The organism is Pseudomonas sp. Yb2C2 (assembly GCF_052112325.1).
GTDB classification, from domain to species: Bacteria; Pseudomonadota; Gammaproteobacteria; order Pseudomonadales; family Pseudomonadaceae; genus Aquipseudomonas; species Aquipseudomonas marginalis.
The window spans coordinates 56,700-114,370 of sequence record NZ_JAVAJK010000017.1 but is presented as its reverse complement, the minus strand read 5'-3'; the positions used below and the strand labels follow the sequence as shown (position 1 = coordinate 114,370).

43 protein-coding genes and 1 pseudogene (2 of these 44 cut by a window edge) are annotated in these 57,671 nt (G+C 62.9%); 31 read left to right on the top strand and 13 right to left on the bottom strand.

Annotation, left to right across the window (positions count from 1 at the left end; genetic code table 11):
• Positions 1-154, top strand: partial view of a hypothetical protein gene (locus Q8X51_RS22600; protein WP_027607987.1) — the 3' portion only. The gene continues 140 nt to the left of window position 1, outside the view; only the last 154 of its 294 coding nucleotides appear in the window; its start codon lies off the left edge, out of view; its stop codon occupies positions 152-154.
• Between the two features lie 138 nt (positions 155-292).
• Here Q8X51_RS22600 and Q8X51_RS22595 read toward each other — a convergent pair whose 3' ends face one another.
• The gene (locus tag Q8X51_RS22595; RefSeq protein ID WP_407693610.1) at positions 293-5,188 is read right to left on the bottom strand and encodes an alpha-2-macroglobulin; all 4,896 of its coding nucleotides are present in this window, start codon (positions 5,186-5,188) and stop codon (positions 293-295) included.
• A 213-nt stretch (positions 5,189-5,401) separates the two neighbouring features.
• On the opposite strand from Q8X51_RS22595, the gene Q8X51_RS22590 reads away from it, so the two are divergent.
• Both Q8X51_RS22590 and Q8X51_RS22585 read left to right on the top strand, forming a co-directional pair.
• Positions 5,402-6,739: an MATE family efflux transporter gene (locus tag Q8X51_RS22590; RefSeq protein WP_065925554.1), complete on the top strand. Its 1,338-nt coding sequence runs from the start codon at positions 5,402-5,404 to the stop codon at positions 6,737-6,739.
• Between the two features lie 93 nt (positions 6,740-6,832).
• Positions 6,833-7,144 (top strand): hypothetical protein, encoded by a 312-nt coding sequence (locus Q8X51_RS22585; RefSeq protein ID WP_323146921.1) that lies wholly within the window; start codon positions 6,833-6,835, stop codon positions 7,142-7,144.
• Positions 7,145-7,194: 50 nt separating this feature from the next.
• Here the strand turns inward: Q8X51_RS22585 and Q8X51_RS22580 are convergent.
• The 5 genes and pseudogenes from Q8X51_RS22580 to Q8X51_RS22560 form a co-directional block, all read right to left on the bottom strand.
• Positions 7,195-7,782 (bottom strand): annotated as a pseudogene (locus Q8X51_RS22580) (alpha/beta hydrolase); the annotation flags it as partial.
• 155 nt (positions 7,783-7,937) lie between these two features.
• Complete coding sequence (speA, locus tag Q8X51_RS22575; protein ID WP_065925556.1) at positions 7,938-9,851, bottom strand: arginine decarboxylase; 1,914 nt, start codon at positions 9,849-9,851, stop codon at positions 7,938-7,940.
• Between the two features lie 143 nt (positions 9,852-9,994).
• Positions 9,995-10,366, bottom strand: coding sequence for a translation initiation factor Sui1 (locus Q8X51_RS22570; protein WP_027607992.1), 372 nt, complete (start codon positions 10,364-10,366; stop codon positions 9,995-9,997).
• Positions 10,367-10,682: 316 nt separating this feature from the next.
• Positions 10,683-11,219, bottom strand: a complete 537-nt coding sequence (locus tag Q8X51_RS22565; RefSeq protein WP_065925557.1) for an NUDIX hydrolase — start codon at positions 11,217-11,219, stop codon at positions 10,683-10,685.
• A 2-nt stretch (positions 11,220-11,221) separates the two neighbouring features.
• Positions 11,222-12,199, bottom strand: coding sequence for a DUF2333 family protein (locus Q8X51_RS22560; protein ID WP_370671257.1), 978 nt, complete (start codon positions 12,197-12,199; stop codon positions 11,222-11,224).
• Between the two features lie 389 nt (positions 12,200-12,588).
• Between Q8X51_RS22560 and Q8X51_RS22555 the strand changes: the two genes are divergently transcribed.
• The 13 genes from Q8X51_RS22555 to Q8X51_RS22495 all read left to right on the top strand — a co-directional run bounded on the left by Q8X51_RS22555 (position 12,589) and on the right by Q8X51_RS22495 (position 29,542).
• Positions 12,589-14,259: a response regulator gene (locus Q8X51_RS22555; RefSeq protein ID WP_074848656.1), complete on the top strand. Its 1,671-nt coding sequence runs from the start codon at positions 12,589-12,591 to the stop codon at positions 14,257-14,259.
• 53 nt (positions 14,260-14,312) lie between these two features.
• Positions 14,313-16,274, top strand: coding sequence for a methyl-accepting chemotaxis protein (locus Q8X51_RS22550; RefSeq protein WP_407693609.1), 1,962 nt, complete (start codon positions 14,313-14,315; stop codon positions 16,272-16,274).
• A gap of 318 nt (positions 16,275-16,592) precedes the next feature.
• Positions 16,593-17,048 carry a type II 3-dehydroquinate dehydratase gene (aroQ, locus tag Q8X51_RS22545; RefSeq protein ID WP_003171482.1) on the top strand — a complete coding sequence of 152 codons (456 nt, stop codon included), beginning with the start codon at positions 16,593-16,595 and terminating at the stop codon, positions 17,046-17,048.
• Between the two features lie 24 nt (positions 17,049-17,072).
• Positions 17,073-17,534 carry an acetyl-CoA carboxylase biotin carboxyl carrier protein gene (gene accB / locus Q8X51_RS22540; RefSeq protein ID WP_123474023.1) on the top strand — a complete coding sequence of 154 codons (462 nt, stop codon included), beginning with the start codon at positions 17,073-17,075 and terminating at the stop codon, positions 17,532-17,534.
• A gap of 17 nt (positions 17,535-17,551) precedes the next feature.
• Positions 17,552-18,913, top strand: coding sequence for an acetyl-CoA carboxylase biotin carboxylase subunit (gene accC / locus Q8X51_RS22535; RefSeq protein WP_027607998.1), 1,362 nt, complete (start codon positions 17,552-17,554; stop codon positions 18,911-18,913).
• A gap of 194 nt (positions 18,914-19,107) precedes the next feature.
• Positions 19,108-19,986, top strand: a complete 879-nt coding sequence (gene prmA, locus Q8X51_RS22530; protein WP_027607758.1) for a 50S ribosomal protein L11 methyltransferase — start codon at positions 19,108-19,110, stop codon at positions 19,984-19,986.
• A 30-nt stretch (positions 19,987-20,016) separates the two neighbouring features.
• Positions 20,017-21,255 carry a DUF3426 domain-containing protein gene (locus Q8X51_RS22525; RefSeq protein WP_137211582.1) on the top strand — a complete coding sequence of 413 codons (1,239 nt, stop codon included), beginning with the start codon at positions 20,017-20,019 and terminating at the stop codon, positions 21,253-21,255.
• Positions 21,256-21,440: 185 nt separating this feature from the next.
• On the top strand, positions 21,441-22,454 hold the full coding sequence (dusB, locus tag Q8X51_RS22520) for a tRNA dihydrouridine synthase DusB (protein WP_407693608.1): 1,014 nt from the start codon (positions 21,441-21,443) through the stop codon (positions 22,452-22,454).
• A complete protein-coding gene (gene fis, locus Q8X51_RS22515; protein WP_002555375.1) occupies positions 22,451-22,771 on the top strand; it encodes a DNA-binding transcriptional regulator Fis in 321 nt (106 codons plus the stop codon). The genes dusB and fis overlap by 4 nt, the downstream gene beginning before the upstream one ends.
• Positions 22,772-22,852: 81 nt before the next feature.
• The gene (gene purH, locus Q8X51_RS22510; RefSeq protein WP_065925563.1) at positions 22,853-24,460 is read left to right on the top strand and encodes a bifunctional phosphoribosylaminoimidazolecarboxamide formyltransferase/IMP cyclohydrolase; all 1,608 of its coding nucleotides are present in this window, start codon (positions 22,853-22,855) and stop codon (positions 24,458-24,460) included.
• A 171-nt stretch (positions 24,461-24,631) separates the two neighbouring features.
• Entirely contained in the window at positions 24,632-25,924 is a 1,293-nt protein-coding gene (purD, locus tag Q8X51_RS22505; protein ID WP_065925564.1) for a phosphoribosylamine--glycine ligase, read from the top strand.
• A gap of 102 nt (positions 25,925-26,026) precedes the next feature.
• On the top strand, positions 26,027-28,798 hold the full coding sequence (locus tag Q8X51_RS22500; RefSeq protein WP_407693607.1) for a hybrid sensor histidine kinase/response regulator: 2,772 nt from the start codon (positions 26,027-26,029) through the stop codon (positions 28,796-28,798).
• A gap of 147 nt (positions 28,799-28,945) precedes the next feature.
• Positions 28,946-29,542, top strand: a complete 597-nt coding sequence (locus Q8X51_RS22495) for a MarC family protein (protein WP_003217330.1) — start codon at positions 28,946-28,948, stop codon at positions 29,540-29,542.
• Here the strand turns inward: Q8X51_RS22495 and Q8X51_RS22490 are convergent.
• The 5 genes from Q8X51_RS22490 to cobG form a co-directional block, all read right to left on the bottom strand.
• Positions 29,539-30,318 (bottom strand): hypothetical protein, encoded by a 780-nt coding sequence (locus Q8X51_RS22490; RefSeq protein ID WP_065925566.1) that lies wholly within the window; start codon positions 30,316-30,318, stop codon positions 29,539-29,541. The genes Q8X51_RS22495 and Q8X51_RS22490 overlap by 4 nt on opposite strands.
• A gap of 237 nt (positions 30,319-30,555) precedes the next feature.
• Complete coding sequence (gene cobJ / locus Q8X51_RS22485) at positions 30,556-32,193, bottom strand: precorrin-3B C(17)-methyltransferase (protein ID WP_407693606.1); 1,638 nt, start codon at positions 32,191-32,193, stop codon at positions 30,556-30,558.
• A complete protein-coding gene (locus Q8X51_RS22480) occupies positions 32,193-32,924 on the bottom strand; it encodes a precorrin-2 C(20)-methyltransferase (protein WP_065925568.1) in 732 nt (243 codons plus the stop codon). Before Q8X51_RS22480 ends, cobJ begins: the two co-directional genes overlap by 1 nt.
• On the bottom strand, positions 32,924-33,550 hold the full coding sequence (locus Q8X51_RS22475; protein WP_065925569.1) for a precorrin-8X methylmutase: 627 nt from the start codon (positions 33,548-33,550) through the stop codon (positions 32,924-32,926). Before Q8X51_RS22475 ends, Q8X51_RS22480 begins: the two co-directional genes overlap by 1 nt.
• The gene (gene cobG / locus Q8X51_RS22470; RefSeq protein WP_407693605.1) at positions 33,543-34,889 is read right to left on the bottom strand and encodes a precorrin-3B synthase; all 1,347 of its coding nucleotides are present in this window, start codon (positions 34,887-34,889) and stop codon (positions 33,543-33,545) included. The genes Q8X51_RS22475 and cobG overlap by 8 nt, the downstream gene beginning before the upstream one ends.
• Before the next feature lie 38 nt (positions 34,890-34,927).
• Between cobG and cbiE the strand changes: the two genes are divergently transcribed.
• Positions 34,928-36,133 (top strand): precorrin-6y C5,15-methyltransferase (decarboxylating) subunit CbiE, encoded by a 1,206-nt coding sequence (gene cbiE / locus Q8X51_RS22465; RefSeq protein ID WP_407693604.1) that lies wholly within the window; start codon positions 34,928-34,930, stop codon positions 36,131-36,133.
• The gene (locus tag Q8X51_RS22460; RefSeq protein WP_407693603.1) at positions 36,130-36,849 is read left to right on the top strand and encodes a cobalt-precorrin-6A reductase; all 720 of its coding nucleotides are present in this window, start codon (positions 36,130-36,132) and stop codon (positions 36,847-36,849) included. Before cbiE ends, Q8X51_RS22460 begins: the two co-directional genes overlap by 4 nt.
• Before the next feature lie 119 nt (positions 36,850-36,968).
• Here Q8X51_RS22460 and Q8X51_RS22455 read toward each other — a convergent pair whose 3' ends face one another.
• A complete protein-coding gene (locus tag Q8X51_RS22455; RefSeq protein ID WP_115486364.1) occupies positions 36,969-37,220 on the bottom strand; it encodes a DUF6124 family protein in 252 nt (83 codons plus the stop codon).
• Between the two features lie 484 nt (positions 37,221-37,704).
• Here Q8X51_RS22455 and Q8X51_RS22450 point away from each other — a divergent pair, with 484 nt between their 5' ends.
• The 11 genes from Q8X51_RS22450 to Q8X51_RS22400 all read left to right on the top strand — a co-directional run bounded on the left by Q8X51_RS22450 (position 37,705) and on the right by Q8X51_RS22400 (position 48,484).
• The gene (locus tag Q8X51_RS22450) at positions 37,705-38,040 is read left to right on the top strand and encodes a type II toxin-antitoxin system RelE/ParE family toxin (RefSeq protein WP_407693602.1); all 336 of its coding nucleotides are present in this window, start codon (positions 37,705-37,707) and stop codon (positions 38,038-38,040) included.
• A 3-nt stretch (positions 38,041-38,043) separates the two neighbouring features.
• Complete coding sequence (locus tag Q8X51_RS22445; RefSeq protein ID WP_065925575.1) at positions 38,044-38,331, top strand: addiction module antidote protein; 288 nt, start codon at positions 38,044-38,046, stop codon at positions 38,329-38,331.
• A gap of 97 nt (positions 38,332-38,428) precedes the next feature.
• The gene (locus tag Q8X51_RS22440; RefSeq protein WP_407693601.1) at positions 38,429-38,824 is read left to right on the top strand and encodes a DUF2946 domain-containing protein; all 396 of its coding nucleotides are present in this window, start codon (positions 38,429-38,431) and stop codon (positions 38,822-38,824) included.
• Positions 38,825-38,871: 47 nt separating this feature from the next.
• Positions 38,872-39,354 (top strand): copper chaperone PCu(A)C, encoded by a 483-nt coding sequence (locus tag Q8X51_RS22435; RefSeq protein ID WP_074848636.1) that lies wholly within the window; start codon positions 38,872-38,874, stop codon positions 39,352-39,354.
• A gap of 11 nt (positions 39,355-39,365) precedes the next feature.
• Positions 39,366-39,767, top strand: coding sequence for a DUF2946 domain-containing protein (locus tag Q8X51_RS22430; RefSeq protein ID WP_108573609.1), 402 nt, complete (start codon positions 39,366-39,368; stop codon positions 39,765-39,767).
• A 93-nt stretch (positions 39,768-39,860) separates the two neighbouring features.
• Positions 39,861-41,930: a TonB-dependent copper receptor gene (locus Q8X51_RS22425; protein WP_407693600.1), complete on the top strand. Its 2,070-nt coding sequence runs from the start codon at positions 39,861-39,863 to the stop codon at positions 41,928-41,930.
• A gap of 132 nt (positions 41,931-42,062) precedes the next feature.
• The gene (locus tag Q8X51_RS22420) at positions 42,063-43,445 is read left to right on the top strand and encodes a PepSY-associated TM helix domain-containing protein (protein ID WP_407693599.1); all 1,383 of its coding nucleotides are present in this window, start codon (positions 42,063-42,065) and stop codon (positions 43,443-43,445) included.
• Positions 43,446-43,597: 152 nt separating this feature from the next.
• A complete protein-coding gene (locus Q8X51_RS22415) occupies positions 43,598-45,706 on the top strand; it encodes a TonB-dependent receptor (protein WP_407693598.1) in 2,109 nt (702 codons plus the stop codon).
• A gap of 44 nt (positions 45,707-45,750) precedes the next feature.
• A complete protein-coding gene (locus tag Q8X51_RS22410; RefSeq protein WP_137211594.1) occupies positions 45,751-46,533 on the top strand; it encodes an ABC transporter ATP-binding protein in 783 nt (260 codons plus the stop codon).
• A complete protein-coding gene (locus tag Q8X51_RS22405) occupies positions 46,530-47,477 on the top strand; it encodes an ABC transporter substrate-binding protein (protein WP_065947154.1) in 948 nt (315 codons plus the stop codon). The genes Q8X51_RS22410 and Q8X51_RS22405 overlap by 4 nt, the downstream gene beginning before the upstream one ends.
• On the top strand, positions 47,474-48,484 hold the full coding sequence (locus Q8X51_RS22400) for a FecCD family ABC transporter permease (RefSeq protein ID WP_074848624.1): 1,011 nt from the start codon (positions 47,474-47,476) through the stop codon (positions 48,482-48,484). The genes Q8X51_RS22405 and Q8X51_RS22400 overlap by 4 nt, the downstream gene beginning before the upstream one ends.
• Before the next feature lie 3 nt (positions 48,485-48,487).
• On the opposite strand, the gene Q8X51_RS22395 is transcribed toward Q8X51_RS22400, so the two are convergent.
• Entirely contained in the window at positions 48,488-55,048 is a 6,561-nt protein-coding gene (locus Q8X51_RS22395; protein ID WP_407693597.1) for a hypothetical protein, read from the bottom strand.
• 312 nt (positions 55,049-55,360) lie between these two features.
• Here Q8X51_RS22395 and urtA point away from each other — a divergent pair, with 312 nt between their 5' ends.
• Together urtA and urtB are read left to right on the top strand one after the other, a co-directional pair.
• Positions 55,361-56,626 (top strand): urea ABC transporter substrate-binding protein, encoded by a 1,266-nt coding sequence (gene urtA / locus Q8X51_RS22390; protein WP_027607732.1) that lies wholly within the window; start codon positions 55,361-55,363, stop codon positions 56,624-56,626.
• Positions 56,627-56,763: 137 nt separating this feature from the next.
• Positions 56,764-57,671 carry the 5' portion of an urea ABC transporter permease subunit UrtB gene (gene urtB, locus Q8X51_RS22385; protein WP_074848620.1) on the top strand. Its footprint extends 595 nt past the window's final position, so only the first 908 of its 1,503 coding nucleotides appear in the window; its start codon is at positions 56,764-56,766; its stop codon lies beyond the right edge, outside the window.

Genomic DNA, 57,671 nt, shown 5'->3' with positions numbered 1-57,671 from the left:
GGGCATGGACACCTCGATCATCAGCATCCTCACCCTGATCGTCGGCCTGCTGTTTCTGTACTCAGCCGTACGCGCCTTCATGCGCGCTTCGATCATCTTTGGGGTGATCTGGCTGATACTTGGCCTGTGGCTGCTCAGCTGGGTCGTCCACTGAACCCAAAAACACCCAGCCACTGTAGGAGCGAGCTTGCTCGCGAAGGACGTCAACGATAACGCTGACATCCGGAATAAACGCGGTGCCCTTGCGTTCTTCGCGGGCAAGCCCGCTCCTACAGTGATCAACCGTCAAATTTCAGCGTCCCTTGATCACCAGATCCGCCGGCGTCTCCCCCACCGCCTGCCAGTTCGGCCGATACATCGACTCCACCTGCGGCGGTGGCACGCGGTAAGTACCCGGTGTCACGGCACGGGCCAGGTACAGCAAGTGCGTGGTGCCATCGCCGTCAAGGTTGATGGCCGCCACGTAACGGTCATCACGAAACTCCTGATGCTTGAGCGCCGCGTTCTGCATCGACTCACGCCACTCCTTCACCTGGCTGCTGGCGTTTTCCAGGCTGGCGGCACTTTGTGCCAGGTTCTGGTTTTCCAGCTCCAAGCCCGCAGGCAACAGATCGACCACCAAGGCATCCGGCACGCGCTGCCTGGCGCTCACGGCCAGGTGCACCAGCACCAGGTCGCCGCTATTGAGGTTGCGCAGGTTCAGCGGTTGGCCATTCATGCCCAGGTATTCCCGGCGGATGCTCAGGTTGTCGCCACCCGGTGCCGGTGGCACCTGGGGATAACCCGAGATCGTCAATTGCTGGTAGACCGGCACATCGCCCTGATTGGTCAGGTTCAGATCGCCAGAAAGCAGCTTGCCTTCCAGGTCCAGCGTCGACTGTTGATTGTTCAGCTCATGTTCCCCACCGCTGCCATTGAGCAGGACCTTCCAGGCAGACTCGGGCTGGGCGAACCCCAGGCGCCCGGCCAGGAACAGCGAATTGCGCTCTTGGGTCGACAGGTACGGGCTGGCCGCCAACTGATCGGACAGGCTAAACAAGCGCTCCTCACGCTTGCCCTTGGCCAAGTCGTTTTCTTCCAGCAATGCCAGGATCATCGCCTGATCGCGCAGCGGGCTGCCGTAGTCGGCCAGCCATTCCTTGGCGCTGCGTTGCGCCGCCAGGCCGGCCAGCAAGGCTTGATCCGCACGGGGCTGGTCACCCATCTTCTGTAATGCGATGGACAACTGCACCAACGGCAACCCGGAACGCGCGTCGCTGCGCCGCTCGAAAATACTGCGCAGCGCCCCCAACGGCGCCTGCTGACTGCGCGCCAGTACCATGCCGGCGTAGGCCTGCACGGCAAAGCGCGTGTGGTCAGCGTTGTCGCTGTAGTCGACTTCGATCAGGTTGCGCTCCTGCACATAGCGCAGCAGGCGCTCGCTGGCTTTTTTCAGCGCTTCGGGTGGTACAGCGAAGCCCTGGTCACGGGCACGCAACAGGAAGTCGGTGACATAAGCCGTCAGCCAATATTCCTCTTCGCCATCGGCGCCCCACAAACCGAAGCTGCCGTTGTAGCGCTGCATGCCCAGCAGGCGTTCGATGCCCAGCTCGATCTTGCGTTTGCGCTCGGCATCCGGCTCGCCCTTGATGCTCAAACGCTTGAGCAGCGCGTCGTCGGCGTACAGCGACGGGTACAGACCACTGGCGGTCTGCTCCAGGCACCCATACGGGTAGGCCTTGAGCGCCGATATCTGCGCACCCAGGTTCAGCGGCGGCCGGCTCGACAGGCTCAGCAGCGCCTCACGCCCAGAGGCATCGAATTGATCCAATGCGCCGGCGGGCAAGCTCCACGGCTCGCCCTTGAGCACCGCGCGGTAATGCTTGAGCAACGCCGGGTAGGCCGGGCGCACGCCCAGGGTCCATTCGCGGCTGAACGGCGGCAGGTTCTCACCGGGCAGGTCCAGGCCATTGACCGTGACCTTCACCTTGCCTTGACCCAAGCCACCCCAGGCTTTCACCGGGATACGCAGGGTGGTGCGCTGGCCTTGCTTGAGCTCGACGCTTTGCGCGCCGCTGTTGACCAGCTCCAATTGCCCTTCGGCACTCAGTTGCAGATCGAGTTTCTGCGCCTTGCCCGACAGGTTGGACAGGTCCAGGGCCAACGTCGTCTGGTCACCGCCGGCGAGGAAGCGCGGTGCCGACAGCTCGGCCACCAGCGGCGCGGCGATCAAGGTCTTGCCTTCGGCCATGCCGTAGCGGTCATCGCTCCAGGCCTGGGCCATCAGGCGCAATTCGCCGTTGAAGTCGGGGATGTTGACGCTGACTTCACCCTCGCCCTGCTCATTCAAGGTCACCGGTGCGCTTTGCAGGGCGACGATGGTCACACTGGTGTCCGGACGCTTGCCGCCCTTGGCCAGCGCGGCGTCGCCCCCAAAGGCCAGGCTGGCCAGGCGGCCCTGCCCGGCTTCGATCAACTGGCCGTAGATATCGAACTGGTCCACGCCATAGGCCTTGCGGCCGAACAGGCTGGAGTACGGGTCCGGCGTCGGATATTCGGTGATATTGAGGATGCCCACGTCCACCGCCGCCACCAGCACGTGCACCTGTTTCGGCACGCTGCCATCGGCGTTTTTGGCGGCGACCTTCACCGTCAGCGGTTGTTTGGGGCGCATTTTTTCCGGCGCGGCCAGGGTCACGCCAAGCTTGCGCTGGGTGCGATCCAGCGGCAGATGCAGCAGGCCTACCGCGCGCTTGGGGGTGATATTGGCTTTGCGCTCGCCGGGACGAACCACCAGGGCGCTGACGTACAGGTCATGGCGCGACCATTTCGGATCAAGCTTCACGGCAAAGCTTTTACCTTCGGCCGGCACGTCGATTTCCTGCCACCACAGCGGCCCTTCGGCGGATTCCACCAGCAGGTAGCCTTTACCGGCAGCCGGCGGCGTGACCGTGACGTTGGCGGTGTCGCCGTCGCCATAGGCGGGTTTATCCAGCGCCAGCTTGACCTGATCGGGCCGCACGGCGCCGCCTTCGGTGTTGTCCTGGGCCTGGTAGCCGGCCCAGAAGCGCAGGCTGCTGACCAGGCCGGTCTGCGGGTCTTCGACCTCGACGCGGTACGGGCCCCACTCCACCTGGAAGCTGACCTTGGCAGTATCGCCGGCCTTGATGCTCAGGGTCTGTTCATCGAGGTTTAGGAATTTCTCGTTGTAGTGATAGCTCCAGCCATCGCTGTCGGAGTAGTTCCAGTAGTAGTCACGGCGCTCGCGTACCAGGCGGACCTTGAGGTTTTGCGCGGCGAGTTTCTGCCCGTCCTGGTTGGCCAGCAGCACTTCGAATTCCGCCGGGCCGTCGCCATTGGTTTCCTTGCCGTCAAACAGGCCACGCAGGCCCGGCAGTTGCTCGGCCGGCCAGATCGGCTGTACCAGGCGCCGGGTGATCGGCCGTCCGCCCGACTCGTGCAGGCTGGCTTGCACGATCAGTTGCAGGGGAGATTTGGCCTCCGCCCATTTGCTTTCCAGGGTCAGTTCTTCCTGGCCCTTGGCGTCGAGCACGCTTTCGTCGAGCTCGAAGTCCTGGCTCAGTTCTTCTTCGGTGACGGAGCCGAATTGATAGCCCGGCAGCGACTTGACCGCTTCGCGCAGGGGGCGCACATAGACTTGCCCGCTGACGCGGTTGCCCGACGCCGGCGCACCGTAGAGGTAGCGACCGTTGACCTTGATCACCGGGTTATCCGCCGGGCTCAATGCCGTGTCGCTGCCCTTGAGTTCCAGCGCCAGGCGCTCGGGCAGGAAGTCTTCGACGAGGAACTCATACAGCTGCGGCTTGCCATCGCCCAGGTCGAACACCAACTGCCAGCGGCCGGTCGGTGCTTCGCCGGCCAGTTGCAGTTGATATTGGTAGAGGCCCGAGGCATCGGCATCCCAGACAAACTTGCGGCTCACCTGTTCGTCCGGGCGACGCACTTCGACGCTCACCGGTTGCGGCTTGACCGCGTTGCCGTCCTTGTCCCGCAGCAGGGCGTTGAGCAGCACGGTTTCGCCGGGGCGATACAGGTCGCGCGGGCCGAACACAAAGAATTGCAACGGATGGGAAGGTTGGCCGCCGATATCGAACTCGGCCAGATCCAGCGCGGCACTGTCCAGGCGCAGCAGACTGGTCTGCTCACCCTGTTTGGCCAGCAGCACCTGGGCCTTTTTCGGCAACGGCAACTCAGCGTGGCCGCCCTTCTCGGTCTTGCCCTGGCCCAGCACACGGCCGTCGGCATCGAGCACTTCAAGGTCGACGCCATCCAACGCCTTGCCACCTTCCAGCGCCTGGGTAAACACATCCAGGCGATTGGCGTAGCGGTGCACCGACAGGCCGATATCGCTCAAGGTAAACAGCGTGGCCGGTTGCGAATAGTTGTAGGTGCCCGAAGCGCGCATCACCGCCAGGTACACGCCCGGTTGCTGCAATTGCTTGAGGCCGGCGATCGGCAGCAGCAGGGTTTCACGGGTATTGCGCGCCGGGTTCAGGTCGAAACGGCCGCCGTAGACCAGGTCGGCCAGCGGCAGCAGTTCGCGGGATTCATAACTTTGCAGGCTGGTATTGCGCCCCCACTGTGCCAGGAACGACGGCAGGGATTCGGGCTTGATCCGGAAGAATTCAACGTCGATCTTGTCGACGTTCAGCGCGATCACCGGCAGGCCTTCGGCCAGGCGCGTCGGCAACAATGTGCCACGGCTGGCGAAGCCGACGGTGGCTTGCAGGTCACGGGTTTCCAGGCGCGCGATGTACTCGGCGGCGAGCGTGTTGGCGTTGACCGCCTTCACCCCGGCATCCACCGTCAGCACCAGTTTGCGCTGGGGCTCCAGGTGGCGCAGGCGCAGTTCCATCAGGTTATCGGACAGCTCCCAGGCGCCATCGACCTTGCCGGACTTGCTGTCGACCAGATGGAGTTTGTCGGCAAACTTCTGCTCCGGATCCAACGGAATGGAAAAACTCACCGACAAGGTGCTGGCCCCGTCCAACTGCACCTCGGACACGTCCACCACACTCAACTCACGCCCGGCATAGCGCTGCTTCAGCGCCGCCACATCCACCGCCGCCTTGGCCGGTTTCGGCGCCGTCGCTACGGTGGGCGCAGGCGGTGCTGCCGGTTTATCGGAAGAATCGCAGGCGCTCAGCAGGGCCAGCGCGCAGGCCAGGAACAATCCTTTGTTAAGCATGGGGCACTCGTAGTCAGAGGGAACCGAGGGGTGAACTATATATCAGCGCCGGCCAAGCCGATGTGGCGCTGGTCACATTGACCGACGGAGGGTGAGTTGGTTCTCAACGGTCTCAAGTCCCAGCCAAATCCCACGGACATTGGGCCCCATGCCACATTGACCCTGTTGCGTTGCCAATGGCCGGTTACAATGCCGCTCCCCCAAGGAGCCTGCATGTCCACCTTACTCACCGACTGGCGCGACCGCCCTACCCATCGCCGCGTATGGGCTTTGGCTGCGCCGATGATCCTGTCGAACATTTCGGTGCCGCTGGTGGCGTTGGTCGACAGCATGGTCATCGGCCACCTGCCCCACGCCCACCAACTGGGCGCCGTGGCCGTCGGTGCCAGCTTGTATACCTTCCTCGCCTGGGCCATGGGTTTTCTGCGCATGGGTTCCACCGGTTTCGCCGCCCAGGCCGCCGGGCGCAAGGACGGTGCGGCACTGCGGCAAATCCTGCTGCAAGGCTTGCTGCTGGCGCTGGGGTTGGCGATGGTGCTGGGGACCGTCGGCATTCCGCTGAGCCATCTGGCCCTGGAATGGATGCAGCCTTCCCCCGAACTCAATCAACTGACCCGCGAGTTCTTCCATACCCGTCTGTTCGGCCTCCCCGCCGCCCTGGCCAGCTACGCGCTGGTGGGCTGGTTCCTCGGCACGCAAAACGCCCGGGCGCCATTGGCAATCCTGTTGACCACCAACCTGGTCAACATCGCCCTGAACCTGTGGTTTGTACTGGGCCTGGACTGGGGCGTGGTCGGCTCGGCCCGCGCATCGGTGATCGCCGAATGGACCGGCGCCCTCCTCGGCCTTGCCCTCACGCAAAAAGCCCTGCGCGCCTACCCCGGGCATATCGCCTGGGCCGCGTTGAAACGGTGGCAAAGCTGGCGCCCGTTGCTGGCGGTGAACCGCGACATCTTTATCCGCAGCCTGGCGCTGCAGTCGGTGTTTTTCATGATCACCGTGCAAGGCGCGCGATTGGGGGATGCGACCGTGGCCGCCAACGCCCTGCTGCTCAACGGCCTGCTGCTGACGGCCCATGCACTGGACGGTCTGGCCCACGCAGTCGAGGCCCTGTGCGGCCACGCCATCGGCGCCCGCGACCGCCACTCACTGCGCCGTTCATTGGTAGTTGCAGGTGGGTGGTCGCTGATCGCCAGCGTCGGTTTCGCGCTGTTATTCACGGTTGCCGGGCACCTGTTTATCGCCATGCAGACCGACATCCCCAGCGTGCGCGACACCGCCGATATCTACCTGCCGTATCTGGCGCTGCTGCCGTTGATTGCGGTGGGGAGTTACCTGCTGGACGGCCTGTTTATCGGTGCCACCCGTGCGCGTGAAATGCGCAATGGGATGCTGCTGACGTTATTGCTAACACTGCCGTTTGCCTGGGCGTTGCAAGGCTTGGGCAATCACGGACTGTGGATCACTTTCCTGCTGTTCATGACGTTGCGCAGCCTGACCTTGGGCGTCATCGCCTGGCGGCTCAAACGCCAGGACCAATGGTTCAACTGACCCTACCTGTTAGTTCTGACAGGTTACAAACCGACATTCCAAGCGTTGAATGGTCAGGGATCTACCCTTTCATATATGCATGGAGAGTCGGATATGAACATCACAAAAACCCTGTGGGCTACCATCGCGTGCGCGCTAGTGACCATCGCCGGATGCACCAGCGGGCAAGGGCCAACCAACACTGCAGGCATATTGCAGGTCAAAAACGAGAGCCAGTTCAATATGATGGTTAACCAAGGCACAGAGCTGCACCCTCTTGCCCCAGGAGCATCGATTGAACTGCCGATCAATAGCAGGGGCGTCAACGTTTCCCGTAGAAACAGCAACGTTGACAGGATTGACCAAGTCAAACTTGAGTTCAACCCAGGCCAATGCGCGTTCTACTTGTGCCTGATTGTGCGCTGACCTGTCAGCAGGAACCTTGCATATGCTCAATGAGCCTGCGCCACATCGGCTTATCGGCTAGGCACAGATGCAATAAACCCCGTCGCCCGATCCAGCACCGGCGCCAGCCAGCGCAACGGCTTGGCGATGGACGCGACCAATGTCACGTGGCTGGTTCGGGTGAAATAAAACACCTCGACCGGCCCCCCCGCTTCCCGCAGTTTTTTCGCCAACCCACCCGTGTTGCGGGTGGGGTTGACGAGCGTGTCATCGGTCGAGGCAATCAACAGGCTTGGCGGTGCATCATGGCTGACATGGTTGATCGGCTGCGACTCCGGCGGTGAGTCGGGGAAGAAGAACACCGGGCGCACGTCCTGGTTTTCAATCGGCAAGAAGTCATAAGGCCCGGCCAGGCCGATCCAGCCTTTGAAGATCGACGGCGCCAAGCCCACTGCCTTGAGCCAACGCCCATCCAGCGCCAACATCGCGGCGTTATAGGCGCCAGAGCTATGGCCCATCACGTAAAGCTGCTTGGGATCTGCACCGTATTCAGCGCTGTGGTTGACCGCCCACGCAACGGCCTGGGCGCCATCCTGGAGAAACGCGGGGTAACGCACCTGCGGGTACAGCCGGTAATCGGCGATCACCGCCACAAAACCTCAGCAATAGCAGTGTTCCAAATGTGGGGTGGGCATGCCCCCGATGGCCATAGGTATCTACACAACTCTTAAAGGCTGACACATAACTCTGTGGTGAGCGGGCACGTCGAATCGTCGCACCGCCCCTTCCACAGTTGGATGTGTTTCAGCTCAGCTTACGAGGACAAGTACGACGACCGCGTCAACCCAAGGCGCAAGGCATCAAGGAACTGGGTACGTTCCGACGCGGAGATCTTCGCGCTCGCACACTTGTCACGGTAGTGCGTCATCAACTCCTCCGGCGACAAGTGCACGTAGCGCAGCATGTCTTCGATGGTGTCGTGGGTCTCGATCCCGGCGCTGTACACCGAACCGTCTTCGCGCTGGTAGATGTTCACCGAGTCGGTGTCACCGAACAGGTTGTGCATGTCGCCAAGGATTTCCTGGTAGGCGCCGACCAGGAAGATGCCCAGCAGGTAGTCTTCGCCTTCGTTCAAGGCGTGCACCGGCAGGCTGGTCTCGATGCTCTGCTCGTCGACGTATTGCTTGATCTTGCCGTCGGAGTCGCAGGTCAGGTCTTGCAGCACGGCGCGGCGCAGCGGCTCTTCGTCGAGGCGGTGCAGCGGCAGGATCGGCAATACCTGGCCGATGGCCCAGGTGTCCGGCAGGCTCTGGAACACCGAGAAGTTGCAGATGTACTTGTCGGCCAGCTTGTCGTTGAGTTCGTCCAGCACCTGGCGGTGCGAGCGCTGGCGGGCTTTCAGCGAGTTGTGCAGGCGGCGGCACACGGCGAAGTAGCACTGTTCGGCCAGGGCTTTTTCGGCCAGGGTCAGTTTGCCGTCGGCGTACTGGGTGGCCACGTCGCTCATGTAGTGGGTGGCGCGCCAGTAGGTTTCGGTGACCATCTCGATGTCGGTCGGGCCCAGCAGGTCTACCAGCCACTGCACGGTTTCCGGCAGGCTTTCCTTGTTTTCGATGGTCGGGATTTCGTCGTTGTGTTTCTCGACGTCGGTCACCTGCACCACCAGCATGGCGTGGTGCGCGGTCAGGGAGCGGCCGCTTTCAGAGAAGATATTCGGGTGCGGCAGGCTCTGCGCGTCGCAGAATTCCTTGAGCATGCCCACGACCACACCGGCGTAGTCGTCCATGTCGTAGTTGATCGAGCTGGCGTTACGCGAGTGAGTACCGTCGTAGTCCACGCCCAGGCCACCGCCGACGTCGATGTGATCCACCGGCAGGCCGAGGTTGCGCAGTTCGCCGTAGTAACGAATGGCTTCCTTGAACCCGTGCTGGTAGTCGGCCAAGTTGGCGATCTGCGAACCCATGTGGAAGTGCAGCAGGCGGATGCCCTGGTCCAGGCCCGCCGCGCGGAAGCGCTCGACCACCGACAGCAGTTGCGCCGCCGACAACCCGAACTTGGACTTCTCGCCACCGGTGTCCGCCCACTTGCTCGACGCCAGGGAAGACAGGCGCACGCGCAGGCCCACCTGTGGCTTGACCTTGAGGCTGGCGGCCTCTTCGATCACCAGTTCAACCTCGGATTCTTTCTCGATCACGATAAATACGTTGTGGCCGAGCTTCTGGCCCATCAGCGCCAGGCGGATGAACTCGCGGTCCTTGTAACCGTTGCAGACGATGGTGCCGCCCTTCGGCGCCAGGGCCAGCACGGCCAGCAGCTCAGGCTTGGAGCCGGCTTCGAGGCCGATGGAAACATTCTGGGTGGCGATGATGTTCTCGATCACCGCTTCCTGCTGGTTCACCTTGATCGGGTACAGTGCGGTGTACTTGCTCTGGTACTCCAGGCGCTCGATGTTGGCATCGAAAGCGCCGGTCAGCTGGCGTACACGGTCTTGCAGGATGTCGGGAAAACGCACCAGCAGCGGCAGGGAAAGGCCGCTCTTGCGCAGCTCGTCCACTTGCTCGTAGAGGTCGACGGGTGTGCTGTTCGGGCCGTTCGGACGGACTTCAACGCGACCGGCATCATTGATCGCGAAATACCCGGCCCCCCAATGGCGAATCCCGTAAACACTGCGGCTGTCCGCAACTGTCCATTGGCTGCCATCGTCTTTGCGTGTGCGTCGTACGGACATCGAAGTCCCCTATAAATGAAGGCGAAGGCGCCACCTCTCGTTCGAGGCTGGCGCAGTCTAAAGAATGAAAATGACGATTTGCCTGTAAGCAAGGTAGACCCCACTCGCAGGACAGAGTTTAGACACAGGTTGGGAAGAGGCTTTCAGCCGCCGGACTTCTTGGCCTTGTAACCAAGCCTGATCAGCTCGGCCAACAGCAGTTCGACGTGATCGCCCTGGATCTCGATGACACCGTCTTTCAACGCGCCACCGGTGCCACAGCGCTTTTTCAGCGTGGTGGCCAGTGCCTTGAGCGGCTCTTCGGCCAACGGCACGCCGGTGATGGTGGTCACCGTCTTGCCGCCACGGCCTTTGCTTTCGCGGCGCACGCGGGCAATACCGTCGCCTTCGGGGATCAGGGTCTGTTTGCAGGTACACGAATCCACGGGCTGACGACAGTCCGGGCAGTGTCGACCTGCGTCGGTGGAAAATACCAGGCCGCCGAGGGCGGCGAAGGATGCGGCTTTTTTGGCCACCGGCAATCCTCTCGGGAGGACAAAGACTGATCGGCCTCCGCTAAGGGACGACCGACCGCGAAGCCCCACTCAGGCAGGGGCAGCGCTACCGAGCCGCCAAGGCTAACCCCCACCTGTAGGAGCGAGCTTGCTCGCGAAAATCGTCAACGATGAAGCGTGCATTCCGAATGCACGCGGCGTTCTTGAGTTTTTCGCGAGCAAGCTCGCTCCTACAGTGATCCCAGGGTGAAACAATGGCGGTTCGGGTGAAAAGTCGCGCAGTGTAACGGCAAAAAGCCCACTTGCTAAGAGCCAAATGGCGCCAATTTATGCAGCTTTAGCGACGCGAGGCCAGATAGCGCCGCAAGCCCTCCTGGGCGTCCGGGCAGTAAGGCTTGTGCTCGGCTTCCTGCAGGACCGTTTCTACGGGCAAAAAGCGCGCCTCCATGACTTCTTCAGGCTGCAGGCGCAATGGCCCATCCCAGATCGCCGAGTAGGATTTGCACCAGAGCCGACTCTCGCCATCCTCAAAGTAGAAATGGTCATGCTCGGTCAGTTCCACCCCGCCAACACCCAGTTCCTCTTCCAGCTCGCGGGCGGCAGATAACGCGTAGGACTCTCCCGCCGCGACCATCCCGCCCGCCGCCGTATCCCAGAACCCCGGGTACAGGGCCTTGCTCAGGGTGCGCCGATGCACGCACAGCTCACCCTTGGAATTGAACAGGAAGATAAAGGTGCAACGGCCGATCAGGCCGCGCTGGCGCAAATCGGACCTGACGAGGTGGCCGAGCAGGTTGTCCCGCTCGTCGACCCAGCAGATCAGTTCGGCATCAGAGGCCGCACGGTGCGCGGCCTCGTTTTGAGCTGCGTCCATCATCAACCCTGGTTGAGCAGTTGACGCAAATCGATCACCGCCGCGTTGGCCCGGGAAATGTAATTGGCCATGACCAGCGAATGGTTAGCCAGCACGCCGAAACCGCTGCCGTTGAGGATCATCGGGCTCCAGACCGGCTCTTGCGAAGCCTCCAGCTCACGAATGATCTGCCGCACGCTGACGGTGGCGTTCTTCTTGGCCAGCACGTCGGCAAAGTCGACTTCGATGGCACGCAACAGGTGGGACAGCGCCCAGGCCTGGCCACGGGCCTCGTAGAACACGTTATCGATCTGCATCCAAGGGGTTTCCACCACTTCTTCGTCGACCTGCGGCACTTCACCCGGCGCCAGGGCTTCGGTTTTCAGTGCGGTGTTCAATTTGACCCGGCCCACGCTGGCCGACAGGCGTTGCGACAGCGAGCCCAGGCGGGTGGCCACATCGCCCAGCCAGTTGTTCAGGTTGTCGGCGCGGGCATAGAACAAGGCGCCACGCTGATTCGGGTCGGACAGGCGTGCTTCATAGCGGTTCAGGGAGTTGATGCCCTCCTGGTACTCCGACTCACTGGACGGCAGCACCCAGCTCTTGTTGTCGAAGTTGAAGCGCGGCTCGGCCTTGGCCAGATCGGCGTCTTCGGCCGACTGCGACTGGGAGCGGGCGAAGTCTTTACGCAAGGCGCGGGTCAGGTCGCGCACCTGCACCAGCACGCCGTATTCCCAGCTGGGCATGTTGTCCATCCACAGGCCCGGCGGGAAACGGTCGTTGGAAATATAGCCACCGGGCTTGTTCAGCAACGTGCCGACCACGGTCTTGAGGGTTTCGACGGTGGTATAGCCCACCACCATCTGCTTGCCTTCCTTCTCGGCGGCAAGTTGCGCATTCTGCTGGACCGGGAACAGCGCCGGCTCTTCGCTCCAGTACCAGCCCAGGGCGCCGGTGACCAACAGATACAGGCCGAGCACGCTGAGCACGGCTCGGCTCATCAGCAGGGTACGAAAATAGCTGCGGTTGGCCGACTTGGGCTCAGGGGCAGGGCCTTTGGCACTGCCCGCACGGTTTTTCCAGTCCAGCATGGCGATATCCTTTCAATCACTTGAGTTCATGCACTTGAATTGAGGGCGTGCGTTCAAACACTCCGACCACAACCCTACCCCATCGTGCCCGCCCATGCGGGGCTTTTCACCAAACGTGCATACGGCAAGCATTCGACTATAAAGGATGCACGCTTTTTAAGCTGCGCGACCGTCAGGTCACCAACTGAATATCAGGGACACGCAGTTAATTGACATATGACACTCATCCCATTGGAAAGAGGTGCTAGCATAGAGCCATCAGTTCGACCTCAGCATGCACCCTCACTAGTAGTCAGGATATGACCGAGCCAGAAGACCCCAGCCGTGAGCGTCTCAAGCAGCATTTTGCCCAGCGGGTAATTCATCAGGCACGTCAAATTCTTGAGATCTGGCAGCGCCTGCAACGCAGCGAATGGTCAGGCGCCGACCTCTCCGAACTCAGCGAGGCCAACCTGCGCCTGCAACGCTTCGCCGAGCGCTTCGAACAACCCGAACACGGCCAACTGGCCCGGCACATCGGCGAATCGCTCAAGGCCGTCGACGAAAACCGCGGACGCCTGAGCAGCCACCTGATCACCGAACTCAACCGCTTGATGCAGCGCCTGTCCCGCACCGGCCTGCGCCAGGGCGACCAGCTGGAACAAACCTTCCTGCCGCCGATGCGCAAGCCGATCTACGTGATGCTGGCCGATCACGACCGCGCCGAGCGCCTGGCCAAGCAGCTGGAATTCTTTGGCATGAGCGCCCAATCCCTGGACAGCGTCGCGGCGTTTCGCGCGTCCCTGGCCGAGCGCCTGCCGTCGGCGATCGTGATGGACGTGGATTTCTGCGGCGCCGGCCTGGGGCTCAAGCTCGCCGCCGAAGCCCAGGAAGGCCTGGAGCATAAACTGCCGCTGTTGTTTTTCAGCCTGCACGAAACCGACACCCCTACTCGCCTCGCCGCCGTGCGCGCCGGCGGCCAGGAATTCCTCACCGGCACGCTGGAAGCCTCCAGCCTGCTGGAAAAGATCGAAGTACTGACCTGCGTCGCCCAGTACGAACCGTACAAAGTGCTGATCATCGATGACTCGCGGGCCCAGGCGCTGCACACCGAGCGCTTGCTCAACAGTGCCGGCATCGTCACCCGCACCTTGATCGAGCCGATCCAGGCCATGGCCGAGCTGGCAGACTTCCAGCCCGACCTGATCATCCTCGACATGTACATGCCGGCCTGTACCGGCACCGAACTGGCCAAGGTCATTCGCCACAATGACCGTTACGTCAGTGTGCCGATCATCTACCTGTCGGCCGAAGACGATCTGGACAAGCAGCTGGACGCCATGAGCGAAGGCGGCGACGACTTCCTCACCAAACCGATCAAGCCGCGCCACCTGATCACCACGGTGCGCAACCGCGCCGCCCGTGCGCGCAACCTCAAGGCGCGGATGGTGCGCGACAGCCTGACCGGGTTGTACAACCACACCCATATCCTGCAATTGCTTGAAGACTGCAGTTTCCGCGCGCGCCGCGAGAACAAGCCGTTGAGCTTTGCCATGCTCGACATCGATCACTTCAAGCGGGTCAATGACAGCCACGGCCACCCCATGGGCGACCGCGTGATCAAGAGCCTGGCGCTGTTTCTCAAGCAACGCCTGCGCAAGACCGACTACATCGGCCGCTACGGCGGTGAAGAATTCGCCATCGTGATGCCCGACACCGACCTGGAATCGGCCTGCAAGGTACTGGATGAAATTCGTGGGCGCTTTGCCGAGATTCACTACCCGGCGCAGCCGCAGGATTTGTGGTGCACCTTCAGCGCCGGGGTGGTGGAGCTGTGTGACGGCTCCGACAGCCTGATGATGGCCGCCCAGGCCGACGAGGCGCTGTACCGCGCCAAGGATGCCGGGCGTAACCGCGTGCAAGCGGCGCGCACGTCAAAGCAAAGTGCCACCTTTTCACCAGAATCCACTGATTCCGTCATAACCCTGTAATGAAAACGCAATAACTTCAGGCACTTACCTTTTGCTGTCGGTTGATACCCCGCATGCGCCTGAAGCTGCTGACCAATCTCAATACCCTCCTGCTGGTGGCCGTGTGCCTGGCACTTGGAGCGACGCTGTGGTGGTCGCAACGGGCGCTGGAACGGCCTTATTTGCTGATGGAACGCTACCTCGGCCTGTCACAGACCTTCCAGAACCAGGCCGCACGCAATATCGACGACTATCTGGGCAGCGGTGATGCATTGCGCTTGAGCAGCGCCAGCCAGAGCCTGGAAAGCCTGTTGCAGCACCTGGATGAACTGCCCGCCGACCTCGCGCAGAACCTGCGCCCCAGCCTTGCGGACCTGGATGCCTTCAGCAAGACCGACCTGCTGGCGGCCGGTAAGTTGGCAGGTGACCCACAAGCCCTGTTGCTGCAGGCCGAGCGGGAGCTGGGCGCCAACCTGGAGCAGTTGAGCCAGTACGCCAAGGGCGTCAACAGCGCCGAGGCCGCGCGCTACCTGCCGCCGCTGCTGGCGGCCTCACAGCACCTGGGCAAGCTGTCCCTGGCTCGCGACAAACTGGTGAGCAGCGGCCGCGCGGAACTGGCGGACGATGTGGAACGCGAAGTCAGCAATATGCGCAGCCAGGCCGACCTGCTGGAGCAACTGCCATTACTCGGGGTAAAGGCCAGCGCAGAATCCAACACCGATGACTTTTCGGCCTTGATGGGCCTGGAAAACAGCGCAAAAACCGAAGCCCAGGACACCGGCGTCGACCTCAAGCGCGAACTCAACGGCCTGCTGGCCCGCTACCCCGCCGAACTCCAGCGCACCCGCACGCAGATCCAGCAGCGTGCCGACCTGGCCGCCGCCACCCACTTGAAAATCGCGGCCGTTCAGCAGGCCATCGCCGGCCTCGAGCCGGCGGTGCGCGCGCAACACGGTAAGATCCAGGGCGAAGTGCGCCTGATGCAAGGGGTGATGATCGGCCTGATTCTGCTGATCGCCCTGTTGATCGACACCCTGCAGCGGCGCCTGGCGCGGGTGCTGACCAACCTGGCCCCCGCCTTGTCGACCTGGGGCGAGGGCAACTTCAGCCAACCGATCACCTTGGGCAAGACCAACCGCGAACTGCGCGACATCGAAGCGTCCCTCAACCGTTTACGCGCCTATCTGGTGGATCTGGTGGGTACCATCCGTGGCAATGCCGAAGAAGTGGCCGGCAGCAGCCGCGCCCTGGCCGAACTGAGCAGTGGCCTGCACGACGGCGCCGAGCGCCAGGCCGGGGATACTGCGCAGATTCGTGACTCCCTGGGCGAACTGGAAGCCACCATCCAGCAAGTCGCCGGTGATGCCAGCCAGGCGGCCGGCGCCAGTCGCAGCGCGGGCCAGGCGGTCGAGCAAGGCCAGCGCGTGATCGGCCTGAGCCTGACCGGCCTGCACGCGCTGGTGGGTGAAGTGCAGCAAAATGCGCAGATGATCGAAAAACTTGCCGAGGAGTCCGCCACCATTGGCGGCGTATTGACCGTGATTCGCTCGATTGCCGACCAGACCAACCTGCTGGCGCTCAACGCCGCCATCGAAGCCGCACGCGCCGGTGAGGCCGGGCGCGGCTTTGCCGTAGTCGCTGACGAAGTGCGCACCCTGGCCCAACGCACCGCTGGCGCCACCGCCGAAATCCAGGGCTTGATCACCGGCCTGCAAACCGCTGCGCACCAATCGGTGCAGGGCATGCGCGCCCAGGTTGAACACGCCGAGGCTACCGCCCAGCAAGCCCAGGCTGCGGATGGCGCGCTGGATGAAATCGTCGGCGCGATCCAGACCATTTCCGACACCGCCGTGCGGATTGCCGATGTAACGGCGCAGCAAAGTGGCGCCGTGAGTGAGATTCGCGACAACAGCGAGCGGATTCATCAGCTCGGCGAGGATAATTTGCTGCGCATCGGCCAGGGCCGCAGCCAGGGTGAGCATTTGCTGGTGCTGGGTGGGCAGCTCAATACGGCTGTGCAGGCGTTCCGTGTCTGACCGGCCCCATGAAGATCCAAAATCAAATGAAGATCAAAATGTGGGGGGCTTGCCCCCGATAGCGGTGGATCAGTTACAGATGCGAGACTGACACACTGCAATCGGGAGCAAGTCGAATCGTCGCACCGCCCCTCCCACATTTGATCTCCACGGGATTCAAGGGCGTATTACCCATGACCGGATCCCGACCCCCAGTCACAAATTTTGCGCAATCCTCGCTAATCGTGTCGCCTACTGCATAGAACTGGACAGTCACAAAGGCTTTGCGGCATAGTCGCCGGGTTCTGCCTTGCCCACATCAATAACAAGGAACAGCCGATGGCGACCTTACTGGTTCTTCACGGACCCAACCTGAACCTGCTCGGCACCCGTGAACCGGGCGTCTACGGGGCAGTGACCCTGGATCAGATCAACCTTGACCTGGAACGACGGGCACGTGAAGCCGGCCACCATCTGCTCTACCTGCAAAGCAATGCCGAGTATGAATTGATTGATCGCATCCATGCCGCCCGTGGCGAAGGCGTGGACTTTATCCTGATCAATCCCGCCGCTTTTACGCACACAAGCGTTGCATTACGTGACGCGCTGCTGGCGGTGAGCATCCCATTCATCGAAGTGCATTTATCGAACGTGCACAAACGCGAACCTTTCCGCCATCACTCCTACTTCTCCGACGTTGCGGTAGGAGTGATCTGCGGCCTTGGCGCCAGCGGTTACCGACTGGCCCTGGAGGCCGCCCTGGAACAGCTTGAAGAACAGGCCAAGCGCCCCTGACCGACCCTTGGGAGTTGATGATTCATGGATATCCGTAAAGTTAAGAAACTGATCGAACTGCTGGAAGAATCCGGTATCGACGAGCTGGAAATCAAGGAAGGCGAAGAGTCCGTACGGATCAGCCGCCACAGCAAGACCCCGGCCCAACAGTTCTACGCACCACAGATGCAAGCACCGGCACCGGCTGCTGCTCCGGCCGCCGCGCCTGCTGCCGCCACCGCACCTGCCGCACCGGCAGCCCCTGCGCTGAACGGTTTCGTGGTCAAGTCGCCAATGGTCGGTACGTTCTACCGCACCCCGGCACCGACCTCGCCAGCCTTCGTTGAAGTAGGCAAGACCGTGAAAGTGGGCGACACCATCTGCATCGTTGAAGCGATGAAGATGATGAACCACATCACGGCCGAAAAAGCCGGCGTCATCGAATCCATCCTGGTAGAAAACGGTCAGCCGGTTGAGTACGACCAGCCGCTGTTCACCATCGTTTGAACCGCGGAGCGCCTTCGATGTTGAAACCTGCGAAGAAACTGCAAAAAGTCCTGATCGCCAACCGCGGCGAGATCGCGCTGCGTATCCTGCGCGCCTGTAAGGAAGAGGGCATCAAGACCGTCGCTGTTTACTCGACGGCCGATACCGAATTGATGCACGTGAAACTGGCGGACGAGAGCATCTGCATCGGCCCGCCACTGGCCACGAACTCGTACCTGAAAGTCTCGAACATCATCGCCGCCGCTGAAGTGACCGGCGCTGATGGCATCCACCCGGGCTACGGCTTCCTCGCGGAAAACGCCGATTTCGCCGAACAGGTGGAAAAATCCGGGTTTGCCTTCATCGGCCCGAAAGCCGAAACCATTCGCCTGATGGGCGACAAGGTCTCGGCCAAGGACGCCATGATCGCCGCCGGCGTGCCAACCGTTCCTGGCTCCGACGGCCCACTGCCTGAAGACGAGGAAACCGCACTGCGCATTGGTCGCGAAGTCGGCTACCCGGTGATCATCAAGGCCGCCGGTGGCGGTGGTGGTCGCGGCATGCGCGTGGTGCATAAGGAAGAAGAGCTGATCGAAGCGGCCAAGCAGACTCGCTCCGAAGCGGCTGCCTGGTTCGGCAACCCGATGGTCTACCTGGAGAAGTACCTGACCAACCCACGTCACGTGGAAGTGCAGGTACTGTCCGACGGCCAGGGCCACGCCATCCACCTGGGCGATCGCGATTGCTCGCTGCAACGTCGTCACCAGAAGGTGTTGGAAGAAGCCCCGGCACCGGGCCTGGATGAAAAAGCGCGTCAGGAAGTCCTGGCCCGCTGCGTCAAGGCGTGCATCGACATCAACTACCGTGGCGCCGGTACCTTCGAGTTCCTCTACGAGAACGGCCGTTTCTACTTCATCGAGATGAACACTCGTGTGCAGGTAGAGCACCCGGTGTCGGAGATGGTCACCGGTATCGACATCGTCAAGGAGATGCTCAGCATCGCCGCCGGCAACGTGCTGTCCTTCACCCAGGACGACGTGAAGATCCACGGCCACTCCCTGGAGTGCCGGATCAACGCCGAAGACCCGAAGACCTTTATCCCAAGCCCTGGCCTGGTCAAGCATTTCCACGCGCCCGGCGGCAACGGCGTACGTGTGGATTCGCACCTGTACAGCGGCTACAAGGTTCCGTCCAACTACGACTCGCTGATCGGCAAGCTGATCACCTGGGGCGCGACCCGCGACGAGGCCATGGCCCGTATGCGCAATGCCCTGGACGAAATCGTGGTCGACGGCATCAAGACCAACATCCCGCTGCACCGGGACCTGGTTCGTGATGAAGGCTTCTGCGAAGGTGGTGTGAACATTCACTACCTGGAACACAAGCTGGCCAACCAGTAAGTGTTCCACCCAACAAAGCCGCCTTCGGGCGGCTTTGTTGTTTCTGCACACCTGTTTTCCAGGATGCACACCGCCCCTCCCACATTTGGTCCGCATTCACTCAGTAATGTCGTCTTATGCTGTTCGCTCGCGTAAACTTGCGCGCTTTCGCAGCCTACCCCGCTGCACACTCATTTTTTTCAAAGGTGCCCGCCATGCCTTGGCTGCAAGTCCGTCTCGCCATCAGCCCAGAACAAGCCGAAACCTACGAAGACGCGTTCCTCGAAGTGGGCGCCGTCTCGGTGACCTTCATGGACGCCGAAGACCAGCCGATCTTCGAACCCGAGCTGAATACCACCCCGCTGTGGTCCCACACCCATCTGCTGGCCCTGTTCGAAGACGGCACCGATGCCGCCGCCGTACTGGCCCATATGGAATTGCTCACCGGCAGCCCGTTGCCCGAGCATCACAGCGAAATCATCGAAGACCAGGACTGGGAACGCAGCTGGATGGACAACTTCCAGCCGATGCGCTTCGGCCAACGCCTGTGGATCGTGCCGAGCTGGCATGCCGCCCCGGAGCCGAACGCGGTCAACCTGCTGCTGGATCCGGGCCTCGCATTCGGCACTGGCACCCACCCCACCACCGCGCTGTGCCTGGAGTGGCTGGACGGCCAGGACCTGACGGACAGCCACGTGCTGGATTTCGGCTGCGGCTCGGGGATCCTGGCGATTGCCGCCCTGTTGCTGGGCGCCAAGGAAGCCGTGGGCACCGACATCGACGTGCAGGCCCTGGAAGCGTCCCGCGATAACGCCGGGCGCAACAACATTCCTGAAGGCAAATTCCCGCTCTACCTGCCGCAGGATTTGCCCCAGGTGCAGGCCGACGTGCTGGTCGCCAATATCCTCGCCGGCCCGCTGGTGTCCCTGGCGCCACAACTGTCGAGCCTGGTCAAGCCGGGCGGGCGCCTGGCGCTGTCGGGCATCCTCGCCGAGCAGGGCGAAGATGTCGCCGCCGCCTACGCCAAGGATTTCGAGCTGGATCCGATCGCTAACCGTGATGGCTGGGTACGCATCAGCGGGCGTCGGCGCTAGAATGAGCGCTTGCCTGAATCGGATGGCCGCATGACCGACAGTTTCGTCACCCAGTGCCCGCATTGCCAAACCCGCTTTCGCGTCAACCACGCCCAATTGAGCGTGGCTCGCGGCGTGGTTCGCTGCGGCTCGTGCCTGCAAGTCTTCAACGCTGCCCGCCAGCTGCTGGAGCAGCGCGCCCAGGCGCCTGCGCCGGAGCAGCCGGCCACGATCGAGCCCGTGCGCGAAGCCGCGCCTGAGCCACAGCGGGCAATCAGCCAGAAGCAGTGGAGTGCCGAAGAGCTGGACCTGGACAACCTGGACCTGGACCAGGAACTGGCCAAGCTTGAACGCCGCGAGATTCAGCACACACTGCCCGTGGGCGCAGAACGCCGCCAGCCCGGCGCCGACCGCCGGCAGAAAGAAGACGCTCTCAGCGCCAGCCGCGAAACCGTCAAGGCCGAAGAAGAAAAATGGGCCGCCAGCCTGTTCAGCGAACCGCCTGGAGAACGCGCCAACGCTTCCGAAGACGAACCTGAACCGGCCAAAGCCCCTGCGACCAGGCAGCGCACCGAGCCCTCCATGTCGTTGCACCTCGACGATGAGCCTGCGCTGCGCTCAACCCCGGAAGATGAACACTCCGACCCGCCGTTCACGCCCCTGACAGCGGCAGCGGATGAAGCGGAGCCCGAAGAGCGTGTGCAATCCCATCGCAAGCGCCCACGCCCCGAGGCCGGCGTCCATGACGACCTGCTCCAGGACCTGGAAGACGACCCTCTGCACCTGTACGCGCAAAAACGCCCGCAGGGCCTGGGCCGTCGCCTGATCTGGATACTGCTGGTACTGATCGCCGCCGCCGGCCTGGCTGCGCAGTACATTGCCTATCAGTTCGACGATCTGGCCCGCCAGGACGCTTACCGCCCATGGTTCCAGCAACTGTGCCCCACACTGGGCTGCACGGTGCCGTCGCGGGTCGATATCGCCCATATCAAGAGCAGTAACCTGGTGGTACGCAGCCACCCGGAGTTCGCCGGGGCGCTGGTGGTGGATGCGATCATCTATAACCGCGCGACGTTCTCCCAGCCCTTTCCGCTGCTGGAACTGCGTTTCGCCGACCTCAACGGCAACCTGATTGCCAGTCGTCGCTTCAAGCCCGCCGAATACCTGAGCGGCGAGTTGGCCGGGGTGAGCGAAATGCCATCACAAACCCCGATCCATATCTCCCTGGATATCCTCGATCCGGGCAATAAAGCCGTGAATTACAGCCTGAGCTTCCACTCGCCCGAGTGAATCGGCCTACGCACCGTCGCTTGACGGTGGAGTATTGACTGGGCCCCGCCCATCCAAACCGGCGGCGATAAAGAAATAACTGTTCAGATTTTATCCAATTCAGCCTTTATCCAGTCATCGAGAGCGGGTATCATGCCAACCCTTTTTCGAACTCTAATGATCCGGCCCCACAACAGGGAAGTCCTATGTCGGCGGTACGCATCGGCCCATATACATTGCAGAATGGCTTGATTCTCGCCCCGATGGCGGGCGTCACCGACCAGCCCTTTCGTCAGCTGTGCAAGCGTTTGGGCGCGGGTCTAGTAGTCTCGGAAATGGTCACCAGCGACATGAGCTTGTGGAACACCCGCAAATCGCGGATGCGCATGATCCACGAAGGTGATCCCGAGCCCCGCTCGGTCCAGATCGCCGGGGGTGATGCGCAGATGCTGGCGGATGCGGCCCGGGCCAACGTGGAGTTGGGCGCACAGATCATCGATATCAACATGGGCTGCCCGGCCAAGAAGGTCTGCAACAAGGCCGCCGGTTCCGCGCTGTTGAAAGATGAGCAGTTGGTTGCCGAGATCCTGCAGGCCGTTGTTGCCGCAGTGGATGTGCCGGTGACCCTGAAGATTCGTACCGGTTGGGACCGGGACAACAAGAACGGCCTGACGGTGGCGAAGATCGCCGAACAGGCAGGCATTACAGCGCTGGCGGTGCATGGTCGCACCCGCGCTGACCTTTACACCGGTGAAGCCGAGTACGACACCATCGCCGCGATCAAGCAGGCGGTGTCGATGCCGGTATTTGCCAATGGCGACATCGACTCGGCCGAAAAAGCCCGGCGCGTGCTGCACGCCACCGGTGCCGATGGTGTGTTGATTGGCCGGGCCGCCCAGGGGCGGCCGTGGATTTTTCGTGAGGTCGAGCATTTCCTGCGTACGGGTGAAGTCCTGCCGGCGCCGGAACTGGTCGAGGTGGAACGTATTCTGCTAGAGCATCTGGCTGCACTTCACACCTTCTATGGAGAGGTGATGGGCGTGCGTATTGCTCGCAAGCATGTGGGTTGGTATCTCGCAACCCTGCCAGGCGCCAGGGAGTTTCGCGCCGGGTTCAATCGTTTGGATGAAACGCAAGCACAGGTCACCGCCGTTCGTGAGTTTTTTACCGAACGAGACAAGAGCCTGAGAGCAGGGGACGGAGAATGGGTGGCCGCATGACGATGATGACCGAGACTTTAGTGAGTGGAACAACACCCGTGAGCGACAACGTCAATTTGAAACAGCACCTCAACACGCCGAGCGAAGAAGGCCAGACCCTTCGCGGGAGTGTCGAGAAGGCGCTGCATAATTATTTCGCCCACCTTGAGGGCGCTTCCGTCACGGACGTGTACAACCTGGTGCTCTCCGAAGTCGAGGCGCCCCTGCTCGAAAGCGTGATGAACTACGTCAAGGGCAACCAGACCAAAGCCAGTGAGCTGCTGGGCCTCAACCGTGGCACCTTGCGCAAAAAGCTCAAGCAATACGATTTGCTGTAAGCATTCAATCAAACCAGAAAGGCGCCCGCGTAAAACCGGTCGCCTTTTTTGCTGACTCCTTTGCTTTTGATGGAAATTGAAATGACCGACCAGACTACCCGCCTGCCGATCCGCCGCGCCTTGATCAGCGTCTCCGACAAGACCGGGATCCTCGAATTTGCCCGGGAGCTGGAAGCCCTGGGCGTGGAAATCCTCTCCACGGGCGGGACCTTCAAGCTGCTGCAGGACAACGGCGTGGCCGCAGTGGAAGTGGCGGACTACACCGGTTTCGCAGAAATGATGGACGGTCGCGTCAAGACCCTGCACCCGAAAATCCACGGCGGCATCCTCGGCCGTCGCGGCATCGACGACGCCATCATGACCGAGCACGGCATCAAGCCGATCGACCTGGTGGCCGTCAACCTCTACCCGTTCGAAGCCACCATCAACAAGCCAGGCTGCGACCTGCCGACCGCCATCGAAAACATCGATATCGGCGGCCCGACCATGGTTCGCTCGGCGGCCAAGAACCACAAAGACGTGGCCATCGTGGTCAACGCCAGCGACTACGCCCACGTGCTGGAAAGCCTGAAAGCCGGCGGCCTGAGCTACGCCCAGCGTTTCGACCTGATGCTCAAGGCGTTCGAACACACCGCCGCCTATGACGGCATGATCGCCAACTACATGGGCACCGTGAACCAGGCCGCCGAAACCCTGAGCACAGAAGGCCGCAGCCAGTTCCCGCGCACCTTCAACAGCCAGTTCATCAAGGCCCAGGAAATGCGCTACGGCGAGAACCCGCACCAGAGCGCGGCGTTCTACGTGGAAGCCAAGCCTGCCGAAGTGGGCATCGCCACTGCGACCCAACTGCAAGGCAAAGAACTGTCCTACAACAACGTGGCCGACACCGACGCCGCGCTGGAATGCGTGAAGAGCTTCGTCAAGCCGGCCTGCGTGATCGTCAAGCACGCCAACCCGTGCGGCGTGGCCGTGAGCCCGGACGCTGAAGGCGGCATTCGCCAGGCGTACGAACTGGCCTACGCCACCGACACCGAATCGGCCTTCGGCGGCATCATCGCCTTCAACCGTGAACTGGATGCAGAGACGGCCAAGGCCATCGTCGAGCGTCAGTTCGTCGAAGTGATCATCGCCCCTTCCGTGAGCGAAGAAGCCCGCGCCATCGTGGCCGCCAAAGCCAACGTGCGCCTGCTGGCCTGCGGCGAGTGGTCGGCTGAACGTGCCGCTGCCTGGGACTACAAGCGCGTCAACGGCGGCCTGCTGGTACAGAGCCGCGACATCGGCATGATCGGCAGCGCAGACCTCAAGGTAGTGACCAAGCGCGCCCCGACCGAGCAAGAGATCAACGACCTGATCTTCGCCTGGAAAGTGGCCAAGTACGTTAAATCCAACGCCATCGTCTACGCCAAGAACCGCCAGACCATCGGTGTCGGCGCTGGCCAGATGAGCCGCGTGAATTCGGCGCGTATCGCCGCGATCAAGGCCGAGCATGCCGGTTTGCAGGTGGCCGGCTCGGTGATGGCGTCGGATGCATTCTTCCCGTTCCGTGATGGCCTGGACAACGCCGCGAAAGCCGGCGTGACTGCCGTGATCCAACCGGGTGGCTCGATGCGTGATGCCGAGGTGATCGCCGCTGCTGATGAAGCCGGCATTGCCATGGTCTTCACCGGCATGCGCCACTTCCGTCACTGATCCAAATGTGGGAGGGGCTTTTTGTGGTGAGCGGGCTTGCCCCGCGCTGAGCTGCGCAGCAGCCCCACTGGATCTCCAGTGAACACAGCGGGGGGCAAGCCCCCTCACCACAAAAGCCCTCCCACATTTTAAAGCGCTCCAGCGGCGCCTACAGAATTTGAGGTTTTTGAAATGAATGTTTTGATCATTGGCAGCGGTGGCCGTGAACACGCCCTGGCCTGGAAAGTTGCCCAGGACCCACGGGTCCAGAAAGTCTTCGTCGCCCCCGGCAATGCCGGTACCGCCATCGAAGCCAAGTGCGAAAACGTCGCCATCGACGTACTGGCCCTTGAGCAACTGGCCGACTTCGCCGAGAAAAACGTCTCCCTGACCATCGTCGGTCCGGAAGTGCCATTGGTTGCCGGTGTCGTAGACCTGTTCCGCAGCCGCGGCCTGGATTGCTTCGGCCCAACCGCCGGCGCCGCCCAGCTGGAAGGCTCGAAAGCCTTCACCAAGGATTTCCTGGCGCGCCACAAGATCCCGACGGCCGACTACCAGAACTTCACCGAGATCGAGCCCGCCCTGGCCTACCTGCGTGAAAAAGGTGCGCCGATCGTGATCAAGGCCGACGGCCTGGCCGCCGGTAAAGGCGTGATCGTCGCCATGACCCTGCAGGAAGCCGAAGACGCCGTGCGTGACATGCTCGCCGGTAACGCCTTTGGTGACGCGGGTTCGCGCGTCGTCATCGAGGAATTCCTCGACGGCGAAGAAGCCAGCTTTATCGTGATGGTCGACGGCAAGAACGTGCTGCCGATGGCCACCAGCCAGGACCACAAACGCGTCGGCGACGCCGACACTGGCCCGAACACGGGCGGCATGGGTGCCTACTCCCCTGCCCCGGTGGTGACCGCCGACGTGCACCAGCGCGTGATGGACCTGGTGATCTGGCCGACCGTGCGCGGCATGGCCGATGAAGGCAATGTGTACACCGGCTTCCTCTACGCCGGACTGATGATCGACAAAGCCGGTAACCCGAAAGTCATCGAGTTCAACTGCCGCTTCGGCGACCCGGAAACCCAGCCGGTGATGCTGCGCCTGCAATCGAGCCTGGTGCTGCTGGTGGAAGCCGCGCTGGCCCAGGCCCTGGACAAGGTTGAAGCGCAGTGGGATCCACGTCCGAGCGTCGGCATTGTGCTGGCCGCCGGTGGCTACCCGGCCGACTACGCCAAGGGCGATGTGATTGAAGGCCTGGACGCGGCGGCCACCTTGGAAGGCAAGGTGTTCCATGCGGGCACCGCGCTCAAGGACGGCAAGGTCGTGACCGCCGGAGGCCGTGTGCTGTGCGCCACCGCCATGGGTGCCAGCGTCGACGCCGCACAGCAACAGGCGTACAAGCTGGCCGCAAAAATCGACTGGCAAGGCTGCTTCTACCGCACGGACATCGGCTACCGCGCCATTGCCCGTGAACGTGGCGAAAGCCAGTAACGCTAGCTATCCGTTCGGTTAGGCAAGGGCTTCTGGCCCTTGCCGTATACAGGCCTCCCCGCGCATAGTTAACCGTGCATCAACCTACGAAGGGATTTCGCCGTGCGCTGGCTCAGGATCGCCATAGGTTTTACTGTCAGTCTGCTGACGCTGCTCTGCCTGTTCCCGGCCCAGGCCGCCGCGCAAGGCAGTGGCTGGGCAGTATTGCTTGATGAACAGGCCGACCTGCAGCTGAGCGACATCCGTTCCTCGCGCTACACCAATCAATTCAGCCCCATCGAACTGGACCGCATTACCGCCGCGGAACCGGACGGTGCGTTGTGGGTACGTTTCAAGCTGCAACCCGGCAAGCACGAGCAGGTGCTGCGGGTATTCGCCCCGGACCTGGCGCACCTGAGCCTCTATGTGCTGGACGGCGACACCCTGATCGAGCAACAAAGCAGCGGTAACCGCCAGCCCCAGGCGGAACGCCCGCTGCCCAGCAACGACTTCATGCTGCCGATGCCCCAGAGCCAACAGACCCTCGACGTCTACCTGCGCCTGGTTTCCGAGCACGAACTGCGCCCCTATATCACCCTGGAACCGGCCGTGCTGGCCGCCGCCGACCAGACCCAGACATTGATCTACGGCCTGCTGTTCGGCTGCCTGCTGATGCTGATCCTGCACAACCTCACGCGCTTCGCTTACCACCGCTCGCGCAGCAGCCTGTGGCTGGCGGCCTGCGAACTGCTGCTGATGCTCAGCCTGGCGCTGCTGCTCAACCTGGTAGGCCCATGGCTGCCGAACTGGCACGCGGTCCAGACCCCGGGCGCCTACCTGGCCCTGCTGCTGACAGCGCCCTGCGGGCTGATGTTTGCCTATCGCTTCTTCATGCCCCTGGGTCCGCACCCGCTGAACAAGCTGTTGATGGCCGACATCCTGTTTATCGTGCTGTGCGGCCTGCTGCTGTTGTTCGTCAGTACCCTGCCGCTGAACATCATCACCTACGCGCTGGTGGCCCTGGCGGGCCTGAGCATGCTGTTTGTCTCGGCGTATCACTGGCAGAAAGGCTATCGCCCGGCGCGCTTGTTCGTGGCGGGCATGGTGGTGTTCAACATCGGCACGCTGATCATTCTCCCGGCGTTGCTGGGGCTGACGATGGTGTCGCCCCAGGGGTTGATCGTCACATTGCTGGCCTTCATCTGCCTGAGCGGCCTGTTGATAAGCCTGGCCCTGGGCGAGCGCCAGCGCGCGATTGTCGAGGCCCGCTTCAGCCTCAGCCGCGACCTGGCCGCCAGCAATGCCGAGATCGCCGCCAAGGCCGAATTCCTGGCCAAGATCAGCCACGAAATCCGCACCCCCATGAACGGCGTGCTGGGCATGACCGAACTGCTGCTGGGCACGCCACTGTCGGTGAAACAGCGTGACTACGTGCAAACCATCCACAGCGCCGGTAACGAGCTGCTGACATTGATCAACGAGATCCTCGACATCTCCAAGCTCGAATCCGGGCAGATCGAGCTGGATGACGTGCAATTCGACCTCAATGCGCTGATCGAAGACTGCCTGAGCATCTTCCGCGCCAAGGCCGAGCAGCAGAACGTCGAGTTGATCAGCTTCATCCAGCCACAGGTGCCCCGCGTCATCAGCGGCGATCCGACCCGCCTGCGCCAGGCGCTGTTGAGCCTGCTGGAAAACGCCCTGCACAAAACCGACGAAGGCGAAGTGCTGATCGTCGTCGCCCTGGATGACCGCAGCACCAAGCCGCGCCTGCGCATTGCCGTGCAGGACAGCGGCCTGCCAATGGAAGCCGCTGAACGCGAGGCCCTGCTGCACAGCGAACTGCACAGCAAGAACTTCCTCTCGGCCACCCGCTTGAGCGGCCACCTGGGCCTGGTGATCGCGCGCCAGCTGATCCTGTTGATGAACGGTGAGTTCGGCATCAAGAGCGGCAGCCATCAGGGCAGCACGTTATGGCTGACCCTGCCGCTGGACCCGGAACGCCTGGAACACCCCACCTCCGACCTCGACGGCCCGCTCAAAGGCGCGCGCGTGCTGGTGGTGGACGACAACGATACGTGCCGCAAAGTGTTGGTGCAGCAATGCTCGGCCTGGGGCCTGAATGTCAGCGCCGTGCCGTCGGGTAAAGAGGCCTTGGCCTTGCTGCGCACCAAGGCGCACCTGCGCGATTACTTCGATGTGGTGCTGCTGGACCAGAACATGCCCGGCATGACCGGCATGCAACTGGCGGCGAAGATCAAGGAAGACCCGAGCCTGAACCACGACATCCTGCTGATCATGCTCACCGGCATCAGCAATGCGCCGAGCAAGATCATCGCGCGTAACTGCGGGATCAAGCGCATCCTCGCCAAGCCGGTTGCCGGTTACACCCTCAAGACCACCCTGGCCGACGAGTTGACCCAACGCAGCAAAGGTGGTGTGCAGCCCCGTCCGCCCCTCAGCGTCCCGGCGGCGGTGACCGTGCCCAGCGACTTCAGGATCCTGGTGGCCGAAGACAACAGCATCTCCACCAAAGTGATTCGCGGCATGCTCGGCAAGCTCAACCTCGACCCGGATACCGCCAGCAACGGTGAGGAAGCCCTCGAGGCGATGAAGGCCCAGCGTTATGACCTGGTGTTGATGGACTGTGAGATGCCGGTTCTCGATGGTTTCTCGGCTACCCAGCAACTGCGGGCGTGGGAAGTCAGCCACCAGCGCATTCGCACACCCGTGGTAGCGCTCACGGCGCATATCCTCTCGGAGCACAAAGAACGCGCACGCCAGGCGGGGATGGACGGGCACATGGCCAAGCCGGTGGAGTTATCACAATTGCGTGAGCTGGTGGAGTTCTGGGTGGCGCAGCGTCAACAACGGCCTGAACACGCCCCGTCCTGACTTTAAATGCAATTCCAATGTGGGTGGGGGCTTGCTTCAGTCAAGAGCGAACACTGTAACTGACTGGCATTAGGGCGAGCCCCCTCCCACATTTGATCTCTGGCGCCTGATAGACTCTCCACACTTTCCCCGCCTGCGAGCCCCCCCATGCTCCACGTGTTATTCAGCGTTTACCTGAAGATGCTGGTGCTCTACAGCCCGTTCTTCGTGCTGTCCTGCTTTATCAGCCTGACCCGTGGTTATTCGAGCAAAGAGCGGCGGCGCCTGGCCTGGAAAGTAGCGCTGGCAACCCTGGTGTCGAGCGTGTTGCTCTACCTGTTCGGCCGGGTGATCTTCAGCGTGTTCGGCATCACCGTGGATGCCTTTCGCATCGGCGCCGGCAGTGTGCTGTTTATCTCCGCCCTGGGCATGGCCCAGGGCAAGTCGGCCGTGCAGACCGACAATGTGCAGCAGGACGTGACCATCGTGCCGCTGACCATTCCCCTCACGGTCGGCCCCGGCACCATCGGTGCGCTGTTGGTCATGGGCGTCAGCCAACCGCACTGGGATGACAAGATCACGGCCATCCTCAGCATCGCCCTGGCCAGCCTCACGGTCGGTGTGGTGCTGTACCTGTCCAACCGTATCGAACGGATTCTCGGTGACCAGGGCCTGCAGATTGTCAGTCGGTTGATGGGATTGTTCGTGTGTGCCCTCGCCGCGCAAATCATCTTTACCGGGGTGCGCGGCTACCTGGTGCCTTAGATCCGGTATTTGGCAATCGCCGACTGCACCTTGTCGCCCGCGCTCTCGCGCATCAGTTGGAGGGTTTTTTCGTTGACCATCGAGGTATTCAGCACCAGGCAGGTCTGCCCGCTGAAGGCCTCGAACGAGGAACTGTCCCACTCCAGAAACGGCAGCCCAACCTGTTTGTTCACGCCTTGGGTGCTGTACGTCACCAGCACCATCATCAATTCGCCGTCGGTTTCGGCGCAGGATGCCAGGCCGAAATCACCGCCCTGGTGCACCGTACTGTTGCGCTTGAACAGTTCGAAAGAACTCGGTTGCTGCTTCAGTGCCTCCAGCGCATCGGCCGCCAGTTTCGGCAGCGCCGTAACCAGCGGTCCCGAAACCGACACCCCCGCCAGTATCGCGGTGATGATATTCAACGCCGCCAGTTGCACGGTCAGGCCCTTGCCCGACTGTGAGACCCGCTCGAAACTGCTGCGCACCGGTAGCCAGCCCAGGCTGATCATCACCTTGATAAATTCGTCGTACCAGGCCTCGGTACCTCGCTGGATTTTCAATACATCGCTGACGTAGCCGCTGGCCAGCAGATAGCTTTTGCGGATGTATTCCCGGTTCAACCCGGACAGCCCCTCGGCAAACGAAATCACGCTGTTGTTGACTACCGCCGCGTTGCAGTCGTCCTCCGTGTCGAGCGGCAATGAGGGCTGCGCACCTCGCGCCCTCGGCAATGTGTAGCGCGCAATCAACTTGCGCCGTTTTGTGTTGTTGATCCTTCTGTGATGTCGCTCCATTTCAGTTCTCCACAAACACCCCGGCTCGGGGCTTGTGTCCACACTAGTCCAGTCAGCGGCGGCTCTTCCATGCCACAAACATCGCTTGCCGGCACGCGGCAAAAAACGCTGCCCAGCAATGACAGGGCGCCCCTCGGGGCCTTCCGGCTTTCGTCACTCAAAAAAGAAAAAGCCCCGAGCAACAGCAGGTGATCACCCATTGTCATTCGGAGCTTTCGTGCAGCCACCCAAGCGTTTTCAGGAGGCAGGCTTTGCACCGTACCAGCGCGGCGTGTACACCCATTCACCGCCATCGGCGCGAGGGAATGTGCAGGTAGTGGATGAGCCGACCAGCACCATGGTGCGCATGTCCACCTGGTCTGGCGTGAGTTGCCCGAGGGTGGTGACGCGCAGGGTCTGGCCGGGGCGACCGATATCGCGACCCAGCACCACCGGGGTCTCAGGCGTGCGGTGTTGCGCGACTATTTCCAGGGCGCGCCCCAGCTGCCAAGGCCGCGAACGCGAAATCGGGTTGTAGAACGCCAGGGCCAGGTCGGCCTGGGACGCGAGGTCCAGGCGCTTTTCGATGATCGACCAGGGCTTGAGGTTGTCCGACAGCGACATCACGCAAAAGTCGTGGCCCAACGGCGCGCCGGCCTGGGCCGCGGTGGCCAGGGAGGCCGAAACCCCCGGCAGGATTTCCAGGTCGACCTGATGCCACGCCGGATCGCCGGACTCGTGCAACGCCTCGATCACCGCCGCCGCCATGGCGAAGACGCCCGGGTCGCCGGACGACACCACCACCACCGAACGCCCCTGGGCGGCCAGCTCGAAGGCGTGGCGGGCGCGCTGCATCTCTTCGCGGTTATCGGTGCAATGCTGTACCTGATCGTCACGGAACGGCCCGGCCATGCGCACATAGGTTTCATAGCCCAGCACATCGGTGCAGCGCGCCAGTTCGGCCTTGACCGCCGGCACCATCAGCTCGGCGGCGCCAGGGCCCAGGCCAATCACGGCAAGGCGGCCACGGCGGCGGCCGACCTGGGCCAGGTCCAGCGGTTGGTCAGCCACCTCGATGACAATATCGGCAGCCTGGGTAACGCCGCCAAAGCGCAGCGGCACGCCCAACGCCGACGCGGCTTCGTGCAACGACGGGTCAGCCATCTGCGTATCGCTGGCCAACAGGCACGCCAGGGATTGCACGGCAATGCCCGCCTCGTGCAAGGCCGCGCGCACACGCTCGGCCAACTGCGCAGCCGGCTTGCAGGTCACGCACACCGTCTTCGGATAGATCAGCAACTCGTTGGCGGAAGGCACACGCTCGGCACTGCCCACGTGAATGGCTAGATGCGCTTGCTGGTCCTGGGGCAAATTCGCCTGGTCCAACCACGGCGCCGCGCCTTCGATGCGCACGCTTTCGCCGGCCAGCAGGTCGGACACGAAGCGCTTGCCCAGCTCCAGGTCCGCCAGCTCATAACCCGCAGGCGGGTTGAGCAGGCAGGTGCCGAAACGCAACTCGCCACTGGTGGTGATCGCCGCAGTGACACCCAGCGCCGCCGCGATGTCCCGTGCCATGACGTTCACCCCGCCAAGACCACCGAGCAACGGCACCACGGCGCTGCCATCTTCCGCCACGGCCAGCACGGCGGGTTCTTCGCCTTTCTCCAGCAGCAGCGGCGCCAGGGTGCGGATCACGATGCCGGCGGCACACAGGGCGATCAGCGGCGTGCCCTGCTGGTAGAGCTGACGCAGGGTCGCGCCGAATTCGCCGTAAGGCTGGTCCGCCCCCTCAACCCGCCCGGCCAGGCCGTGGATCAGTGCCCCAGGGTAAACCTGCTGGATCCTGCGCGCGGTGGCCAGGCTGCCCTGGCCCAGAATGACAATCGCCGGGTTCATCAACCTTGCCACCTTTCACCCGGCACGATGATCAGCGAGAAGTACGGCGAAGACATCGGCTCCACCTGGTCCAGCGCCACGATTTTCTGGTTGGCCATGGTCGCGCGCTCCACATACAGCGCGCGCTCGGCCAGGCCAAGTTCTTCGAGTACCTGGCGCACCTTGGGGAAGTTGCGCCCCAGCTTCATGATCACCGCCGCGTCAGCATCCGCCAGGCGGCGCTTGAGGTCTTCGTGGGGCAATACGCCCGACAGCACCGACAGGCTCTGGTTGCGATACACCAACGGCGCGCCCAGCACCGAGGCGCCGCCAAGCATCGAGCACACACCGGGGATAACCTGGGCTTCGTAGCGCTCGGCCAAGCGGTCATGCAAATACATATAGGAGCCGTAGAAGAACGGATCGCCTTCACAGATCACCGCCACGTCGCGACCGGCGTCCAGGTGCACAGCCACCTCGACACTGGCGGTGTCGTAGAAGTCGCTGATCACTTGTTCATAGGACAACGGCGCCGGCAGCGCTTCGGTGGTTACCGGGTACACCAGCGGCATCAGGGTTTGTTGCGGCACCAGGTGGTCTTCGATGATGCCGAAGGCGTTACCCTTCTTGCCCTTGGCCACGAAATAGGCCACCACCGGCGATTCGCGCAGCAGGCGCAGGGCCTTGAGGGTAATCAGTTCCGGGTCGCCGGGGCCGACGCCCAGGCCGATCAAACGTCCGCGTGCCGGCATTATTCGACCTCCGTGGCGAGCGCATTCACCGCCGCCGCGGCCATGGCACTGCCGCCCAGGCGGCCCTGCATGATCACGAACGGTACGCCACGGCTGTCCGCCGCCAGCATCGCCTTGGATTCGGCAGCGCCGACAAAGCCGACCGGGAAGCCGAGGATCAACGCCGGTTTCGGTGCCCCCGCGTCAAGCATTTCCAGCAGGTAGAACAACGCGGTCGGCGCGTTGCCGATTACCACCACGCTACCTTCCAGGTGCGGACGCCACAGCTCCAGGGCCGCAGCGGAGCGGGTATTGCCCAGCTCCCGCGCCAACTCCGGCACGCTGTCGTCGCGCAGGGTGCAGATCACCGGGTTGTTGGCGGGCAGGCGCGCACGGGTCACGCCTTCGGAGACCATCCGCGCATCACACAGAATCGGCGCGCCAGCGGCCAGCGCATCGCGCCCGGCCTTACCCGCACCTTCGGAGAACTGCAGGCCGTCGATGGCCTCGACCATGCCGCAGGCATGGATCACCCGCACCGCGAGTTTCTCCAGGTCGGCCGGGATACGCTCCAACTTGGCTTCCGCGCGAATAATGGCGAAGGAGTTGCGATAGATCTCCTGACCGTCGCGGATGTAATCAATCATCGGTGTTGCTCCGTGGGTGAGCGCGCAGCAAGGCGCCCGCCGCTTCAATGGAAAGGGTGCGTGCGCGCAGCCGGCCGAAACCGGGGTGGGCTGCATCGCGAAAATACAGGTCGTAGTGGCCGGGGCTCACCGCCAGCAAGGTGACCGGCGCGATATGTGCGGCGGCGCAGGAACGTGGGCAGCCGGACAGGTGCACGTCATGGCCGGGATGCAGCGCGGCCAAGTGCACGGCGTCGGCCTTGGTGTCGGCGAGGGCTTTGGCGCAGCCGCTGGAACCGGTGCAGGCGATCACGCGGGCCAAGGGTTGGTCGACGGTGCAGAGGAAGCCCAGTTGCGCCAGCCGTTGGGTCACGGCGTGAGGTTTTTCGACGTTGGGCAGTAACACACCTTGCCAGGGGGTGAAGCGCAAGGTGCCGTCGCCATATTCGCTGGCGAGCTGCGCCACGCCTGTGAGCATCGTCGAATCCAGGCGCCCCAAGGGTGCGATGACCGCGACGTAGAATTGATTGCTTTGAGCCTGTGGATAACTCCCGAGGTGCAGCAAAGCGCCGCTGGGCGGGCGTTTGAAGCCATCGGCCGGCAGCAGCGGCAGGCTGAGGCGGCTCAACAACTTATCCACAGCCAGGTGGCGCATGCGGGTTTGTTCCGGGGTGGCGAGGTCAAGAAACGCCTCCAGCACTGCCACCACCAACCCATGACCCTGTGCCAACGGCACGGCGGCCAACGGTGCATCCAATCCTGGACAACCTGCCAGGCCGAACGCGAGGAGTGTCTCGCCATTGCGTACGAACGCCGACAGCCACAGATCATGATGATGCTCGAGCATCGCCAGGGCCTCACCGCCATCCAGTTGCACGGCGAACTTGGCCGACAGCTCATGGAAACGCGGACGGTTTTGCAGGGTGGCGAGGATCTGCTCGGCCAGCGGCCGGGTGTCGAACAGCATCTGCGGGTCGATACCGGCGCTGGGGCTGAGCATCAGGTTGCGCACGTCATCGCCAGCGGCGTTACTCGGGCCCAGATCGGCGGCCAGCAGCATGGCGATCAAGGCGTCTTGCTCGGCACCGATCCCACGTATCTGCAGGTTGGCGCGGTTGGTCGCCTCGATCACCCCGCCCGCATAGGCCTGGGCCGCGTCCGCCACGGCACGGGCCTGGGCGGCGCTGATCGAGCCACCGGCCAGTTTGATCCGGCAGATGCCGCCATCCAACGCCTGGACGATACGCAGCAACCCCGGACAAGCCGAGGGGCGCAAGGTATTCACAGCGGGCGTTGGGTTCACGGGGCTACCGGTTGACGGGTAAAGGCGCGGTATTATGCCTGCTTTGTCCGGCGGCATGAAAAGCCTGCCCGTCGGATGTCGCTCAAGGAATTGATATGTCGCCCTGGCTGACGGTTGTAGGCATCGGTGAAGACGGCTTCAAGGGGCTGGGCAGGAATGCCCGGCATGCCCTGTTGCGCGCTTCGCGGATTATAGGTGGCCAGCGCCAGTTGGACCTGTTGCCGGTGTGTATTCGCGGTGAGCGCCAGGTGTGGCCGAGCCCGTTCTCCCTGGAACCGGTACTGGCGCGGCGTGACGAGCCTGTGTGCGTGCTGGCCAGTGGTGACCCGATGTTTTATGGCGTGGGGGCCAGCCTGGCGCGACAGGTGGCGGTTGAAGAACTGCTGGTTTTACCGGCGCCGTCGTCGGTGTCGTTGGCGGCGGCGCGGCTGGGCTGGCCGTTGCAGGAGGTGGTGACGCTGTCCGTAGTGGCACGGCCAGTGGCGGCGATCAATGCGCATCTGGCCACAGGTGTGCGTTTATTGGTACTGAGTAATGACGGCGGCAGTCCCGCGTTGATTGCTTCGTTGTTGGCTGAATCCGGGTTCGGGCCCAGCCGATTGACAGTATTTGAACACCTGGGCAGCGCGAATGAGCGGCGCATCGACGGTTTGGCTACGGATTGGCAGCACGCCTGTGTCGCCGATTTGAACCTGGTCGCCATCGACTGCCTGGCCTCCAGCGACACACCACGTCTGTCGCGCCTCGCTGGCTTGCCCGATTCCGCCTTCCAGCACGACGGCCAACTGACCAAACGCGATGTGCGCGCCATGACCCTCGCCCGCCTCGCCCCGATGCCCGGCGAACTGCTGTGGGACGTGGGTGCGGGCAGCGGCTCCATCGGTATCGAATGGATGCGCGCCCATCCGAGCTGCCGCGCATTGGCAATTGAAGCAGACGAAGGCCGCCAGGGCCTTATTGAGCACAACCGCGACGCCCTCGGCGTGCCCGGTTTGCAGTTGATTCGTGGCAAAGCCCCGGAAGCGTTGCACGGCCTTACAGCTCCCGACGCCATCTTCATCGGCGGCGGCGTCACCCGCGACGGTGTGCTCGACACCTGTTGGCAACACCTGCGCCCCGGCGGTCGGTTGGTGGCCAATGCCGTCACCCTGCAAAGTGAAATGACCTTGATGAACTGGCGCGCGGCGCATGGCGGCGAACTGACGCGCATCCACGTCGCTCAGGCCCAGCCGCTGGGTGAATTCGATACGTGGCGGCAGGCGCTTCCAATCACCCTGCTGGAAGTGGTCAAGCCGCGATGAAACGCATCCTGCTGCTGGGCGGTGTGACCGAAGCGCTGGCTATCGCGCGCACCTTGGGGCCGGAGCATATCTACAGCCTGGCGGGTGTGGGGCGTGTGCCTACCGATCTCACCTGCCAAGTGCGTGTCGGCGGTTATGGCGGCGCCGAAGGGTTGGCGCAGTTTGTTCGCGACGAACAGATCAACCTGATCCTCGACGCGACCCATCCGTATGCGGCGCAGATCAGCCGCAATGCCGCCGAGGCTGCACGGTTGGGCGGTGTGCCGTGTTGGGCATTGCGCCGACCGGCGTGGCAGCCGCAGGCCGGCGATGACTGGCGGGAGGTCAGTGACTGGGCTGAGTTGATCGACGCCTTGAAACCCTTCAAGCGTCCGCTGTTCACCTTGGGTCGCGAGCCATTGCAGCATCTCGACGAAATCCCCGCCGAGCAGTTCTGGACGTTGCGCGCGCTGGATGTGTATCCGGGCAATGAGCGGTGTGAAGTGATCGGCGCGCGCGGGCCGTTTCTGATCGAAGACGAACGCGCGCTGTTTGAACGGCGGGGGATTGATGTGCTGATCAGCAAGAACAGTGGCAGCACCGCCACTGAGCCGAAGCTGGAAGTGGCGCGGGAACGGGGCGTGCCGGTGTTGGTGTTGAAGCGGCCGGTGTTGGCGGCGGTGGATCGGGAGTTCGCCACAGTGGCGGCGGTCTTACAGGCAATCCAATCTCCCTGAACAACGCAGTTCAAATGTGGGAGGGGGCTTGCTCCCGATGGCAGTGTGTCAGTCACTGATTTATTGGCTGAACTACTGCAATCGGGAGCAAGCCCCCTCCCACATTTTGAACTGCGTTGTTAGCTGCTCGCGGCGGACACCTGCCCAACGCCGCCGTGTACCCGATCAGCCAACAACTGCGCCAGTTCGATCAACTGAGCAACGCCAAGCAATTCCTCGCGTTTCGGACCTTCCAGGTCAAACGCCAGATCGCAACTCAGCGCGTTGGCCGAGGCAAGTGTTTCGCTGAGGTTGACCAGCAGGTCTTCGGTGCTGATGCCATCGGCCACGGTGAAGAGCCGAACGGGGGGATTTGGGGTGGGTTTGATCATTGTGAAGCTCCTTAGAAAGGTGGAGCTGCCACTGATTCGCCGCGACGCGATAGGGTGGCAGCTGTACGCAGGTTCGCGGACCGGTCTAAGGCATCCCGGCATACCCGAAGGTATCCCGCGCACAGCCACCATTTAGCCGCACAGTAGACGATAAAAAAGCATCAACTGAAAGCAGGCGATAGCGCTTTTGCTCTTAGAAAACCCGGGCCGCGACGCCCGTCCGCCGCGTTGGCAGCGGTGCACGGAGACTAGAGATCAAGCGTCCTAGGGACAACCTCAAAGGCTTGTCGGAAATTTCTTTTTAGACGAATAGCCAACCGGACATCCATCTATCAGGCTTGACCGTCGAAAGGCGAATGCCCCTACAAATACTTCCGAACAAGCTGGCTGGCTCAGCCAAAAGCCCCCGCCCTAACCTCCCCCCTCGCGGTTTCGCGTCAGCCATCCGCGAGGGGGACGCCTGCTTTTTGCAGCGCGTCGAAACTTGCCAACATGTATCCCAAGGAATACGATCCGAGATGATTCACTTCAAGAGACTGATGAGTTTCAGGAATGGCTTTATTCGCTACGCAGTAAACCCGTCCATGGACGTGTGCTTACAAGATTGGACAACGCAAGAATGGGCAATTTTGGAGACTGCGAAAACGTCGGAAATGGCGTATCCGAAATGCGCATCCACTATGGTCCTGGATACCGGGTGTACTTCAAGCGTATAGGTGAGGTGGTTTATCTACTGTTGATAGGTGGCGATAAATCAACGCAAAAACGCGACATCGAGCGAGCTAAAGAAATTGCCGAAGAATTTGAGAAAAAGGAGTGACCCATGACTCAATTTAAAGATTTCGACATAGCCGAGCATCTGACGACTCCTGAGGACATGGCGGAGTATCTCGAAGCTTCTTTCGAAGAGGATTCTGGTGACGGATTGCTGATTCGTTCAGCGCTCAACAACATCGCCCGCGCCCAAGGCATGACCCAAATTGCTCGCGACGCCGGCCTCGGAAGAGAAAGTCTATACAAAGCCCTCTCCAGCAATGGCAATCCCGAGTTCGCGACTATCATGAAAGTCATGAAGGCGTTGGGCCTCAAGCTTCACGCTACAGCGATCTGATAGCACTGCGACACCAAACCACACCACCACTTTTTACTTATCCCCCCCGATCAGGCTAAATACCCGCCTGATCGTTTAACCCTACGGATTGTCCGCCATGGCCCGTCAACGCGTTGCAATTGCCTGGATCGCCTGCCTTGCAGTGCTGTTCAACGCCTTTGCCATGCCAATGGCCAGCGCGATACAGCAGTCCAAGGACCCCGTGCAGCAATTACTGTGGGGCAGTTTCTGTTCGTCCAATGGCGCCAGCCTGAAGACCATTGCCCTGGGCAAGCTGGAGATTCCGGCGCCGCAGCCGGACGATCATTCCACCATGCAGCATTGCTGGTGTTGCTCGGGCTCGGCGCCGTTGGTGGCGTTGCCGGGGCATGTGCCGCAGTTGTATCTCACGCGATTCGAGACGGTACAGCGTCAACCACACACCCCATTGCAAACCCCAACCCCGCGCCAGCAATGGCCGAGCCTTAACCCCCGCGCCTCTCCAACGGTCTGATCTTCTTCGCAAGTGAACTGCGTTTAGAACCGTTCTGGAGAACTGCCATGCTTAAATCTTCCCTGCTTCTGGCTGCGTTGCTGCTGCCGGTGTTCAGTGCTGCCAATGCCGAAGACTACAAGGCCGGCGACCTGCTGGTCAGCGATCCCTGGTCCCAGGAATTGCCGCCCAACGCGCCCACCGTCGCCGCGTATTTCGTGATTCATAACACCGGTGCGACACCGGATCGCCTGCTCAGTGTCGACACGCCAGTGGCCGATAAGGCCGAGCTGCATGAGCATGTGATGCAGGGCGACTTGATGAAGATGCAGCAAGTCCCCAGCGTTGCCGTACCGGCCAAGGGTGACTTGACCTTCGCGCCCATGGCGTATCACGTCATGTTGCTGGGCCTCAAGGACCGCAGCCTGCTGGCCGATGGCAAGCAATTCCCGCTGACCCTGACCTTTGAAAAAGCCGGCAAGGTCGAGGTGGAAGTCTCGGTACAGAAAGTACCGCCGATGGTCGGCCACGAGCACAAGCACCCTCAATAGACTGACTCCAGATGGGCGCCCCTCGCGCCAGGCTATCCCCACACCGCCGCGTGAAGCGCGGCAGTTGGATCAGCCTGTTCGCCATGCTGATGATCTTTATCGGTCCGCTGATTTCCCAAGCGATGCCGATGGATCATCACGCCGGTATGTCGATGAACATGTCCATGGACATGCCCGGCGACCACGGCGACGCCCATCACAAGAAAGCCCCTGACGAACACCACGCGCTCTGGTCCAAGTGCGGCTATTGCGACTTGCTCTACAGTTGCCCGGCCCTGCCCGGCAGCGTGTCATTCACGGCCATCGGTACCCCGCCGCCGGCCAATGCCCTTACCCCCGCACCGCGCCTGGGCCATGCCCGGCAGAGCATCTTCCCCGGCGCCCGCAGCCGCGCCCCGCCCATCGCCTCGTAAGCCCCTGCCACCGTTACTTCACCCCGGCCGACTTTAGACAGACAGCCGCAGGCTGCTGGCCGTGTTGTTTACGATTGATTGATGGAATTTGTCATGTCCAGGTTTACTGCTGACTCCCGTTTGGGAAGCACCTCTGTGCTCGCTGCCCTATGCGGCGCCCTGCTCGTTCCCTACGCCCAGGCCGATGAACACGCCGAGCATGAGCTGACGCCCACCGTGATCACCGCCATTGCGCCCAGCTCGCCGCTGACCGTGGTCACCAACCCCAAGGACCCTCGCCAACCGGTGCCCGCCAGCGACGGCGGCGACTACCTCAAGACCATCCCCGGCTTTGCCCTGGTACGCAACGGCGGCACCAATGGCGACCCGGTGCTGCGCGGCATGTTCGGCTCGCGCCTGAACATTCTCACCAACGGCAGCATGATGCTCGGCGCCTGCCCCGGCAGGATGGATGCGCCGACCTCGTACATTTCGCCGGAAACCTACGACAAGCTCACCGTGATCAAGGGCCCGCAAACCGTACTCTGGGGCCCCGGTGCTTCAGCCGGCACCATCCTGTTCGAGCGCGAACCGGAACACTTCGGTGAACTCGGCACGCGGCTCAACGCGAGTGTGCTGGCAGGCTCCAACGGGCGCTTCGACCAGGTCATCGATGCCGCCGCCGGTGGGCCGCTGGGCTATGTTCGGGTGATCGGCAACCAGGCCCATGCCGATGACTACAAGGACGGCAACAACGACACCGTCGCCTCGCGCTACGACAAATGGAATGGCGACGTCGCCGTCGGCTTCACCCCGGATGCCGACACCCTGCTGGAGCTCACCGCCGGCCGTGGCGACGGCGAAGCGCGTTACGCCGGGCGCGGCATGGACGGTTCGCAGTTCCTGCGCGAAAGCCTGGGCCTGCGCTTCGAGAAATCGAATATCGGCGAAGTGCTGGATAAGGTCGAAGCCCAGGTCTACTACAACTATGCCGACCACGTGATGGACAACTACAGCCTGCGCACGCCCTCGGGCACCGGGATGATGGCCGGGCCCATGGCCTCCAACGTCGACCGCCGCACCCTCGGCGCGCGCATCAAGGCCACCTGGCGCTGGGCCGATGTGCAACTGATCAGCGGCCTGGATGCGCAGACCAACGAACACCGCCAACGCAGCAGCATGGGCATCGACACCTACAAGGATTTGCCCAAGGTCAAGGACGCCAACTTCCACAACTACGGCGTATTCGGCGAGCTGACCTGGTACGCCGCCGACCATGACCGCCTGATCACCGGTGCGCGCCTGGACCGCGCCTCGGCCAAGGACTTCCGGCAAACCACCGGCTCCGGGATGAGTGCACGCGCCAACCCGACCGCCGACGACACCCGCGCCGACACCCTGCCCTCGGGCTTTATGCGCTACGAGCACGACCTGGCCGACAGCCCGACCACGCTCTATGCCGGCCTGGGCCACTCGGAACGCTTCCCGGATTACTGGGAGCTGTTCTCGCCCAACACCGGCGCAGTCGGTTCGGTCAACGCCTTCGATGGCGTGAAACCGGAGAAAACCACCCAACTCGACTTCGGCGCGCAATACAAAGCCGACGACCTGGAAGCCTGGGCGTCGGGCTACGTCGGCCAGGTGCGTGATTTCATCCTGTTCGATTACCGGGCGGGGATGATGGGCACCACCTCCCAGGCGCGCAATGTGGACGCACGCATCATGGGCGGTGAAGTGGGCGCGGCCTACAAGCTAACCCCCAATTGGAAAGCCGACGCCACCCTCGCCTACGCCTGGGGCAAGAACAGCAGCGACGGCAAGGCCCTGCCGCAAATGCCGCCGTTGGACGCACGCTTCGGCCTGACCTACAGCGAAGACGACTGGAGTGCCGGCGCGTTGTGGCGGGTAGTGGCGGCGCAGAACCGCATCGACCAGAACAAGGGCAATGTGGTCGGCAAGGACTACGACAAGAACGGCGGCTTTGGCGTGTTCTCGGTCAATGGCGCGTATCGCATCAACAAGAATTTCAAGGTCAGCACCGGCGTCGACAACCTGTTCGGCAAGGCCTACGCCGAACACCTGAACCTGGCCGGCAACGCCGGATTCGGCTACCCGGCCAACGATCCGCAGGCCATCAAGGAGCCGGGGCGGACCCTTTGGACCAAGGTCGACATGAGCTTCTAAAAGCATCGGGGGCGCCCCCCTTCCCACATAGGAACGCACTCCAAATGTGGGAGGGGCGGTGCGACGATTCGACTTGCCCCCGATAGCGGCCTGATCAACGACAAAAAATTCAAGCTTTGCGGAGCATCCCCGATGACCACTCAAAAAGTTTCCTTCTACAACCTGGCCTGGCGCTGGCACTTCTACGCCGGCCTCTTCGTCGCCCCCTTCATGGTGCTGCTGGCCCTGACCGGCATCATCTACCTGTTCAAACCCCAGCTCGATCCGCTGATGTACGGCGACCTGCTCAAGGTGCAAAGCGCCGAGCACGCCTTGAGCGCCGACGAGCAATTGCAACGCGCCCAGGCGGCCTTTCCCCAGGGCAAGATCAGCAAATACCTGCCACCCGCCGACGCCACCAGCAGCGCGCAGTTCGTGATGCACGACGGCGGGCGCGAAGTGACGGTGTTCGTCGACCCCTATCGCGGCACCGTACTCGGTGAGCAGGATGCGAAAAACAACCTGCAAGCCATCGCCCGCGCCCTGCACGGCGAGCTGATGATCGGCACCGTCGGCGATCGCCTGATTGAACTCGCCGCCGGCTGGGGCGTGATGCTGGTGGTGTCCGGCCTGTACCTGTGGTGGCCGCGCGGCAAAACGTCGGCCGGCGTGTTGTGGCCGCGCTTCACAACCCGTGGCCGCGTGTTCTGGCGTGACCTGCATGCCGTCGCCGGCTTCTGGGGCGCGGCGTTTCTGCTGGTGATGCTGCTCAGCGGCATGACCTGGACCGGCTTCTGGGGCAAGCAATACGCCGACCTCTGGAACACTTTCCCGGCGGCGATGTGGAACAACGTGCCGCAGTCCGATCAGCAGGCGCGAGTACTCAATACCGCAACGCAACAGACAGTGCCCTGGGCGATGGAAAACACGCCGATACCGATGTCCGGCGACCATGCCGAACACATGAACCACGGCGCCATGCACGCTGCTCCCGCCGCGCCCACGGTGCGCCTGCAACAGGTGGTGGACCTGGCCACGGCACGCAAGGTCGAGCCCGGCTACAGCATCACTTTCCCCACCACCGCCGAAGGCGTGTTCACCGTCGCGGTGTTCGCCGACGACCCGCGCAACGACGCCACCCTGCATGTGGACCAGTACACCGGCAAGGTCCTCGCCGATGTGCGCTGGGCGCACTACAACACCGTGGCACGGGCCACCGAGACCGGCGTGATGCTGCACGAAGGCAAGATGTTCGGCTGGGTGAACCAGCTGATCGTGCTGCTGATCTGCCTGATGATCCTGCTCAGCGCGGTGAGTGGCATGGTGATCTGGTGGAAGCGCCGGCCCCAGGGCGGCCTGGGTGTTCCGCCGTTGCGTCATGACCTGCCGAAGTGGAAAACCGCGATGGTGATCATGCTCGCGCTGGCGCTCCTGTTCCCGCTGGTGGGCGCCTCATTGATCGCGGTCTGGGCGCTGGATCGCCTGGTGTTGTCACGGTTGTTCAGCCAACGTGAATCCACCTCAGGTTCGCTATGAAGTAGGCGAGATGCCCTACATAGAGGCGTTAGGTAGTCTTACGCGGGCTTTCGCCAAAGACGCAGGAAGTGTTAACTTATAACACTTGCTGCATACCTCAGCTCGCCGCGCCCAGCGGCGAGCACCGCCTCGAAGAAGCGATTTTCCGCCCAATGAACAAGTACCTAGTGTCCGGCCTGTGCCTGCTCGCCCTGCATGACAGCGCCCAGGCCCTGACCCTGCCCGCCAGCCCGGTGACCGCAGCGGCCGTGGATGACCAACACGTCGACCTGAACACGCCGACCACCGCAGGCTCGCGCCTGAATCTCAGCGCGCTGCAAACCCCGGGCAGTGTCGAAAGCCAGACCGGTACGCAGATCCGCGAGCGTGGCGACGCCAGCGTGCAGGACGCCATTTCCCGTGCCACCGGCATCAGCCGCACCGGCACACCGGGCGATGGCGGCACCTCGCTGTCGGCCCGTGGTTTTACCGGCCAGGGCTCGGTGATGCAACTGTACGACGGCACCCGCATGTACATGGGCATGGGCACCTCGACCTTCCCGGTGGACACCTGGGCGGTGGAACGCGTAGACGTTTTGCGCGGCCCGGCCTCGGTGCTGTACGGCGAAGGCGCCACCGGTGCGGTGATCAATACCGTGCCGAAAAAAACCTTCGAAGGCGAGATCGAAAACCACCTCCGCCTCGGCTACGGCGCCTACGATCGCCAGCAACAAGCTCTGGACAGCGGCGGCTCGCTGACCGACACCCTGAGCTATCGCCTGAACCTCAACCGCCTGCGCAGCCACGGCTTTATCGACCATGGCGACTCCAGCAGCGACTTCGTCAGCGGCGCCCTGCGCTGGCAGGCGGCGGACAACCTGAGCTTCACCCTGGCCAGCGACTATGGCGACCAGCGCCCGCAGAACTACTTCGGCACGCCGCTGATCAATGGCCAGTTGCACAAGGGCCTGCGCCACAAGAACTACAACGTCAGCAACGACACCCAGCACTACAACGACCAGTGGACGCGCCTGACCAGCGAGTGGCAGATCAATGACAACGTCAGTGCCACCAATGAACTGTTCTACCTGAAGAACCAGCGCCGCTGGCAGAACGCCGAGAACTACAACGTCACCAACGGGCAACTGACCCGCAGCGGCAACTTCGGCATCAAGCACAACCAGGAACAGGTCGGCGATCGCCAGACCTTCACCTTCAAGCACAGCCTGTTCGGCCTCGACAGCCAGACCGTGACGGGCGTGGAATACAACCGCATCCGTTTCCGCCTGGCCAGCAACTCACCGTTCAACGACGTGCTGCCCGGCGGCCAGCCGGTGGATATCAACGATCCGGCGCCCGCTCGGTTCGACAGCCAGAACCCGTTCAAACCGCTGTTCGCCACCACCACCAAAACCGTTGCCGGTTTCGCCGAAAACCGCCTGCAACTCACCGACCAACTGGCGCTGGTCACCGGCATCCGCCGCGACTACGCCCACGTCGAGCGCGATGATTTACGTGACGCCAGCCAAAGCGACAAGACCCTCACCGGCAATAACTGGAAGGCTGGCCTGGTCTACGCAATCACCCCCGACACCTCGGTCTACAGCCAGTACGCCACCAGCACCGACGGGGTCGGCGGCCTGATTTCCCTGAGCCCTGGCCAGCAGCAGTTCGACCTCTCCACCGCCAGGCAAACCGAGATCGGCCTCAAGCAGGCCTTCTGGGATCAACGCGGCGAATGGACAGTGGCGGCCTACCATATCGTCAAGAAGAAACTGCTCACCGACGTCCCTGGCAACCCGGACCTCAAGCAGCAAGTCGGCCAGCAATCCTCCAGCGGCCTGGAAGCCAGCCTCGACCTGCAACTGCCGCACGCCTGGGCGCTGCAAGCCAACGCAGCCATCGTGCGGGCGCAGTACGACGACTTCAAACAGGCTGTCGACGGCGTACAAGTGTCCCGCGACGGCAACCGCCCGGTGGACGTGCCACGCCGCACCGCCAACCTGTGGCTGAGCAAGGCCCTGAGCGACGACATCCGCGCCGGTGCCGGAGTGCGCTATGTCGATGCACGGTATGCCGACATGGCCAACCAGAACGAGCTGCCGAGCTACACCGTGGTCGATGCCACGCTGTCGTGGAAGGCGATGCGCAACACCACCCTGGGCCTGCAACTGAACAACCTGTTCGACCGCACCTACGCGGTCAGCCAGTACAACGACGGCCAGCAATGGATCCTCGGTGAACCGCGCTCGTTTTTCGTCACGGCGGACTACACCTTCTAACTGACCAAAACACCGTTAGATCCCTGCAGGCCTTGAGAGACTTGATGACTTCACTCACCCTCACCCGCATCAACTGGGCCCCGGCGAACCACAGCCAACACCCGTTCCAACTGCGTGACGCCGGCCTTCACGTCGCTGCGGGGGAGTTCGTCGGGCTGATCGGCCCCAACGGCAGCGGCAAGACCAGCCTGTTGCGCTGCGCCTATCGGTTCACCCAGCCGGAACGCGGCGACGTATTGCTCGCCCATCGGAACCTGTGGAAGCAAGGCGCCAAGTGGTGTGCGCAACGTATCGCCGTGGTGTTGCAGGAGTTCCCGGATGCCTTTGGCCTGCGAGTCGATGAAGTGGTCGCCATGGGCCGCACGCCCCACAAGGGCCTGTTCGACAGCGACACCCTGGAGGATCGGCAGCTGGTGCAACAGGCGCTGGTATCGGTGGGCATGCAGGGCTTTGAAGCGCATGCCTTCGCCACCCTCTCGGGCGGTGAAAAACAGCGCGTCATCCTCGCCCGCGCCCTGGCCCAGCAACCGCAATTGCTGATCCTCGACGAGCCGACCAACCACCTCGATCCACGCTACCAGCTTGAGCTGTTGAGGCTGGTCAAGCGCCTGGGTATCGGCACCCTGGCCAGCATCCACGACCTCAACCTGGCCGCCGCTTTTTGTGATCGGCTCTACGTGATCGACCACGGGCGCATCGTCGCCAGCGGCACGCCTCACCAGGTGCTGACCACTGAACTGCTGCGCGATGTGTTCGGCGTCGAGGCGCTGATCGACACTCATCCCCTGGCCGACTATCCCCGCATCACCTGGATAACCCAACCATGATCCTGCGCGCCTTCGCCCTTGTGGCCCTGCTGTTCGGTGCTTCACCAGCCTTCGCTGAAGCCACCCATTACCCGGTCACCGTCAAAAGCTGCAACCGCGACGTGACCTTCCAGGAGGCGCCGAAGCATGCGGTGAGCCATGACATCAATATGACCCAGATGATGCTCGCCCTGGGCCTCAAACCGCGGATGGCCGGCTATAGCGGCATCACCGGCTGGAAGTCGGTCACCCCGGACATGGCCCGGACCCTCGATGGCCTGCCGGAGCTGGCGAGCAAGTACCCGTCGGTGGAAACCCTGCTCAATGCCAATGTGGATTTCTTCTTTGCCGGCTGGGACTACGGCATGCGCGTGGGCGGCGACCTGACGCCGAACACCCTGCAGCCGCTGGGGATCAACGTCTACGAGCTGACCGAGTCGTGCGCCTTCGTGATGAAGCGCCCGGCCGCGACCCTGGACGACACCTATAACGACCTGCGCAACCTGGGCAGGATCTTCGACGTGCAGGACCGCGCCAATGCCTTGATCGCACAGATGCAGGCACAGGTCGCCGAGGTGCAGACAGACCTGCCCGCCGACAAGCCGCGCGTGTTCCTCTACGACAGCGGTGAAGACCGCGCCATGACCTCCGGCCGCCTCGGTATGCCCCAGGCGCTGATCGACGCAGCCGGCGGGCGCAACATCCTCGATGACGTCGACGCCAGTTGGACCCGCGTCAACTGGGAGACCGTGGTCGAGCGCAATCCACAGGTGATCGTGATCGTCGACTACAGCGAAGTCACCGCCGATCAAAAACAGCAGTTCCTGCTCAACAACCCGGCGCTGCAAGGGGTGGACGCGATCAGGAACCAGCGCTTTATCGTGATCCCGTATGTACAAGCCACGCCGGGCATCGATAACGTGCTGGCGGTGGAAACCCTGGCCAAGGGGCTCCACGGCGAATGATCACCCGTCGTTACCCCCTGCTGCTTGCCGCCCTGGGCGCATTGCTGCTGGTGTCCTGCGTGATATCCCTGGGCTTCGGCCCGGCGCGGGTACCAGCGGACGTGGTGTGGCGCATCCTGCTGTACAAGGTCTTCGGCATCGGCGAAGTGAGTTGGTCGGCCGGGCAGGTACCTATCGTCTGGCTGATCCGCGTGCCGCGCATGCTGCTGGGGGCGTTGGTGGGGGCCGGGCTGGCGTTGATCGGTGCGGTGTTGCAGGCGGTCACGCGTAATCCGCTGGCCGATCCGCACCTGCTGGGTGTCACTTCCGGCGCGACCCTGGGCGCGGTGATCGTGGTGCTGCATGTAGGTGAAATCATCGGCTTGCTGACCTTGCCCATCGCCGCCTTTATCGGCGCCCTGTCGAGCATGATCGTGGTGCTCGCGGTAGCCAGTCGCAATGGCCGGCTGGAGAGTGATCGCCTGTTGCTGTGCGGCGTGGCAGTGTCGTTCGTGATGATGGCGGCGGCCAATCTGCTGCTGTTCATGGGCGACCATCGCGCCGCCTCGGCGGTGATGTTCTGGATGCTCGGCGGCCTCGGCCTGGCACGCTGGGAACTGCTGGCGATTCCGGGCGCCAGCGTAGTGCTCGGGCTGCTGGTGCTGGTGGGCATGGCCCGCCCGTTGAACGCGCTGATGGCCGGCGAACAGACCGCCGTGACCCTTGGCCTGAACGCCCGCAATGTACGGCTGAAGGTGTTCCTGGTCGCCTCGTTGATGACCGGCGTGCTGGTGTCCATCAGCGGCTCCATCGGCTTTGTCGGGCTGATGGTGCCGCACATCGCCCGGCGCCTGGTGGGCGCCGAGCATCGTCGGTTGCTGCCAGTGTGTGCATTGCTGGGCAGCCTGTTCCTGGTCTGGGTCGATGTGGCGGCGCGCACCTTGATCGCCCCCGAAGACCTGCCGATCGGCGTGGCCACGGCGGCGATCGGCGGCCTGTTCTTCATCGGCCTGATGCGCAAGCGCTGACGCTTACAGCTCGTCGCGGTCGCGCAGGCTCAGCGGTTCGTCGACCTCGGGCACGGCGATTTCCAGGCCATTGGAGCGCTCCACTTGCTGTTCGGACAGTAGCCCCTCGTTCATCCAGAAGCCGTCCTTGTCCAGCACAAACAGCTTCCCGGTCCTGGCCACGCCCTTCAGGAACACGGTGGGATACACGTCGGGGCCGCCCACCAGGACCAGGCTTTCCTGCGCCGAATAACTGGGCAGGTACTTCAACAGCGCACCGGCCTGGCTCGACAGATAAAGACCCGGCGACGGCCGCGACAGCCCGCGCAACACCCTGATGAAATAACTCAGGAAGGTCGGCGCCACGAAATGACGCGTCAGGGCGATATCCTTCGGCGCCCGGCTGTCGGTGGCCGGCATGCTGTTGTAGAGCAGATGGACACCCGCAACCGCATATGGCTGCGGAAAGTCCGGCAGGGGCGCTGGCGGCACCACCGGTTGTACAGGGCCCAGCGGCCCGCTGTAGAACAGGCGCAGAATCAGCGATTGGTCGGCCCCGGCCGCTACCGGCAAGGTAGCCAGGAACGACGTGCCCGCTGCGTTGGCGAGTATCGCCGAAAGATACTGTTTGCCCCGATATGGCGAAAGCTGGCGCCGGAGATAGCGCGCGGCATCATCCCCATCGGAAAAAACCGGACCGCAGGCCGCACGCCAAGGCGGCACAAACACCTCATCGACACCGGGCTGCCAGAACGTATCGACACGATTGCGCGTGGTCCAGACCTCGCCTCGGACCAGCGTATCCAGGACCCCTTTGTCGAGCAGGCGATGGACGTAACTGAGCAGGGTCATCCGGCCCGCGCGCAACTGCTGCCGTGTTTCAAGCAGCGAGCCCCACGAATCCAGCTGCGCATCCGTGCCCAGGTATTGATACCTGAGCAGGGCACCGTCCGCGCATGACAGGTAAAACGTGAGTTGCTTGCCCCTGATGCCGTGAATCGAGAAGCGGATGCCGATGTCCATGTCCGTGGGCGAAAAAAATGCCTGGTGCAACGGATCCGTGGCCGGCGTGACGCTGTCGCTGCTGGCACACAGGTAGAAGCCTTCCAGCCCATAACCCTGGGGGAAAAGACCGTCGGGAAAGACTTGCGCAAAGTCACGATAGCTCTGGCGCACCAGCGGCATGCTGACCATGTAGTGCCCGTTTTTCTGCGATTTGAACACGTAGCCGAACTGCAGGTGTTCGCCATGCCGACGATGCTGATGGGCATACCGCACCGCGTCCTGCTCCTGGGTGAACAGCGGACTGAACGCCGGGTCTGCCAGTGCGTTCCGGATCGCCAATGGCGCGGGACGGTCGCTATTGACGATGAAGGCGCCAGTGATCCGGCGTGGCGTGCCCCACGTCGGGCTGCCCTCTACCACTCGCAAGATACCCGCATTGGCCAGGCGCGTGACAAATTCGCCAGGCGCCAGCACGGCATTGCGAATCTGACGCTCGAGCAGGTTTTCCAGGCGATCGAGTCGTGTCTCGTCGAGGGGCAAAAGCTGTTTTCTCAGCGCTTCTTCCAGCGCGGAGTGGCTGCGTGTGTAGCTCACCACACAGCCATCGGAACCCAGCAGGTACTCGCGGTTCAGGCGGGCGTCCTGGCCTGCGAGGGCCGATGAAATCACGCGGGTGGACAGCATGTTGCGATAGAGGCCGGCCTGCGCCAGTTCAAGTACGAAGGGCAACTCCCGCGCCGGGCTGGAACGGTAACGTGCAACCACCGTATGGGCCGCCGGGAAGCCACCGGTACTGACCACCTCATCCGGGAAAATCCACTTGGGGTCGAAGTCTTCCTGGGGCACCTTGAGCGGCTCGGTGGCGACAAACAGGCCATCGGGACGCTGCAGAATCAACCCGCCCAGCAGACCATTGCCCTGCAGCAGCGAACGGGCGTGCCGGGCCGCATCGTCCTGGGAATGAAAGGCCGGGCCCAGGCGACGGCGGATGAAGTTGGCGTAGGGTCGCCAGGCCACGCCACCCTGGCCCACCGCTCCCCGGCGGTCCCAGCACTGGCTGGTGTAGAGCACCCGCAGGTCCGCAGGCCGGGCGACCTGTGACACATAGCGCTGGACGTCCAGCGTCCCGTTGTGCAGGTTCATCCCGGCGATGATCACGCCCGTGCCGTCGGTGGCCTCCTTGAGCAGGGAGGATGCCGGAGGTTGGTAGCGCAACAAGGCGCCATCGTGTGTCGACACATACACCGGCAGTATCGCAGTGGCTGCCGGACGCGGCAGATGCCGGGCATCCTGTTCGGCGCGCAGCAGCACCTCGGGGGTGATGAAGAACCGCGCCAGCCAGGCCTCGGGGGTGGGCAATCCCGCCGGCACCCATTGCTGCGAAAACAGCAGGCCGGCCAGCTCGAACCCCTTGGCGAATTCGCCACCGGCCAGATAACCGACGCCCCTGGAGGAGTCACTCAACCAACGCCCGCCGGAGGTGATCGCCAGCAGTTCACTGACCACAAACTCATCGCGCTGCGGATGCTTAAGGATGTACGCCGTACAGCGTTGTGCATCCAGGTTCCTGCCGTACCAGCGCACATGGGCATTGAGTGCCGCGGCATCGAGACTGTCGAAGATCGCGCCGAACGCCGGTGCCTGCAGATCGACTTCGGCGTAGTCGAAGTTGGGCGTCCAGTCGCTGTAGACCCTGCCACGCGGCCCCCACAACGCGCTGCGCACCAGCACGCTCAGGGTGCCGGCATCGGCCAGCCGGGCGACGATGTCCACCGGTTTGAGCTGGCCGCTCTCCAGCCGTTCGAAATAGCCATGCTGGCCGGGCTCGCGCTGGGTATTGCTCAGTACCAGCAGCTCATTGGCAGAACCACTGGGGCGATAGCTGATCAGGTTATTCGGCGAACCGCTCAGATAGGCCGGCAGCCGCGATTCGATCACCGAACGGATCTCCACATCGGAGAACAGCGTGGCGTTGACTTCCAGGTCGGCCAGCGTCCAGCCAAGACGCCGTTGGCGTTCCAGGTCAGCCACGGATAACGCGGTATGCGAACTGTAGCGCGCATAGAGCTGATGGTCCGCAGGCGGCACCAGATAAGCACTGCCGTTGGCAGGGCGCAGCAGGTCGGAGGCGAAGCCGTCGTCGGAAATGGCCACGGGTTCGGTGAACACGAATCGCCCATCGTCTCGCTTGAGGACATACCCGGCATAGGCATTGCTGCGGCGAACGCCGATGCGTTCATGGGCATGCCGCGCAGCGTCGTCCGCGGTCAGGAACATCCCGCTCAAGGGCCGCTCGCCGAAGCCAAGCGGCAAGTGCTCGCTGTCATACAACGGCCCGAGGGTGTTCCACAGGCCACCTTGCTGGACCACCGACAACTCCCCCGCGCGCATCACGCGGCGCACGAAATCCCGCGGCGACAATGTGCCGTCGAGCAAGGCCGCTTCATTGCCGTTGTCGGTCACGGTTTGTCCGTCGACGACAAACAGCTCGTTGGCAGACGAGGCACTCGGCACCTGCCAGTGCAGCAAAGCGTTATCAGCGGTGCGCAGATACAGCTTGAGACCGAGCGCGGCGATCTGCATACCGGCGCTGGCGATCGACTGTCTCATGGCATCCACCAGCACCGCCGGCGTAGCGAAACGCTTATAGAGCCATGCGTCCATGGGTGGCAGCCTCTGCGGCGCCTGTGCTGATTGGGCGTGATAGAGACCCACCAGGCGATAATTCGGCACCAGCCTTGGCTCACCGCGGTCCCCCACGGGAAACAGACTGTCCAGGGTCGTCCCCAACGGCGCCGGCAGCGTAGCGATGTAATTCGAGGTGGTACGGTGTTTCAGCACCACGCCCACCGCCGCCTGCCCCAGCAAGTCGACGCTGCTCAGGGCGACCAGCACCGCACTGTGCCCCATCGACAGCAGCGGGGTAAAAAACGGCAGGTCCTGCACCGAGGTAACAGGGCTGCCCAGGGTCCAGCCGTGCAGCACACGCCCCCGCACCCCACCCCAGACCTTGCTGCCCACCACGACCCGCAAGTCCCCGGCCTGCGCCAGGTTCCACACCGCCCCCTCGAACCCGGTGAGAGGCTGCGCCGGCTCGATCCCCGTCAACTGCCGCAACAGGGATTGTTCGGCCTGGGAACCGCTGCTCGTGTACTTGAGCAATGTGCCGTCAGGACCGGACAGATAATGCACCGGGGTGAAATCACGGTGGGACAGGGCAAACACCTGATCGGCATTCGAGAAGAAGCTGCCGGTCAGCTCGACCTGGTCCGGGTTGAAGCCCGGGTTGTAGCGCTCCACCTCGCCAGGCTCGGCCGGGTAGGAACGGTAGAAGCCCTGGCATTCATAAGAGGGCGGAGCAATGAACTGGGCGCGATCATCCGTGGCCAGGAGGGTGAGGAAGTCGAACCGCGCGCCGGTGCTGACTTGCGGCTCGGTGGCAAAGAAGTGCCCGCCAGGCTTTTTCAGGATGACCCCACCGAACTCACGCTCGCGTCGCGTCCCGATACGCCGGTGAGCCCAGAGCGCCGCATCATCCGCGGACACAAACGCCGGGCTCAAGGCCGGCAGAGTGGCCACGGCGGTCGCGCCGCTCGGCAGGGACGGCTCAGCGGCAAACGCTCGCCAGTGCCGGTCAATCACGCCAGGCGGCCCCCATAGCGCATTGCCCAGGACCACCCGCAGGCGACTGACCCCAGCCAACTTGCGCACGCCTTCGGCAGGCGTATAGGTACCGTCCGCCAGGTCTCTGGCAATCAGGCTGCCGCCCGGCGCCGGCGCGAACAATCGCGTGAATGCGGCCTGGTCCGCCCCTTCCGGCTCCAGCACAAGCAGGCAGTCTGCCGCGCCAGAGAGGTAGCCCGGCACGCGCAGTTGATGAATCCTGTGGGCCTCGACATCAGTAAAGCCCTGGAAGTAGACGCTGGCATCGTCGCGGGTCCACTTCGTCTTGAAGTCGGCATCGAGGTTCCCCCATGACAACGCCATGTGCGAGCCGAACCAGGCGTGCAGTTGATAACCACCGGGCAACGCCAACTGTTTGCTGTAAGCGTCCCACGGATAGAACCCCTGGAACCCATAAGGGTTGGTGCCCGCCTGCAGCAATTGCGTCAGTACAAAGTGCTGGTCGGGGTGCTTCAGAATCAGCGCCACATAGGCGCGGTCACGGCGCTCGCCCACCTGCGCATGGGCAAACTGTGCGGCCTTGTCGGCCGACGAAAACGCCTGGCCGAGGGTGGCCTGCTTGAACGGGAAGCGTGCATAGGGCGTCCAGTTGTTCTCGACCACGCCTTCCACGTCCCACAGCGGGCTGGTCTGTTCGACGCTCAACTCACCGGCTTCGGCCACCTGCTTCACAAACTGGCGCGGGGTCAGGGTTCCCGCCGCGAGGGCCAGGTGAAGGCCGGGCTCATCGGTGGTGAACAATCGCGTTTCCGCCGGTGAGCCGCTGAACCGGTAGCGCAGCAAGGCATTGTCCTTGGTGCGCAGGTACAGCGAGATGCCCAGCACGGAGGGCGCCGTATGCATGTAGCGGCGGGCCGTGGCGATGTAGGCCGCCAGCTCCCGAGGGCTGAAGAACTGCTGGTACAGCCACGGTTCCACCGTCGGAAACTGCGCCGGTACCGGCCGCGACAGATAGAAGAAGCCCTGCAGGTGAAAGCCTTCCGGCAAGGGTGGCCCGCCCGCCAGCAAAGGCAGGTGGTTGTCGGTGGGCAACTGCTCGGCACTGCTGAGTACGAAGGGCTGGGTGGCGGCGAATTCATCGCGCAGCTCATGCTTGAGCAGCAGGGCCATCTGGCTGACATTCGGCATGCGCCGCATGCGCGCCTGCACGGCGTTGAGCGCCTGGGTGGCCTCGGGATACACCGCCCCACAGGCGATGGTGGGCTGGCCGCTGTTCAGTGGCAGATAGGGCCGCCAGCGCTGATCGATGACACCGGGCACCCCGCCCCAGTCATCGCTGGCGACCAGCAACGACAAGCGGCCTACCGACGCCACTTTCTTGATAAAGCCTTCGAGCGTGCCATCGTGACCATCGGCGGGCACGGCCGTGCTGACGTCGTCGATCCAGTCGACAAACTTGCGTTCGGCCTCGGAAAAACCCGGCTGGTACTTGAGCAATACACCCTGGGGGCCCGACAAGTAGGCGGTGCCGAACGCACGCCCTTCGTAGTGGTTGAAGACCACATCGCGGGTGGAAAAAAAGCTGTTGAAGATACGCACCTGGCGATCCCGATAATCGGGATTGAGGGCCTTGAGCTGGGCAAACTGGTCAGGGTGAGAATGCACCCCGCCCACCAGTTTGTAGCCCGCAGGATCGAGGAACTCGTTCTGCGCCCCGCGCTCCAGCAACAGCGAAAAGTCGAACGTCGCCGCCTTGCCGGGAATCGGCTCGGTGGCAAACACTTTGCTATCGGCCAGGCGCTGGAGAATGACACTGCCGTACTCGCGATCGCGCTTGTCGCCAATGCGCTCGTGCACATAGCGTGCAGCATCGTCGGCACTGATAAACCCAGGGCTGAGGGTGTATCGAAGGCCCCTCGCTGCCGCGCGCTCCTCTCTGGATAAATGCTCTTGCATGACACTCCCTTGATCATGTTCGTCGTCGGTGCCCATGGGCACCGGGCTCGCACAACGCTTGCCATGCAGAAGCGTCCTCGCTTGAACCGCCAGCAGGGCGCTGCATAGTTATCGAGGCCCCCAGGCACTCTTTAGGCGCATCCCCTGCACCGCCAACGCCTGCACGCTCCGCATTGGTGCGCCAACGCCAGGCACCGGGCTCCAGCCCCCGCAAAACCGGGTGTTTGGCCATCGGGCACAGCCCTTGCTAGTACCCCTTCAGCGTTCACATCGGCCTATCAAAAAAAACTAAACGTTTACGGAGACCGCACCATGAAGCGTCGCAGCTTGATCAAGGCTTTCACCCTGTCCGCCTCCATTGTCGCCATGGGCCTGACCTGGACCGTGCAGGCCGCCGAGACCATCAAGGTCGGCATCCTGCACTCGCTCTCCGGGACCATGGCCATCTCCGAAACGTCCCTCAAAGACATGGCGCTGATGACCATCGACGAGATCAACGCCAAGGGCGGGGTGAACGGCAAGATGCTTGAGCCGGTGGTGGTGGACCCGGCGTCGAACTGGCCGTTGTTCGCGGAAAAGGGCCGGCAGCTGCTGACCCAGGACAAGGTCGCCGTGGTGTTTGGCTGCTGGACCTCGGTGTCGCGCAAGTCGGTATTGCCGGTGTTCGAAGAGCTCAACGGCCTGCTGTTCTACCCGGTGCAATACGAGGGTGAAGAGATGTCGCCGAACGTGTTCTACACCGGTGCGGCGCCGAACCAGCAGGCGATCCCGGCGGTGGAATACCTGATGAGCGAAGAAGGCGGCAGCGCCAAGCGTTTCTTCCTGCTCGGCACCGACTATGTGTACCCGCGCACCACCAACAAGATCCTGCGCTCGTTCCTGCATTCCAAAGGCGTGGCGGACAAGGACATCGAAGAGGTCTACACCCCGTTCGGCCATGCCGATTACCAGACCATCGTCGCCAACATCAAGAAGTTCTCCGCCGGTGGCAAGACGGCGGTGATTTCCACCGTGAACGGCGACTCCAACGTGCCGTTCTACAAGGAGCTGGCCAACCAGGGTTTGAAGGCGACCGACGTACCGGTGGTGGCCTTCTCCGTGGGTGAAGAAGAACTGCGCGGCATCGACACCAAGCCGCTGGTGGGCAACCTCGCGGCCTGGAACTACTTCCAGTCAGTGGAGAACCCGGTGAACAAGAAGTTTGTCGCCGACTGGAAAGCCTACGCGAAGAAACACAACCTGCCGGGCGCGGACAAAGCGGTGACCAACGACCCGATGGAAGCCACCTACGTGGGCATCCACATGTGGGCGCAGGCAGCCGAGAAAGCCAAGTCCACCGACGTCGACAAAGTGCGCGAAGCCCTGGCCGGCCAGACCTTCGCCGCGCCGTCGGGCTTTACCCTGACCATGGACAAGACCAACCACCACTTGCACAAGCCGGTGATGATCGGCGAGATCCAGTCTGACGGGCAGTTCTCGGTGGTATGGCAGACCCAGGAGCCGATCCGGGCGCAGCCGTGGAGCCCGTACATTCCTGGCAATGACAAAAAGCCGGACTACGCGGTGAAGAGCAACTAAAGCCCGACCACAGGTCAACTGTGGGAGGGGGCTTGCCCCCGATAGCGGCGTGTCAGGCAATGCACTTGTCACTGACCCACTGCTATCGGGGGCAAGCCCCCTCCCACACTGTCCGCGCATGACTAGGACATTTGTTTATGCCCGCTGCCCTCAATCGCTATTTCCTGGCATTGCTGCTGTTACTGCCTTTGGCGGTACATGCCGGCGACGCCGAAGACTTCCTGGCCGCCAACCCGACGCAACAAGCCAAGCTCCTCCAGGACTGGGCCGCCCAGCCCGACCCGGCGCGCATCGAGTTGGTGGACGCCCTGCAACAAGGTCAGCTCACGCTCAACGGCGAGACCAAGACCGTGCGCCTGAACAACCGCCTGCGCGGCTTGATCGACAACGTGCAGGCCAGCCAGCAACTGCTCGCCGCCGACCCCAAGGTGCGCCTGGCCGCGGCACGCACCCTGCAAAAAAGCGCGCAACCTGCGCAACTCAAGTTTCTTGACCAGCAGGTCGCCGCCGAGACCAATGAGGACGTGCACACAGCCCTCAGCCTGGCCCTGGCCAACCTGCAACTGGTCGACACCGACCCGGCCGTGCGCCTCGCCGCCGTGCGTTTGCTCGGCAGTACCGGCGACCCGCTGGCCCGCACGCGCCTCGAAGCGCTGCTGGCGCCCGGGGTGGAAACCGACGCCGCCGTGCACACCGCCGCCGAGACCAGCCTGGCACAGGTCAAACGAAAACTGATGATGGGTGAGATCCTCGGCCAGGCCTTCAGCGGCATGTCCCTGGGCTCGATCCTGCTGCTGGCGGCCCTGGGCCTGGCGATCACCTTCGGCCTGCTCGGTGTGATCAACATGGCCCACGGCGAGATGCTGATGCTCGGCGCCTACTCCACCTATGTGGTGCAGCTGCTGATGCAGCGCTACGTGCCGGCGGCCATCGAGTTCTACCCGCTGATCGCGCTGCCGGTGGCGTTCTTCGTCACCGCCGCCATCGGCATGGCCCTGGAACGTACGGTGATTCGTCACCTGTACGGGCGCCCGCTGGAAACCCT

Bases quoted from the DNA above. Each gene is read 5' to 3' on its own strand.
- Q8X51_RS22595 (WP_407693610.1), bottom strand. From the start codon at position 5,188: ATGCTTAACAAAGGATTGTTCCTGGCCTGCGCGCTGGCCCTGCTGAGC.
- Q8X51_RS22590 (WP_065925554.1), top strand. From the start codon at position 5,402: ATGTCCACCTTACTCACCGACTGGCGCGACCGCCCTACCCATCGCCGC.
- Q8X51_RS22585 (WP_323146921.1), top strand. From the start codon at position 6,833: ATGAACATCACAAAAACCCTGTGGGCTACCATCGCGTGCGCGCTAGTG.
- speA (WP_065925556.1), bottom strand. From the start codon at position 9,851: ATGTCCGTACGACGCACACGCAAAGACGATGGCAGCCAATGGACAGTT.
- Q8X51_RS22565 (WP_065925557.1), bottom strand. From the start codon at position 11,219: ATGGACGCAGCTCAAAACGAGGCCGCGCACCGTGCGGCCTCTGATGCC.
- Q8X51_RS22560 (WP_370671257.1), bottom strand. From the start codon at position 12,199: ATGAGCCGAGCCGTGCTCAGCGTGCTCGGCCTGTATCTGTTGGTCACC.
- Q8X51_RS22555 (WP_074848656.1), top strand. From the start codon at position 12,589: ATGACCGAGCCAGAAGACCCCAGCCGTGAGCGTCTCAAGCAGCATTTT.
- Q8X51_RS22550 (WP_407693609.1), top strand. From the start codon at position 14,313: ATGCGCCTGAAGCTGCTGACCAATCTCAATACCCTCCTGCTGGTGGCC.
- aroQ (WP_003171482.1), top strand. From the start codon at position 16,593: ATGGCGACCTTACTGGTTCTTCACGGACCCAACCTGAACCTGCTCGGC.
- accB (WP_123474023.1), top strand. From the start codon at position 17,073: ATGGATATCCGTAAAGTTAAGAAACTGATCGAACTGCTGGAAGAATCC.
- accC (WP_027607998.1), top strand. From the start codon at position 17,552: ATGTTGAAACCTGCGAAGAAACTGCAAAAAGTCCTGATCGCCAACCGC.
- prmA (WP_027607758.1), top strand. From the start codon at position 19,108: ATGCCTTGGCTGCAAGTCCGTCTCGCCATCAGCCCAGAACAAGCCGAA.
- Q8X51_RS22525 (WP_137211582.1), top strand. From the start codon at position 20,017: ATGACCGACAGTTTCGTCACCCAGTGCCCGCATTGCCAAACCCGCTTT.
- dusB (WP_407693608.1), top strand. From the start codon at position 21,441: ATGTCGGCGGTACGCATCGGCCCATATACATTGCAGAATGGCTTGATT.
- fis (WP_002555375.1), top strand. From the start codon at position 22,451: ATGACGATGATGACCGAGACTTTAGTGAGTGGAACAACACCCGTGAGC.
- purH (WP_065925563.1), top strand. From the start codon at position 22,853: ATGACCGACCAGACTACCCGCCTGCCGATCCGCCGCGCCTTGATCAGC.
- purD (WP_065925564.1), top strand. From the start codon at position 24,632: ATGAATGTTTTGATCATTGGCAGCGGTGGCCGTGAACACGCCCTGGCC.
- Q8X51_RS22495 (WP_003217330.1), top strand. From the start codon at position 28,946: ATGCTCCACGTGTTATTCAGCGTTTACCTGAAGATGCTGGTGCTCTAC.
- Q8X51_RS22490 (WP_065925566.1), bottom strand. From the start codon at position 30,318: ATGGAGCGACATCACAGAAGGATCAACAACACAAAACGGCGCAAGTTG.
- cobJ (WP_407693606.1), bottom strand. From the start codon at position 32,193: ATGAACCCGGCGATTGTCATTCTGGGCCAGGGCAGCCTGGCCACCGCG.
- Q8X51_RS22480 (WP_065925568.1), bottom strand. From the start codon at position 32,924: ATGCCGGCACGCGGACGTTTGATCGGCCTGGGCGTCGGCCCCGGCGAC.
- Q8X51_RS22475 (WP_065925569.1), bottom strand. From the start codon at position 33,550: ATGATTGATTACATCCGCGACGGTCAGGAGATCTATCGCAACTCCTTC.
- cobG (WP_407693605.1), bottom strand. From the start codon at position 34,889: ATGCCGCCGGACAAAGCAGGCATAATACCGCGCCTTTACCCGTCAACC.
- cbiE (WP_407693604.1), top strand. From the start codon at position 34,928: ATGTCGCCCTGGCTGACGGTTGTAGGCATCGGTGAAGACGGCTTCAAG.
- Q8X51_RS22460 (WP_407693603.1), top strand. From the start codon at position 36,130: ATGAAACGCATCCTGCTGCTGGGCGGTGTGACCGAAGCGCTGGCTATC.
- Q8X51_RS22455 (WP_115486364.1), bottom strand. From the start codon at position 37,220: ATGATCAAACCCACCCCAAATCCCCCCGTTCGGCTCTTCACCGTGGCC.
- Q8X51_RS22445 (WP_065925575.1), top strand. From the start codon at position 38,044: ATGACTCAATTTAAAGATTTCGACATAGCCGAGCATCTGACGACTCCT.
- Q8X51_RS22440 (WP_407693601.1), top strand. From the start codon at position 38,429: ATGGCCCGTCAACGCGTTGCAATTGCCTGGATCGCCTGCCTTGCAGTG.
- Q8X51_RS22435 (WP_074848636.1), top strand. From the start codon at position 38,872: ATGCTTAAATCTTCCCTGCTTCTGGCTGCGTTGCTGCTGCCGGTGTTC.
- Q8X51_RS22430 (WP_108573609.1), top strand. From the start codon at position 39,366: ATGGGCGCCCCTCGCGCCAGGCTATCCCCACACCGCCGCGTGAAGCGC.
- Q8X51_RS22425 (WP_407693600.1), top strand. From the start codon at position 39,861: ATGTCCAGGTTTACTGCTGACTCCCGTTTGGGAAGCACCTCTGTGCTC.
- Q8X51_RS22420 (WP_407693599.1), top strand. From the start codon at position 42,063: ATGACCACTCAAAAAGTTTCCTTCTACAACCTGGCCTGGCGCTGGCAC.
- Q8X51_RS22415 (WP_407693598.1), top strand. From the start codon at position 43,598: ATGAACAAGTACCTAGTGTCCGGCCTGTGCCTGCTCGCCCTGCATGAC.
- Q8X51_RS22410 (WP_137211594.1), top strand. From the start codon at position 45,751: ATGACTTCACTCACCCTCACCCGCATCAACTGGGCCCCGGCGAACCAC.
- Q8X51_RS22405 (WP_065947154.1), top strand. From the start codon at position 46,530: ATGATCCTGCGCGCCTTCGCCCTTGTGGCCCTGCTGTTCGGTGCTTCA.
- Q8X51_RS22400 (WP_074848624.1), top strand. From the start codon at position 47,474: ATGATCACCCGTCGTTACCCCCTGCTGCTTGCCGCCCTGGGCGCATTG.
- Q8X51_RS22395 (WP_407693597.1), bottom strand. From the start codon at position 55,048: ATGCAAGAGCATTTATCCAGAGAGGAGCGCGCGGCAGCGAGGGGCCTT.
- urtA (WP_027607732.1), top strand. From the start codon at position 55,361: ATGAAGCGTCGCAGCTTGATCAAGGCTTTCACCCTGTCCGCCTCCATT.